Origin of the sequence: uncultured Marinobacter sp. (assembly GCF_913055835.1) — a bacterium.
In the GTDB taxonomy this organism is placed as follows: Bacteria; Pseudomonadota; Gammaproteobacteria; order Pseudomonadales; family Oleiphilaceae; genus Marinobacter.
In genome coordinates, this window is the sequence record NZ_CAJXKQ010000012.1 from 57,672 (window position 1) to 103,978 (window position 46,307).

General features: G+C 58.4%; 44 protein-coding genes, 1 rRNA gene and 1 other RNA gene (1 of these 46 only partly in view). 8 read left to right on the forward strand and 38 right to left on the reverse strand.

Features of this window, described 5'->3' with window-relative positions:
• On the reverse strand, positions 1-496 hold the 5' portion of the coding sequence (locus QZ534_RS08805) for a sulfite exporter TauE/SafE family protein (protein ID WP_296933749.1). It extends 302 nt beyond the left edge of the window; 496 of the gene's 798 nt are visible here — the first part of the coding sequence; the start codon lies at positions 494-496; its stop codon lies beyond the left edge, outside the window.
• Positions 497-585: 89 nt separating this feature from the next.
• Between QZ534_RS08805 and QZ534_RS08810 the strand changes: the two genes are divergently transcribed.
• The 4 genes from QZ534_RS08810 to dxs all read left to right on the forward strand — a co-directional run bounded on the left by QZ534_RS08810 (position 586) and on the right by dxs (position 4,630).
• Entirely contained in the window at positions 586-1,359 is a 774-nt protein-coding gene (locus tag QZ534_RS08810; RefSeq protein WP_296933750.1) for an NRDE family protein, read from the forward strand.
• 55 nt (positions 1,360-1,414) lie between these two features.
• Positions 1,415-1,669 (forward strand): exodeoxyribonuclease VII small subunit, encoded by a 255-nt coding sequence (locus QZ534_RS08815; RefSeq protein WP_008176478.1) that lies wholly within the window; start codon positions 1,415-1,417, stop codon positions 1,667-1,669.
• The gene (gene ispA / locus QZ534_RS08820) at positions 1,669-2,565 is read left to right on the forward strand and encodes a (2E,6E)-farnesyl diphosphate synthase (protein ID WP_296933752.1); all 897 of its coding nucleotides are present in this window, start codon (positions 1,669-1,671) and stop codon (positions 2,563-2,565) included. The genes QZ534_RS08815 and ispA overlap by 1 nt, the downstream gene beginning before the upstream one ends.
• Positions 2,566-2,698: 133 nt before the next feature.
• Positions 2,699-4,630: a 1-deoxy-D-xylulose-5-phosphate synthase gene (gene dxs / locus QZ534_RS08825; RefSeq protein WP_296933753.1), complete on the forward strand. Its 1,932-nt coding sequence runs from the start codon at positions 2,699-2,701 to the stop codon at positions 4,628-4,630.
• Positions 4,631-4,703: 73 nt separating this feature from the next.
• On the opposite strand, the gene ribA is transcribed toward dxs, so the two are convergent.
• The 6 genes from ribA to QZ534_RS08855 form a co-directional block, all read right to left on the reverse strand.
• A complete protein-coding gene (gene ribA / locus QZ534_RS08830) occupies positions 4,704-5,318 on the reverse strand; it encodes a GTP cyclohydrolase II (RefSeq protein WP_296933755.1) in 615 nt (204 codons plus the stop codon).
• 134 nt (positions 5,319-5,452) lie between these two features.
• On the reverse strand, positions 5,453-5,935 hold the full coding sequence (gene moaC / locus QZ534_RS08835) for a cyclic pyranopterin monophosphate synthase MoaC (RefSeq protein WP_296933758.1): 483 nt from the start codon (positions 5,933-5,935) through the stop codon (positions 5,453-5,455).
• Between the two features lie 87 nt (positions 5,936-6,022).
• Positions 6,023-7,000 carry a Nudix family hydrolase gene (locus tag QZ534_RS08840; protein WP_296933760.1) on the reverse strand — a complete coding sequence of 326 codons (978 nt, stop codon included), beginning with the start codon at positions 6,998-7,000 and terminating at the stop codon, positions 6,023-6,025.
• A 2-nt stretch (positions 7,001-7,002) separates the two neighbouring features.
• A complete protein-coding gene (argJ, locus tag QZ534_RS08845; protein ID WP_296933763.1) occupies positions 7,003-8,220 on the reverse strand; it encodes a bifunctional glutamate N-acetyltransferase/amino-acid acetyltransferase ArgJ in 1,218 nt (405 codons plus the stop codon).
• 126 nt (positions 8,221-8,346) lie between these two features.
• Positions 8,347-11,085 (reverse strand): preprotein translocase subunit SecA, encoded by a 2,739-nt coding sequence (gene secA / locus QZ534_RS08850; protein WP_296933765.1) that lies wholly within the window; start codon positions 11,083-11,085, stop codon positions 8,347-8,349.
• A 181-nt stretch (positions 11,086-11,266) separates the two neighbouring features.
• Complete coding sequence (locus QZ534_RS08855; protein ID WP_296933766.1) at positions 11,267-12,220, reverse strand: M23 family metallopeptidase; 954 nt, start codon at positions 12,218-12,220, stop codon at positions 11,267-11,269.
• A gap of 215 nt (positions 12,221-12,435) precedes the next feature.
• Between QZ534_RS08855 and QZ534_RS08860 the strand changes: the two genes are divergently transcribed.
• Positions 12,436-12,882, forward strand: a complete 447-nt coding sequence (locus tag QZ534_RS08860) for a DciA family protein (RefSeq protein ID WP_296933768.1) — start codon at positions 12,436-12,438, stop codon at positions 12,880-12,882.
• Positions 12,883-12,893: 11 nt separating this feature from the next.
• On the opposite strand, the gene lpxC is transcribed toward QZ534_RS08860, so the two are convergent.
• From lpxC to rsmI, 18 genes are all read right to left on the reverse strand, one after another.
• Complete coding sequence (lpxC, locus tag QZ534_RS08865) at positions 12,894-13,808, reverse strand: UDP-3-O-acyl-N-acetylglucosamine deacetylase (RefSeq protein WP_104323272.1); 915 nt, start codon at positions 13,806-13,808, stop codon at positions 12,894-12,896.
• A 212-nt stretch (positions 13,809-14,020) separates the two neighbouring features.
• Positions 14,021-15,178 carry a cell division protein FtsZ gene (ftsZ, locus tag QZ534_RS08870; protein WP_008176500.1) on the reverse strand — a complete coding sequence of 386 codons (1,158 nt, stop codon included), beginning with the start codon at positions 15,176-15,178 and terminating at the stop codon, positions 14,021-14,023.
• A 98-nt stretch (positions 15,179-15,276) separates the two neighbouring features.
• The gene (ftsA, locus tag QZ534_RS08875; protein WP_008176504.1) at positions 15,277-16,512 is read right to left on the reverse strand and encodes a cell division protein FtsA; all 1,236 of its coding nucleotides are present in this window, start codon (positions 16,510-16,512) and stop codon (positions 15,277-15,279) included.
• A gap of 36 nt (positions 16,513-16,548) precedes the next feature.
• The gene (locus QZ534_RS08880) at positions 16,549-17,388 is read right to left on the reverse strand and encodes a cell division protein FtsQ/DivIB (RefSeq protein ID WP_296933773.1); all 840 of its coding nucleotides are present in this window, start codon (positions 17,386-17,388) and stop codon (positions 16,549-16,551) included.
• Positions 17,381-18,352: a D-alanine--D-alanine ligase gene (locus QZ534_RS08885; protein ID WP_296933816.1), complete on the reverse strand. Its 972-nt coding sequence runs from the start codon at positions 18,350-18,352 to the stop codon at positions 17,381-17,383. Before QZ534_RS08885 ends, QZ534_RS08880 begins: the two co-directional genes overlap by 8 nt.
• Position 18,353: 1 nt before the next feature.
• Complete coding sequence (murC, locus tag QZ534_RS08890) at positions 18,354-19,799, reverse strand: UDP-N-acetylmuramate--L-alanine ligase (RefSeq protein WP_296933775.1); 1,446 nt, start codon at positions 19,797-19,799, stop codon at positions 18,354-18,356.
• Positions 19,792-20,877, reverse strand: a complete 1,086-nt coding sequence (murG, locus tag QZ534_RS08895; protein WP_296933776.1) for an undecaprenyldiphospho-muramoylpentapeptide beta-N-acetylglucosaminyltransferase — start codon at positions 20,875-20,877, stop codon at positions 19,792-19,794. The genes murC and murG overlap by 8 nt, the downstream gene beginning before the upstream one ends.
• The gene (ftsW, locus tag QZ534_RS08900; RefSeq protein WP_296933778.1) at positions 20,870-22,069 is read right to left on the reverse strand and encodes a putative lipid II flippase FtsW; all 1,200 of its coding nucleotides are present in this window, start codon (positions 22,067-22,069) and stop codon (positions 20,870-20,872) included. The genes murG and ftsW overlap by 8 nt, the downstream gene beginning before the upstream one ends.
• A complete protein-coding gene (gene murD, locus QZ534_RS08905; RefSeq protein WP_296933780.1) occupies positions 22,069-23,409 on the reverse strand; it encodes a UDP-N-acetylmuramoyl-L-alanine--D-glutamate ligase in 1,341 nt (446 codons plus the stop codon). The genes ftsW and murD overlap by 1 nt, the downstream gene beginning before the upstream one ends.
• Before the next feature lie 15 nt (positions 23,410-23,424).
• On the reverse strand, positions 23,425-24,510 hold the full coding sequence (gene mraY, locus QZ534_RS08910; protein WP_296933782.1) for a phospho-N-acetylmuramoyl-pentapeptide-transferase: 1,086 nt from the start codon (positions 24,508-24,510) through the stop codon (positions 23,425-23,427).
• Positions 24,495-25,883 (reverse strand): UDP-N-acetylmuramoyl-tripeptide--D-alanyl-D-alanine ligase, encoded by a 1,389-nt coding sequence (murF, locus tag QZ534_RS08915; RefSeq protein WP_296933784.1) that lies wholly within the window; start codon positions 25,881-25,883, stop codon positions 24,495-24,497. The genes mraY and murF overlap by 16 nt, the downstream gene beginning before the upstream one ends.
• The gene (locus tag QZ534_RS08920; RefSeq protein ID WP_296933786.1) at positions 25,880-27,364 is read right to left on the reverse strand and encodes a UDP-N-acetylmuramoyl-L-alanyl-D-glutamate--2,6-diaminopimelate ligase; all 1,485 of its coding nucleotides are present in this window, start codon (positions 27,362-27,364) and stop codon (positions 25,880-25,882) included. Before QZ534_RS08920 ends, murF begins: the two co-directional genes overlap by 4 nt.
• Positions 27,365-27,368: 4 nt before the next feature.
• On the reverse strand, positions 27,369-29,108 hold the full coding sequence (locus tag QZ534_RS08925) for a penicillin-binding protein 2 (protein ID WP_296933787.1): 1,740 nt from the start codon (positions 29,106-29,108) through the stop codon (positions 27,369-27,371).
• A gap of 34 nt (positions 29,109-29,142) precedes the next feature.
• Positions 29,143-29,547 (reverse strand): cell division protein FtsL, encoded by a 405-nt coding sequence (ftsL, locus tag QZ534_RS08930; RefSeq protein ID WP_296933789.1) that lies wholly within the window; start codon positions 29,545-29,547, stop codon positions 29,143-29,145.
• A 2-nt stretch (positions 29,548-29,549) separates the two neighbouring features.
• The gene (gene rsmH, locus QZ534_RS08935; RefSeq protein WP_296933791.1) at positions 29,550-30,533 is read right to left on the reverse strand and encodes a 16S rRNA (cytosine(1402)-N(4))-methyltransferase RsmH; all 984 of its coding nucleotides are present in this window, start codon (positions 30,531-30,533) and stop codon (positions 29,550-29,552) included.
• Positions 30,530-30,982, reverse strand: coding sequence for a division/cell wall cluster transcriptional repressor MraZ (gene mraZ / locus QZ534_RS08940; protein ID WP_296933794.1), 453 nt, complete (start codon positions 30,980-30,982; stop codon positions 30,530-30,532). Before mraZ ends, rsmH begins: the two co-directional genes overlap by 4 nt.
• A gap of 301 nt (positions 30,983-31,283) precedes the next feature.
• An RNA gene (gene rnpB / locus QZ534_RS08945) (RNase P RNA component class A) lies at positions 31,284-31,633 on the reverse strand.
• 53 nt (positions 31,634-31,686) lie between these two features.
• Entirely contained in the window at positions 31,687-32,583 is an 897-nt protein-coding gene (gene rsmI / locus QZ534_RS08950) for a 16S rRNA (cytidine(1402)-2'-O)-methyltransferase (protein ID WP_296933796.1), read from the reverse strand.
• A gap of 75 nt (positions 32,584-32,658) precedes the next feature.
• Here rsmI and QZ534_RS08955 point away from each other — a divergent pair, with 75 nt between their 5' ends.
• From QZ534_RS08955 to QZ534_RS08965, 3 genes are read left to right on the forward strand one after another with little or no spacing between them, the layout of a single operon-like run.
• Positions 32,659-34,587, forward strand: coding sequence for a penicillin-binding protein activator (locus QZ534_RS08955; protein WP_296933798.1), 1,929 nt, complete (start codon positions 32,659-32,661; stop codon positions 34,585-34,587).
• A 24-nt stretch (positions 34,588-34,611) separates the two neighbouring features.
• A complete protein-coding gene (locus tag QZ534_RS08960) occupies positions 34,612-34,977 on the forward strand; it encodes a YraN family protein (RefSeq protein ID WP_296933800.1) in 366 nt (121 codons plus the stop codon).
• A gap of 11 nt (positions 34,978-34,988) precedes the next feature.
• Complete coding sequence (locus QZ534_RS08965) at positions 34,989-35,579, forward strand: SIS domain-containing protein (protein WP_296933803.1); 591 nt, start codon at positions 34,989-34,991, stop codon at positions 35,577-35,579.
• Positions 35,580-35,623: 44 nt separating this feature from the next.
• On the opposite strand, the gene QZ534_RS08970 is transcribed toward QZ534_RS08965, so the two are convergent.
• The 13 genes from QZ534_RS08970 to rrf form a co-directional block, all read right to left on the reverse strand.
• Entirely contained in the window at positions 35,624-36,040 is a 417-nt protein-coding gene (locus QZ534_RS08970; RefSeq protein ID WP_227512626.1) for a ClpXP protease specificity-enhancing factor, read from the reverse strand.
• 59 nt (positions 36,041-36,099) lie between these two features.
• Positions 36,100-36,729: a glutathione S-transferase N-terminal domain-containing protein gene (locus QZ534_RS08975; RefSeq protein ID WP_008176545.1), complete on the reverse strand. Its 630-nt coding sequence runs from the start codon at positions 36,727-36,729 to the stop codon at positions 36,100-36,102.
• Between the two features lie 108 nt (positions 36,730-36,837).
• Positions 36,838-37,593: a cytochrome c1 gene (locus tag QZ534_RS08980; protein ID WP_296933804.1), complete on the reverse strand. Its 756-nt coding sequence runs from the start codon at positions 37,591-37,593 to the stop codon at positions 36,838-36,840.
• On the reverse strand, positions 37,593-38,825 hold the full coding sequence (locus QZ534_RS08985; RefSeq protein ID WP_296933806.1) for a cytochrome bc complex cytochrome b subunit: 1,233 nt from the start codon (positions 38,823-38,825) through the stop codon (positions 37,593-37,595). The genes QZ534_RS08980 and QZ534_RS08985 overlap by 1 nt, the downstream gene beginning before the upstream one ends.
• Positions 38,825-39,418, reverse strand: coding sequence for a ubiquinol-cytochrome c reductase iron-sulfur subunit (gene petA / locus QZ534_RS08990; protein ID WP_069184010.1), 594 nt, complete (start codon positions 39,416-39,418; stop codon positions 38,825-38,827). Before petA ends, QZ534_RS08985 begins: the two co-directional genes overlap by 1 nt.
• Positions 39,419-39,661: 243 nt before the next feature.
• On the reverse strand, positions 39,662-40,054 hold the full coding sequence (gene rpsI / locus QZ534_RS08995; RefSeq protein WP_069184011.1) for a 30S ribosomal protein S9: 393 nt from the start codon (positions 40,052-40,054) through the stop codon (positions 39,662-39,664).
• Positions 40,055-40,066: 12 nt separating this feature from the next.
• The gene (gene rplM, locus QZ534_RS09000; RefSeq protein ID WP_008176556.1) at positions 40,067-40,495 is read right to left on the reverse strand and encodes a 50S ribosomal protein L13; all 429 of its coding nucleotides are present in this window, start codon (positions 40,493-40,495) and stop codon (positions 40,067-40,069) included.
• A 193-nt stretch (positions 40,496-40,688) separates the two neighbouring features.
• Positions 40,689-41,474, reverse strand: coding sequence for a TatD family hydrolase (locus tag QZ534_RS09005; protein ID WP_296933809.1), 786 nt, complete (start codon positions 41,472-41,474; stop codon positions 40,689-40,691).
• Positions 41,475-41,495: 21 nt separating this feature from the next.
• Complete coding sequence (gene prfC, locus QZ534_RS09010; RefSeq protein WP_296933811.1) at positions 41,496-43,076, reverse strand: peptide chain release factor 3; 1,581 nt, start codon at positions 43,074-43,076, stop codon at positions 41,496-41,498.
• An 88-nt stretch (positions 43,077-43,164) separates the two neighbouring features.
• On the reverse strand, positions 43,165-43,650 hold the full coding sequence (gene rimI, locus QZ534_RS09015; protein WP_296933820.1) for a ribosomal protein S18-alanine N-acetyltransferase: 486 nt from the start codon (positions 43,648-43,650) through the stop codon (positions 43,165-43,167).
• On the reverse strand, positions 43,650-44,075 hold the full coding sequence (locus tag QZ534_RS09020; RefSeq protein WP_296933813.1) for a hypothetical protein: 426 nt from the start codon (positions 44,073-44,075) through the stop codon (positions 43,650-43,652). The genes rimI and QZ534_RS09020 overlap by 1 nt, the downstream gene beginning before the upstream one ends.
• 423 nt (positions 44,076-44,498) lie before the next feature.
• The gene (locus QZ534_RS09025; RefSeq protein WP_296933814.1) at positions 44,499-46,049 is read right to left on the reverse strand and encodes a 2-isopropylmalate synthase; all 1,551 of its coding nucleotides are present in this window, start codon (positions 46,047-46,049) and stop codon (positions 44,499-44,501) included.
• 129 nt (positions 46,050-46,178) lie between these two features.
• Positions 46,179-46,293, reverse strand: a 5S ribosomal RNA gene (gene rrf, locus QZ534_RS09030).
• Positions 46,294-46,307 lie beyond the last annotated feature (14 nt).

Consider the following 46,307-nt stretch of genomic DNA (forward strand, 5'->3'; position numbering starts at 1 on the left):
CCGTGAGGGTCCCGCCGCCGATTCCGAAAATCGCTGAGCCCCAACCGATAAAACCACCTGCGACACTAAGACCGGCAACCCCGGGAACATCGCGACCGGGCTTCGGGTCGACCTGAAAGAACATTTTAAGCCCCACCAGGATCACGAAGATGCCAATCACCAGTTCCAGCATGCGGCCGCTCATCAGAGATGCTGTCCAGGCGCCGACCAGAGCCCCAAAAATAATTCCAACCGTCATGGGCCGGAACAGATCCCACCTTACGGCGCCATGCTTGTTGTGGGAACGGATGGAACTGACCGAGGTGAAGACAATGGTCGCCAGTGAGGTACCAACCGCCAGATGGGGAATAATGTCCGGATTGATTCCCTGCAGACCAAAACTGAACATCAGCACAGGCACGATAATCAGGCCTCCGCCAATGCCGAACAGGCCCGCAACGGTGCCAGCCAGGGCACCAAGGGCCAGATACGATGCTATTACATAAAACAGGGTCATAGTGTGAGTCGCGCCCGGGAAAACCAAGGCTGGTATGATACACAGCGCAAGAGTCAACTTCATTAACTCCGGGAGCACCATCCTCTTCCATGTGCCTGATCGCTTTTGCCCTCGGCCAGAACCCTCATTTCCCACTGGTTGTTGCCGCCAACCGGGATGAATTCTTCCGTCGCCCGACGGCCGCCATGGACTGGTGGACCACGGAATCGGGCACCCGCGTGCTTGCCGGCCGCGACCTGCTTTCCGGGGGCACCTGGCTTGCGGTGAATGCCGACGGTGAGGTCAGTGCCGTGACCAATGTGCGCGAGGGCACACCGGAAACCGGCCGAATCAGCCGGGGGGAACTGCCCCTGCGAGCCCTGACCGATTCACGGGAGCAGCTTGAGGGCTATCTGCTCGATAATGCCGATCAGTTTTCCGGATTCAATCTCGTTCACCTGGCCGCCGGCGACGGCTGGTATTTCAGTAATCGGGATGCTCATCCGGGGCGGCAGATCCACCGCGGGGTGTACGGGTTGAGCAACCACCTCCTGCAGACACCCTGGCCCAAACTTCTGCGCCTGCGCGAAGCCGCAGGGAATACTATCGCCGCTGCCGGCCATAATGCTGAGAAACTGCATAAAGAGTTAATCCCCTTGCTCCAGGACAGTACGCCGGCACCAGACCACCTGTTGCCCGACACCGGTGTCGGCCTGGAAACCGAGCGCTTTCTGTCGTCGCCCTTTATCGTGGGATCGGATTACGGCACCCGGGCAACCACCGTGGTGACCGTATCCGCCGCAGGCGACATAGAGGTCACCGAACAGAGCTGGGGCCCAGACGCCAAAACCGGCGAACGCCGTCACTTCCATTGGCAGCGATAGCAATCTGGCTCTGGTATAATCCGCGAAATTCTGCCACCTGATCGGAGGGCCCCTGATGGCCGGTGAACAAGGCGCCACATCGATAGCCGATTTTGAGAAATCTCTTGATGAACTGGAGAAGCTGGTTCGCGATCTGGAACAGGGCGAGCTGTCTCTGGAGCAGTCCCTGACGGCGTTTGAGCGGGGTGTAAAGCTGACTCGTGAATGTCAGCAGGCACTGAAGAGCGCCGAGCAGCGGGTTGAACAGCTGGTCCAGAACAGCGACGGCACCCTGGAAACGCGCCCTTTTTCTCCGGATGATGCCGACTGATGCCTGTACCGAACACCCTTGCCTCCGATTTTCTGGAAACCTGCCGGGCCCGTGTGGATGCGGAACTGGACCGGTGCATTGAGCTCGATTCTGCCTCCGGGCGCCTGCAGGAGGCCATGCGTTACAGCGTGCTGGGCGGTGGCAAGCGGATTCGGCCCGCCCTGTGCCTGGCCGCAGCAAGGGCACTGGGACAGTCCGGTGACGAAGCCCTCATCCCGGCCTGCGCGGTAGAACTGATCCACGCGTACTCATTGATCCATGATGACCTGCCTGCCATGGACGATGACGATTTGCGCCGCGGACGCCCCACCACGCACATTGCCTTTGACGAAGCCACTGCCATCCTGGCCGGAGATGCCCTGCAGGCGCTGGCGTTCGGCTGGCTTGCGGAAGCACCGGGGCTACCGGAATCCGTGCGCCTGATTATGGTCAGGGAACTGGCCCGGGCCAGCGGCCACGGCGGAATGGTTGGTGGCCAGGCCATTGATCTTGAATCCGTCGGTAAAACCCTGGCACTGGCCCAGCTTGAAAACATGCACCGGCACAAGACCGGCGCCCTGATCGAGACCAGCGTGCGGATTGGCGCCCTGACCGCGCCCTCAGTCAGCGAGCAGGCCCTGGCCTCGCTTACACAGTATGCCAAGGCACTGGGCCTGGCATTCCAGGTTCAGGATGACCTGCTGGACATAGAAGGGGACACGACGGTCATTGGCAAACCCCAGGGTTCGGATGCGGCCCGCGCCAAACCCACCTATCCTGCCCTGCTTGGTGTGTCCGGCGCCCGGGAGCACCTGGCAGATCTGCTTGAGCAGGCGCAGCAAAGTCTGCGGGATTTCGGTCCCGAAGCCGATCCTTTGAGGGCGATGGCCGATTACGTGGTGGCAAGAACCCATTGAATCCCGGCGCCCCGAAGGCGCACACTGGCGATAAATATTTTCGTAACAACTGGCCCGCTTTGTGTGAAACAGCTTCCCCTGTTCCCTTATAATGCCAGTCAGTTACTGAACGTACCGGAAAAGACCCGAGCAGATGCAGGACACTTATATTTTCAAGGAAATCCCGTCGCAGCGGCCCAACACGCCACTGCTGGACCGGATTGACGAACCGGCCCAGCTGAGAGAGCTGGCCCCGGAGCAGCTGACCCTGCTCGCCCGGGAGCTCAGGGCATTTCTGTTATGGTCAGTGGGCCAGACTGGCGGCCATTTCGGCGCGGGACTGGGCGTGCTTGAGCTGAGCGTCGCCCTTCACTATGTCTTTGATACGCCCAGCGACCGCCTGGTCTGGGACGTCGGCCATCAGGCCTACCCTCACAAAATCCTGACGGGCCGGAAGGAAGCAATGGGCAGCATCCGGCGCAAGGGCGGGCTGGCCGGCTTCCCGAAGCGGGCCGAAAGCGAATACGACACCTTTGGCGTTGGCCATTCGAGCACCTCCATCAGTGCAGCACTGGGCATGGCCATTGCCGCACGCCTGCAGCAGTCCGGTCGAAAAAGCATTGCCGTTATTGGTGACGGCGCCATGACCGCTGGCATGGCGTTCGAAGCCCTGAATCACGCCGGCCACCTGCACGCCGACATGCTGGTGATCCTCAACGACAACGACATGTCGATCTCCCGGAATGTGGGCGGACTGTCCAACTACTTTGCCAAGCTGCTGTCCAGCCGCACCTACAATCAGGTCCGCGACAGCAGCAAGAAGGTTCTGCAGGGCGCACCACACCTGATGGCGCTGGCCAAGAAAACCGAGGAACACTTCAAGGGCATGATTGCCCCGGGCACCCTGTTCGAGGAACTGGGGTTCAACTACATCGGCCCGATCGATGGTCATGACCTGCCCCTGCTGGTGGAAACCCTGGAGAACATCCGGGAGCTTGAAGGTCCGCAGTTCCTGCATGTGGTGACCACCAAAGGCAAGGGCTTTGCCCCGGCCGAAGCCGATCCGATCGGCTATCACGCCATCAACAAGATCGAGCCGGTTCCAGCCAGTAAACCCGAACCGGTCAAGCCGAAGCCGAAAAAACCCAAATACGCCAACGTCTTCGGTCAGTGGCTCTGCGATTCCGCCGAGCAGGACGAGCGCATAGTGGGCATTACCCCGGCCATGTGTGAAGGGTCGGATCTTCTGGCGTTCTCACAGCGTTTCCCGGAGCGCTATTTCGATGTCGCCATCGCCGAACAGCACGCGGTCACCCTGGCGGCGGGTCTGGCCTGCGATGGTGCCAAGCCAGTTGTCGCCATTTACTCGACGTTCCTGCAGCGGGCGTACGATCAACTGATACACGATGTGGCGATACAGAACCTCGATGTCCTGTTCGCGATCGACCGCGCCGGGCTCGTTGGAGAAGACGGCCCGACCCACGCCGGCGCCTTCGACATCAGCTACCTGCGCTGCATACCGAACATGGTGGTGATGACGCCCTCGGACGAGAACGAAACCCGCCAGATGCTCCAGACCGGCATGCTATACGAAGGGCCGGCCTCGGTGCGCTACCCCCGTGGCACCGGCCCCGGCGCCGAAATCCAGCAGGAATTAACTACACTGGAGATTGGCAAGGGTCGCCGGATACGCAGTGGTAAAGGTGTTGCCATCCTGAACTTTGGCACCCTGCTGGCGCCTGCACTGGAGGCTGCAGAAGCGATAGGTGCAACAGTCGCCGACATGCGTTTCGTGAAGCCCCTGGATGAGGAACTGGTGCTGGAGCTGGCGGAGCAGCATGAGTTGCTGGTCACCCTGGAAGAGAACGCTATTGCCGGCGGGGCCGGCAGCGCCGTGACCGAATTCCTCAACAGCCGCCTGGTCGCCATGCCGGTGCTTCAACTGGGCCTGCCGGATACCTTCATGGACCATGGCAAGCATGGGGAACTGCTGGCCGAGTGCGGCCTGGACGCCAAAGGTATCGAATCGGCCATCCGTACCCGCCTGGAAACCCTTCGCCACCAGAGCCTGAAAGTCGTCAAATAAACCAGGCTCTTGACCAAGAATGCAAAAAGCCCGCGACATCGCGGGCTTTTTCGTGGGCAAGGCCTGGATCGGCTCAGAGCTCCGGATCGTCGTCCTGGTGTGTCTCCAGCCAGTGCCCCAGCTTGCTTTGCTTGGTATCGAGATAGTGTTCATTGTGAGGGTTGCGGCCCACATGCAGCGGCACTCTCTCGGCAATATCAATACCGTAGGAGGATAGCGCTTTAACCTTGCGGGGATTGTTGGTCATCAGCCTCAGGCTCTTGATACCAAGGTGCTCCAGCATATCCTTGCACATGCTGTAGTCACGCAGATCCGCCGCAAATCCCAGACGCTCATTGGCTTCGACTGTATCGGCACCCTGATCCTGCAGGTGGTAAGCGCGGATCTTGTTCAGCAAGCCGATTCCACGCCCTTCCTGACGCAGATACATCAGGATACCCCGGCCTTCCCGGGCGATGCTGCGCAGCGCCTCTTCCAGCTGGTAACCGCAATCACAACGCATGCTATAGAGGGCGTCGCCAGTCAGACACTCGGAATGGGTGCGGGCCAGCATGGGTTCGTCACTGTCCAGGTCACCCAGGGTCAGGGCAACATGTTCCTTTCCGGTGTCCGGTTCTTCGAAGCCGTGCATATCAAATACCCCGAACGGGGTCGGCAACCGGCAGGTCTGGATGTAACGAACAGCCACAGTGTTTCCTCGTGGTTCAGTCAATCGGGCCGCGCATTCTATCACGGGCCCGCCCGCTTGGCGTAGTCTCGGCACTGTCGCTCCTCCGGCGTAGTCTTGATAACCAACACTTACGAGCGCAGTGGTCCGCCAGATCAGGCGTTATCGGCGACCCAGTGGCCACTGCGACCGCCCTTCTTCTCCAGCAGACGCACCGAACCGATCTCCATACCACGGTCCACAGCCTTGCACATGTCGTAGAGCGTCAGTGCGGCAACGCTTGCCGCGGTCAGCGCCTCCATCTCGACACCGGTCTGGCCGGACAGTTTGCAGCGGGTAAGAATATGCACAGATGCGCCATCGTCGCCCGGGGTCAGTTCAACTTTCACAGACGTCAGGTTCAGCGCATGACACAGGGGAATCAAATCATGGGTCTTCTTCGCGGCCATGATGCCGGCAATTCGGGCAACGGCCAGCACATCACCTTTGGGATGCTCGCCCTCAATAATCATGTTCAGGGTTTCCGGCGCCATGCGTATGGTGGCTTCAGCACGCGCCTCCCGCTCAGTGGCCGCCTTATCGGTCACATCCACCATGCGGGCTTCGCCCTTGTCATCGAGATGGGTCAGTTTGCTCACGGAATCCCCCGGAATCGGTTGTGCAAGATAGTGAAAAATGCAGGAACGACAGCATAACAGAGATGGACCCGGCGTCGCTGACAACCGTCAGCTTTGGGGCCACCAGAAGCGGATACCGGCGATGCCCTGACCGCCGCGCTCACGGGCTTCCTTCAGGTCGCTCGCAGACAGTCCACCGAGGGCAAATACCGGCAACGCCGATTCGGACACCAGGTCGGTAAAGGCCGGCCAACCCAGGGTGGGCGCCCCGGGATGACTTTCCGTCGGCTGCACCGGCCCCAGGGTCACGTAGTCCGCCCCGATAGTCGTCGCATGATCGATTTCCTGCCGGTTATGACAGGAAACCCCCAGCCAGACATGCTTCGGCACCGGTCGGGCCGAGAGGCCGGCCGCCTCGCGCCAGGGCAGGTGCAGGCCCCGGGCACCGGGTCTGGCGTGGAATACTTCGGGGCCACCGTGGACAATCAGGGCAACGCCAGCCTTTTCACAGACCGGCAACGCTTTCGCCGCCAACTCCACATAAGCCTCCAAACTCATGGCCGGAGCCCGGAGCACCACCAGGGGTGGCCTGGCAGCTTCGAGGCCCGCCAGAAGCCGCTCGAGCGCCTGATCCGGATCACTCGCATCGCCGGTGATCGCAAGCTGGCAGGGCAACCGCAAAGCTCGAATAATCGGCCGGTTGGCGGCGGGGAAATCCTCGTCCTGGAGCTGCTCCGGAGCAAGCCATTCAACCGGCTGCCCCTCGCATCCCCGTGCTTCGCCTTCGGCAGCTCGGGTTTCCCAGACGTCCAGGAAAACCCGCTTGTCACCGTAATCGTGGCGAATGCCGATAACAGGCTGCAGGGAGGCTGCTGGCACGTGAAGACCGGTTTCTTCGGCAATCTCACGTACCAGGGCCGCCTGAACACTCTCCCCCGGCTCCACCTTGCCCCCGGGAAACTCCAGCAAGCCCCCCTGATGGACATGGTCTGGCCGCCGGGCAATCAGCACCCGGCCATCCCGGACAATGACGGCAACGGCAACGTGAATGTCTTTTACGCGGGCTTCCGACGCAGGCTCAGACATAGTCAGGTGCGGTACTCGGCGTTGATGGTGACGTAATCGTGGGAGAAGTCACAGGTCCATACTGTCTCCCGAACATCACCCCGCTTGAGGTCAATGGCAATAGTGATCTCTTCACGGTCCATCACTGCCTGCCCACGGGCTTCCGAGTAGTCCTCGGCCCTGCCACCGTTGCGGACCAGACAGACATCACCCAGGTAGATTTCCAGGGCGTCGAGATCCAGTCCGTCGACACCGGCGCGCCCTACCGCCGCCAGGATCCGGCCCCAGTTCGGGTCGGAGGCGAACAGCGCTGTCTTGACCAGTGGCGAGTGCGCCACGGTGTATGCCACATCCAGCGCTTCCTGCTGGCTGGCCGCACCGCTGACATTGATGGTGACAAACTTGGTTGCACCCTCGCCATCGCGAACGATGGCATGGGCCAGTTCCAGATACACCTTTTTCAAGGCCTCCCGAAGTTTGGGCAGCGCCGGGCTGGAAGACGTAATCTCGGGACCGGAATACTGGCCACTGGCCATCAGCATGCAGGCATCGTTCGTGGACGTATCGCCATCAATGGTAATGCGGTTGAAGGATGTTTCCCCCAATTCGGAGGCAAGGGTCTGCAGCAACTCGGGCTGGATCCGGGCGTCGGTAGCAATGAAGCCAAGCATGGTCGCCATGTTGGGCCGAATCATGCCCGCGCCCTTGCTGATGCCGGAGATAGTCACCGTATGGCCATCGAGCTCCACCTGACAGGAGGCACCTTTGGGACGGGTGTCCGTGGTCATGATGCCACTGGCGGCTTCAGCCCAGCGGTTTTCAGCCGTGTTTGCCATTGCCTCCGGAAGGGCACCAACAATCTTCTGCACCGGCAGCGGCTCGCCAATCACTCCCGTAGAGAACGGCAAAATCTCGGCTTCCGTAACGCCAGCCTGGTTCGCCAGGGCCTGGCAGCAGGCCACCGCATCCCGCATGCCCTGCTCCCCGGTGCCGGCGTTGGCATTGCCGGTATTGATCAGGAGGTATCGGGGAGAGGCCTCGGCCAGATGGCGGCGACTGAGGGTAACCGGTGCCGCACAGAACTGGTTCTTCGTGAAGATACCGGCAACCCGGCTTTCAGGCGCCAGTTCGAACACAACCACGTCCTTGCGACCCGGCTTCTTGATGCCAGCGCTGGCTATGCCGATCTTTACCCCGGCTACCGGGTGAAACTCAGGTAAGGTTCCCGGACCTACCGCCATTCTGCCACTCCTCTTGTCTGGGGTTGTGCTCAAGTACCGCACCACCCGCTGAAAACGAAAAAACCCGCAGGCTACCAGCCGTGGCTGACAGAGTGCGGGTTCCGATGGTTCAGTCAGTGCTCTGGGTTAGCTGACCTTGCCATGACACTGCTTGTACTTCTTGCCGGACCCGCAGGGACAGGGCTCGTTTCGGCCCACCTTGCGCTCCTGTCGAACAAAGGTTTCCGGCGTCGACTGCCGAGTATCATCAGCGTTGCCTTCACCCTGGCTCTGGGCTGTGGCACTGGTCTCATCGTGGCGCAAACGGGCGCGGGCAAGCTCTTCTTCCAGTTCCTGCTTGCGACGGCGCTCGACTTCTTCCATTTCTTCACGGCTCTGGACACGAACGTGACAGAGCACCCGGGTGACGTCCCGCTTCATGGTATCGAGCATGGTTTCAAACAGGTTGAACGCCTCGCGCTTGTACTCCTGTTTGGGGTTCTTCTGCGCATAACCCCGCAGATGGATGCCCCGGCGCAGATGGTCCATGTTGGAAAGATGCTCTTTCCACAGGGTGTCCAGCACCTGCAGGAAAACCTGCTTTTCGAACTTGCGCATGGCCTCGGAACCGGCGATTTCTTCCTTGGCTTCGTAGGCGGCGACAATCTCATCCAGAATCTTCTGGCGCAGATTTTCCTCGTACAGCTTGTTGTCTTCTTCCAGCCATTTCTGAACCGGCAGATCAATCGCCATCTCGGACTGCAGCTGAGCTTCCAGCCCGGCAACGTCCCACTGTTCCGGCATACTCTGAGGCGGAATGTATTCACTGATCAGCGAATCGACAACGTCTTCCCGGATGGTTTTGACCATGTCCGAGATGTCGTTGGAGGACATGACCTCATTACGCTGGTCGTAAATGACGGTACGCTGATCGTTGGCAACGTCGTCGTACTCCAGCAGCGTCTTCCGCATGTCGAAGTTGCGGCCTTCCACCTTACGCTGGGATTTCTCGATAGCGTTGGTCACCATCCTGTGCTCGATGGCCTCACCCTTCTTCATACCCATCGCCTGCATCAGGCTCTTCACCCGGTCAGGGGCAAAGATACGCATGAGATTGTCTTCCAGGGAGAGGAAGAACCGTGAAGAACCGGGATCGCCCTGACGACCGGCACGACCGCGAAGCTGGTTATCAATCCGGCGGGATTCGTGGCGCTCGGTACCGATGATGTGCAGGCCGCCAGCCTCAAGCACCTGATTGTGGCGTTCGGTCCATTCCGCCTTGACCCGGGCAATCTCCTCTTCCGAGGGATTCTCCATGGCCGCGACTTCATGCTCCCAGTTACCACCGAGCACGATATCGGTACCACGACCGGCCATGTTGGTGGCAATGGTGACTGCGCCCGGACGACCAGCCTGGGCGATGATATGGGCTTCGGATTCGTGCTGCTTGGCGTTCAGGATCTTGTGCTCGATCCGTGCCTTCTTGAGCAGCATTGAGAGCAATTCGGACGCTTCGATAGACGCGGTACCGACCAGAATCGGGCGCCCCTCGGCGGTGACGTCCTTGATTTCGTCAATGATCGCGTGGAATTTCTCTTCCTGGGTCAGATACACCAGGTCGTTGTAGTCGGTCCGCTGGATCGGCTTGTTGGGCGGAATGACCACTACGTCAAGGCCGTAGATCTGGCGGAATTCGAAGGCTTCGGTGTCTGCCGTACCGGTCATACCGGCCAGCTTGTCGTACAGCCGGAAATAGTTCTGGAAGGTAGTGGAAGCGAGCGTCTGGCTTTCTGCCTGGATCTTGACACCTTCTTTGGCCTCAACGGCCTGGTGCAGGCCCTCGCTCCAGCGGCGACCCGGCATGGTACGACCGGTATGCTCGTCAACAATGACCACCTGGCCGCCCTGAACAATGTAATCCACGTCTTTCTGGAACAGATGGTGGGCGCGCAGTGCCGAGTGCACGTGGTGCAACAGGCTGAGATTGGCCGCTGAATAAAGGCTCTCTCCTTCCTTCAGAAGGCCACGCTCAAGCAGCAATTCTTCAACTTTCTCGTGACCGCCCTCGGTCAATTCCACCTGGCGGGATTTTTCATCAATGGTGAAGTCCCCCGTAGGCTCGCCCTCTTCAGGCACTTCACCTTTTTCCAGGCTGGGAATCAGTTCATTGATGGCCTGGTAAAGCTTGGAGCTGTCCTCGGCTGCACCGGAGATGATCAGCGGCGTTCTGGCCTCATCGATCAGGATCGAGTCCACTTCGTCCACGATTGCGTAGTTCAGGCCGCGCTGGACCTTGTCTTCGGTACTGAACGCCATATTGTCGCGCAGGTAATCGAAGCCGAACTCGTTGTTGGTGCCGTAGGTAATATCGGCCTGATAAGCCGCACGCTTTTCTTCCGCCGGCTGGCCCGAAGCCACAACACCTACCTGCATGCCCAGGAACCGATAAAGCTTGCCCATCCACTCGGCATCACGGCGTGCCAGGTAATCGTTGACGGTAACTACGTGGACGCCCTTGCCGGACAGCGCATTGAGATACACCGCCGCGGTGGCAACCAGGGTTTTACCCTCACCGGTTTTCATTTCCGCGATCCGGCCTTCGTGCAGGGTGATACCACCAATCAGCTGGACATCGTAATGGCGCATACCCATAACCCGGCGCCCCGCTTCACGCACGGTGGCAAAGGCCTCGGGCAAAAGGGCATCAAGGGATTCGCCTTCATCGATCCGGCGACGGAACTCTGCAGTCTTGCCTTGCAACTCGGAGTCGGACAGATTGCCATATTGCTCTTCAAGCTCATTAATGCGCATGACTGCCTTGCGCATTCTCTTGATTTCTCTGGCGTTTTTACTGCCGAACATCTTGGTTGCAAGCTTTGTGAACATAGACCACTGCTTCTTTGATTAAACGGAGGAAGCCGGCATTCTAACCTTATTTTGTAACAGGACAAAAGGCAGGCCTCACACAGGCGCAAGAAGTCGCCGATGAGGCACCGGATTCACGGATAAAAACTGGCCGGGCGCGGAATGGCGGAGAGGTTCTGAAGGCGGGTGAACCGGATCCGGATCAGCGGCTCGCCCGCTTGATATAGGTTTCCGGGTTTTCAGACTTGCCATTCCGGATGACTTCGAAATGCACATGTGGGCCAGTCGAGCGCCCGGTGCTGCCCATGAGCGCCACGACCTGGCCCTTCTGGACAACATCACCCACCTTAACCTTGATGGTCTTGCAGTGGGCATAGCGGGTGATCAGACCATCGCCATGGTCGACTTCCACGAGGTTCCCGTAGCCATAGCGCTCTCCGGCATAGGTAACCACGCCGCCGGCGACCGAGATGATGTCGCTGCCATCCTTTCCGGCCAGATCAACACCGGCATGCCAGGTGCGTTTGCCGGTAAAGGGATCAGAACGGTAACCATATTTGGAGGACAGCCAACCCCATGTGATCGGACGACCTTCAAGATAAAGCTCGTCCTCAAGCCGCTTGCTGGATGCCAGTTGATCGAGCAACCGCAGTTGCTGCTCGCGGTCCTCGATGCGCCACTCCATTTCCTCGATCATGCGGGTCAGCTCGGGCGCGGAAAAGGAATCGCCGGACAAGGCGTCTTCCGGCCCCCCGACAGCGGCCGGCTGATCGAAGTTGAACTCGTCGCTGGCCACCAGGCCGGATTCCACAAACCGCTGACCGAGAGCATCCAGGCGCAACAAACGCCCCTGAATCTCGCCCAGGCGCAGCGTCAACGCATCAACCTGTTGCTGGACGTTCTCTTCAATACTGGCCAGCTCCGCCTTCTGCTCTGCCAGTTTAAGCTGCCACTCGGCAACCAGCTCGGCGTTGGTGGGCTCTCTGGCCTCAGCCTGCTCAACCGCCATCTGGTACCCTGTCCAGCCAGCGGCTACGAGCAGGGAAACCACCAAGAACAGAAGGCCAGCGGCAAGCGTACTGTTGATCGACAACACCCGGGATTTTCCGTGGTGTTTACCAACGAGAATAATGTTCATATCGTCATCTGGTTTCATCGTTGAGCCGCAACCGCATCCTGTAGTGTTGCGCCCCGGAGAAATCCGAAGGGGGTCTGCCATCCTTTGGCAACAGCTACATACTGAAAAAATTGCAGCGCCCGGTAGACATACTCATTTACCACAATGTAAAACGAGTGTAATACAGGCACTACGCATAAACCGTGCCGAAGTGTAACCAATCGTAAACGGAGCCGTCGAGTAAAAACGCCGTCATGAAACGGAAAAGCGAGCAAAAAATGACCTTCGACAAGCTTGGCAAGACCCCGGTGCTCAAAGATCTCGTGGCAAAGGCCGAACTTCACCGCCAGGCAGAGCAGCAGGTTCTGGCCGCCGTTCCAAGTGAGTTGGTCACCGGAACCCGATTTGTCAGCTGCAAGGACGGGGAGCTGATCCTGAGCACTGAAACCGCCGGCAAAGCCAGCCAGATCAGGTTCCGCCAGCACGAGATTATGGAAAAGCTGAGAGAGAACGAACTGTTCCGGTTTGTCTGGAAAGTGAAGGTCAAGGTTGCACCGCCCAGATTTCGGGAAAAGCCGGCGTTCAAAAAAGAACCCTTGAGCAAAGAAAATGCCCGGCTCCTCAAAGAGGAAGCCGGGCACACGAAGGATAAAGCATTACGCGAGGTTCTCGAAAAACTCGCTAGCCACGTCAGGGATTAAAGCGTCCCGCTTTAACCTGCCGCCAGCACAGGCTTCATATAGGAAATCGGGGCAGTGGCCTCATCATCGAAGGTCACCACTTCCCAGGCATCCTCTTCCGCCCTGAGCTTGCGTAACAACTTGTTGTTCAGATCGTGGCCGGATTTGATACCCCGGAATTCACCAATCAGGCTGTTGCCCAACTGGTACAGGTCACCGATGGCATCAAGCAGTTTGTGCTTCACAAATTCGTCGTCATAGCGCAGCCCGTCTTCATTGAGGATCTTGTAATCATCAACGACGATGGCATTGTCCACGCTGCCACCAAGGGCGAGGTTCATGGCACGCAATTTTTCGATGTCACGCATGAACCCGAAGGTCCGCGCGCGGCTCACTTCCTTCACAAAGGAGGTGCTGGAAAAATCGACAGTTGCCGTCTGGGCCCGGCCTTTGAATACCGGATGATCAAAGTCGATGCCGAAGCTCACCTTGAAGCCTTCAAAAGGCAGCAGGGTCGCTTTCTTGTCACCTTCTTCAACCGTCACCTCACGCTTGATGCGGATGAAACGCTTGGCCGCATCCTGCTCGGCGATACCGGCGGACTGCAGAAGAAACACAAAAGGACCGGCAGAACCGTCCATGATGGGCACTTCCGCGGCGCTAAGCTCGACGAAACAGTTATCAATCCCGAGACCAGCCATGGCCGAGAGCAGATGCTCTACGGTCGCCACACGGACACCGTCTTTTACCAGCGTCGTGGACAGCATGGTCTCACCCACATTTTCCGCACAGGCACGAATCTCAACCATGGGGTCAAGATCAGTACGGCGGAAGATGATACCGGAATCCACCGGGGCTGGCTTGAGGGTCAGATAAACCTTCTCACCCGAATGCAAGCCAACACCGGTGGCACGGATGGTGTTTTTAAGTGTCCGTTGTCTGATCATCGGTACATAATTCCGTCACAAAAAGGCGATATTCTAGGCAAAAATCTGCCCGGAGAATATCAGAAAATAAGACTGAATACCATTTAACCAATTCGTTGTTGCTGAATGTTCATCCAGCATTCAACCCATGGCAATCAGTGCACGTATCTACCGGTTTTCGGGTTCCATTTTTCGCACAAGAACCGGAACCGGATCACAATTGCACCAGATTATCAGTCAGCCTGCCGACGGAGGAATGCGGGAATATCGAGATAGTCGACACCCTGCTCCTCGCTGTCCTTGCTCTGGTCGATCGCCACGTTGCCGTGGGAAACAGCCCTACGACGCAGAACGGCCGGACGGTCCAGCTGGTTGTAATCGGTTTTCCCATCCAGGGTGCGGGTATTGTCCACCACCTTGGTTGGCTTCTCGCGATCACCGCCCAGGCCTGTCGCAACAACAGTTACCTTCAGCTCGTCGGTCATCTCCGGATCGATCACGGTACCGACAACAACGGTGGCGGAGTCAGATGCAAACTCGCGCACAATGTCGCCAACCTCCGAGAATTCGCCCAGGTTGAGATCCATACCGGCGGTGATGTTGACCAGAATGCCCTTGGCACCCTGCAGGTTGATGTCTTCCAGCAGCGGGCTGCGAACGGCCGCTTCGGCTGCTTCCCGCGCACGGTTCTCGCCAGTGGCGCGAGCGGTGCCCATCATCGCCATGCCCATCTCGGACATAACCGTCTTCACGTCGGCAAAGTCGACGTTGATCATACCGTTACGGGTGATCAGATCGGCAATACCCTGAACGGCGCCCAAAAGCACATCGTTTGCCGCGGCGAACGCGTCCAGCAGGCTGGTTTTCTTGCCCATGACCGCCAGCAGCTTTTCGTTGGGAATGGTGATCAGGGAGTCGACGCTCTCTTCCAGCTCTTTCAGGCCGGATTCAGCAACGCTCATGCGCTTGCCACCTTCGAACATGAACGGCTTGGTGACTACGGCAACGGTCAGGATACCCAGTTCACGAGCCACTTCCGCCACGATCGGCGCAGCGCCGGTGCCGGTACCACCGCCCATGCCCGCGGTGATGAAGACCATATCCGCGCCCTTGATGGCTTCTGCGATACGGTCACGATCTTCCAGGGCGGACTGACGACCAACCTCCGGATTGGCGCCGGCACCCAGCCCCTTGGTGATATTGCCACCGAGCTGGATAATCTGGCGCGCGTCCATATCGGTCAACGCCTGGGCATCTGTGTTGGCGCAGATAAATTCCACACCTTCAATGTCGCTGTTAAGCATATGGCGAACGGCGTTGCCGCCACCACCGCCTACACCGACGACTTTAATGACAGCGTTTTGCTGGACATTATCGACGAGTTCAAACATTTCCCCTACTCCTTCGTGCTGTTTTCAGCCCTTGTTCCGGGCTGTTTGTTCGAGATTGTGTTTTCGAGATACCTTCGTGTACTACCTGCCCGGTTCCGTCAGAAATGACCGGTAAACCAGGCTTTCATGCGCTCAAACAGCGAGGGTGCATCTTCACCCTTGAGCACCGGTGCCCGCCCCAGATCCATCTGGCGGAAACCATGGATCAACAGCCCGACGCCCGTGGCGTAGATCGGATTGTTGACCACCTCCGTCATGCCGGAGACCGCCTGCGGACAGGCCAGCCTTACCGGCATGTGGAAGATCTCTTCGGCCAGTTCCACCACCCCTTCCATGGTGGATGAACCGCCGGTTATCACGATGCCTGCCGGAATCAGATCCTCGAACCCGGACCGACGCAACTCTGACTGCACCAAGGTGAACAGCTCCTCATAGCGCGGCTCCACTACCTCGGCCAGGGCCTGCCTGGAAAGATCCCGCGGAGCGCGATCGCCAACACTGGGCACCTTGATGGTTTCATCCGCACCGGCCAGCTGGGTCAGTGCACAGGCATACTTGATCTTGATTTCTTCGGCGTTCTGCGTGGGTGTGCGCAACGCCATGGCGATGTCGTTGGTCACCTGATCGCCGGCGATCGGAATCACCGCGGTGTGTCGAATAGCGCCGCCGGTAAACACGGCAATGTCGGTAGTGCCGCCACCGATATCCACCACGCAGACCCCAAGTTCCTTTTCGTCCTCGGTGAGGATGGCGTGACTGGAAGCCAGCTGCTCCAGGATGATGTCATCCACCTCAAGGCCGCAGCGCTTTACGCATTTCTCGATGTTCTGGGCGGCATTCACCGCGCAGGTAACCAGGTGAACCTTTGCCTCCAGGCGCACACCGGACATCCCCATGGGTTCCTTGATGCCTTCCTGGCTGTCGATCACGAATTCCTGGGGCAAAATGTGAAGAATCTTCTGGTCTGCAGGAATCGCGACCGCCTGGGCGGCATCAATCACCCGGTCAATGTCGGCCTGGGTGACTTCACGATCACGGATGGCAACGATCCCGTGGGAGTTCAGACTCTTGATGTGGCTGCCGGCAATGCCCGCATACACCGAATGAATGCGGCATCCGGCCATCAACTCCGCCTCTTCCACCGCGCGCTGAATGGCCTGGACGGTGGTTTCAATGTTCACCACCACTCCACGCTTGAGGCCCCGGGAAGGATGGGAACCAATACCCACCACTTCGATGGTGCCGTCCATCTTGCGCTTGCCGACAATCGCAACCACCTTCGAGGTTCCGATATCGAGGCCGACAATCATGTTTTCCGTTTCAACCGATGACATGTGTTCCACCAAACCGTAGGTCTGAATTAACTGTTGCTATGATTTTGGGCTGGAGGCTGTCTCGACAGCTTTCCACTTGACCGCCACACCATTGGTGTAACGGGCGTCCACCCGACTGACTTCGTCCGACCGTGCTGCCAGCCGGTTTTCATAAACCGTGATAAACCGCTCGAACCGCTGCTCCACCTGATCCCGGCCAAGCACTACTTCGATGCCATTTGCCAGTTGCAGGGTCCAGGCGCCCCGGTGTTCCAGGGCCAGGCCCGAGAACCCCAGGCCACGGGCGACCAGCTTGTCACTCATGGTCCGCGCCATGTTGATCACATCCCGCACCCTTTCATCCGGCCCCGCGAGCCTCGGTAACAGCCCCGCAACTTCCGGGTTGGACGGCGCGAACAATTCACCAGTCCGGCTGACCAGGCGCCCGTCGGTCCAGTAAGCCAGGGGCTTCTTCTCCCGGATATCAATCACCAGCCGGTCCGGCCACACCCGACGCACCGCGGCGGACTCAACCCAGGGCCGGCGCTCCAGGCTCTCCTTGATTTCCGAGAGGTCCGTGGCGAAATAGCTTTTGCCGATCCAGTCGCCAGCCGCGCGCTCGATAGCCACCCGGCTGTCGCCCACAAAATCCCCTTTCACATCCACCGCCAGGAACTGCTGATCCATGGCACCCAGCACCTTGCCCGTGCCCCAGGGCACCAGTGCAGCCAACAGAACAATCACGGCGCCCATGCCCACCTGAAGCCAGGGCACGGCCGCCAGCACACCCTTCAACACGCCAAACCGGTCCCGTTCGGGGCCAAGGGACGTTGCCCCCCGGCGCCGCGGGGGCTCGGACGGTGTCGCCCGGCTCCGGATCAGCAGTGTCTCAAGCATCGGCGCCCTCCAGGGTGTCCTTCAGTATCCGGACCACAAGTTCCTCGAAACTGATGCCTGCCGCCTTCGCCGCCATGGGCACGAGGCTGTGATCGGTCATCCCGGGCACGGTATTCACCTCGAGCAGCCAGAACTGGCCGTCGCTGTCCTGCATGATGTCCACCCGCCCCCAGGTCCGGCAGCCAACCACCCGAAACGCATCCAGTGCCAGGTGCTGGAGGCGAACCTCGTCCTCGGGTGCCAAACCACAGGGAATTTGATAGCGGGTGTCGTCGGCCAGGTACTTGGCGTCGTAATCGTAGAAGACGTGCTCGGTGCTGGCACTCAGGCCGATGGCCGGAAGAGCCTGATCCTGCAACAGACTGACGGTGAACTCGGGTCCCTCGATCCACTCCTCCACCAGCACGAGGCTGTCCAGCGCGGCTGCAGCTTCGTATGCGTCAGCCAGCTCGGCTGCGGTATACACCTTGCGGATACCGATACTGGAACCTTCCCGGGAAGGCTTCACGCTCAGTGGCGCGCGCAACTCACCAATAATCTGGCCCGCCTGGTCAACGCTGGTCATGGTCCGGAACTTCGGTGTTGGCAGGCCGCAACCTTCGAAGACGTATTTCGTTCTGAGCTTGTCCATGGCCAGTGCGGAGGCCAGGACCTCACTGCCGGTGTACGGAATCCCTGCCTGCGAAAGGATGGCCTGCAAGGTACCGTCCTCGCCGCCCCTGCCGTGCAGGGCAATAAAGACACGATCAAATTGCGGATTATCGACCGTTTTCAGAAGACAGCCTTGAACGTCTTCCGCGTAGGCATCCACGCCCGCAGATACCAGTGCCGCCAGTACCGCCTTGCCGCTTTTCAGGGACACTTCCCGCTCTGCCGAATCGCCGCCCATGAAGACCGCGACCCGTCCGAGCGCCTTCACAAGTTCCGGATCCGCCTGGTAGGCCTGTGTTTCGGTATGATGCATGTCACTCACCCGCAATCACTCCTGCGGCCGCCAGCCGCGAAGCCACACCACCGATATCGCCGGCCCCCTGGGTTATCAGAAGGTCGCCATCCTGCAAAACATTGGCCAGCAGGGCTTCAATTTCCCGGTTATCCTCCACAAAGACCGGCTCCACCTGTCCACGCTGGCGAATACTCCGGCACAGGGCCCGACCGTCGGCACCCGGAATTGCCGGTTCGCCGGCGGAATAGACGTCCATCAACAGCAAGCCGTCCACTTCCGACAGCACCCGGACAAAGTCTTCATAAAGATCACGGGTCCGGGTAAAGCGGTGCGGCTGGTAAAGCATGACCAGTCGACGATCCGGCCAGGCATCGTGTGCCGCCCGAATGACAGCTTCCACTTCCGTGGGGTGATGTCCGTAGTCATCCACCAGCGTCACCGTGCCCTTGGGTGTCTTGTAATCGCCGTAAACCTGGAACCGGCGTCCGACACCAGCAAAGCCCGCCAGTCCGCGACAGATTGCATCATCGGCGACACCTTCGTCAGTGGCCACGGCAATGGCCGCCAAGGCGTTCAGCACGTTGTGCCGGCCCGGCATTTTCAGCTCGACTGTCAGATCACTGCGACCGGCCGGACGCTTCACCACAAAGTGGGTCCGAAGACCATCCGAGTGAATGCTTTCGGCACGGTAATCCGCATCCGGGTTGTCAATTCCGTAGGTGATGATTGCCCGGGAAATCCGGGGAATGATCTCCTGAACGTAACCATCATCCACACACATCACCGCAACGCCGTAGAACGGGAGGTTGTGCAGGAAATCCACGAAGGTCTGCTTCAGTTTTTCGACATCGCCACCGTAGGTGTCCATGTGGTCCGCTTCGATGTTGGTCACCACCGAAATCACTGGCGTCAGATGCAGGAAAGACGCATCGCTCTCATCAGCCTCTGCCACCAGGTAGCGGGAACCGCCCAACTGGGCATTGGTGCCGGCGCTGTTCAGCTTGCCACCAATCACAAAGGTGGGGTCCAGACCCGCCTCGCCCAGAATGGATGCGATCAGGCTGGTGGTTGTGGTCTTGCCATGGGTTCCTGCCACGGCAATTCCGTGGCGATAACGCATGATTTCCGCCAGCATTTCTGCCCGGGGCACGATCGGTACCCTGCGACTGCGGGCGGCCACGACTTCCGGGTTTTCTTCCGAGACCGCCGAAGAAACCACAACCACATCAGCGCTGGCGCTGTTTTCTTCCCGATGGCCGATCTGGACCTCAACACCCATGGCTTTCAGGCGATCGGTCACAGCCCCCTCCTTCAGGTCCGACCCCGAAACGTCGTAGCCCTGATTCTTGAGCACCTCGGCTATGCCGCTCATCCCTGCGCCACCGATCCCCACAAAATGGATGTGACGAATCCGGCGCATTTCAGGCACCTGATAGACCAGGGGCGGATTGGTAGCATCAGCCATTGGCGGCCTCCAGACAGTAATTCACGACTCTCTCCGTTGCATCAGGGCGAGCCAGCGTTCGCGCGGCCTTCGCCATATCAGTTACCCGGCTCCGGTCCCGGGCCAGATCGCCCAGGGTTTCCGCCAGCACCGCCGGTTTCATCTTTGATTGGGGAATCAGGATGGCCGCTTTCGCCGCCACCATCTGTTGCCCATTTTTCGTCTGGTGGTCGTCCACGGCATGGGGAAATGGCACCAGTACCGCCCCGATACCTGCCGCACACAATTCAGAAACCGTCAGCGCGCCGGCCCGGCACAGCACCAGATCGGCCCATTGGTAGGCTTCAGCCATATCCTTGATAAACGGCTCCACGCTGGCTTCAACCCCGTGTTCCTCATAGGCCTGCCGGGCCGCATCTGCATGGCGCTCACCACATTGGTGGCGAACCACCGGGCGATCGGCTTCCGGCAACATGGCCAGGGCCTCGGGCAGTTGCTCATTGAACACCTGGGCACCCAGGCTGCCGCCAATCACCAGCAACCTGAGGGCACCTTCGCGCCCTGCCAGCCGCTGTTCGGGCACCGGCAGGGCCGCGAGATCCTCCCGAACCGGATTGCCGGTGCAGCGGGTGACGACTTTCGGACCAAAGCTGCCCGGGAAGGCCTCCAGCACGGTTTCAGCAAATCTCACCAGAATCCGGTTGGTCATTCCCGCAATGGCGTTCTGCTCATGAATCACCAGCGGTGTCCGGCTCAGCCAGGCGGCTACGCCACCGGGCCCGGTGACAAACCCGCCCATACCGACCACACAATCCGGGCGAATCCGGCGCAGGATGGTGAACGCCTCACCCAACGCCCGCATTAGACGAAACGGTGCCGTTACCAGCGCAAGCTTGCCCTTGCCCCGCAAACCGGAAATATGAATCAGTGACAGTGGAATGTCGGTTTCACCGATCAGCCTCTGCTCCATGCCACCACTGGCACCGAGCCAGTACACCTGATGGCCACGGGCCTCGAGTGCCCGCGCCGTTGCCAGGGCCGGGAACACATGGCCTCCGGTGCCACCGGCCATCATCAGGAAGCGGCGCTGTTCAGTCATACACCGCACCTCCTCGCGTCTTCGGACCGACCTTTTCACGGGCCAGCTTTTCCTGGTCAAGACGCTCCATTTCCACACGGGCCAGAATGCCAATGCAGATACAGGTGATCATCAGACTGGACCCACCGTAGCTCACCAAGGGCAGTGTCAGGCCCTTGGTGGGCAGAAGCCCGGTACTGACCGCCATGTTGATCCCCGCCTGCAAGCCGATCAGCAGGGTCAGGCCATAGGCGAAACAGGCGCCAAACGGCATATCCGCTTTCTCTGCCCGGCGGGCAATGACGAACCCGGTCACGACCAGCAGGGTGAAGAGGCTGAGCACCAGCAGGGATCCCAGAAGACCGAACTCTTCCGCGATGATGGCGAAGATGAAGTCGGTATGGGCCTCTGGCAGATAGAACAGCTTCTGGATGGAGTTACCGAGGCCTACACCGCCCCAGTCCCCGCGACCAAAGGCGATCAGCGACTGGGTTAACTGGTAACCGCTGTCGAACTGGTCTTTCCAGGGGTCGAGATAGCTGACGACCCGTTTCAGGCGATAGGGCTGGGTAACAATCAATATGGCCCCGAGGACTACCAGTGTACCGATCAGGGGTACGAAGCGGCTAAGCCGCACTCCGCTCAGGAAGATCATGCCGGCCGCGGCTGTCACCAGTACGACCGTGGCACCAAAGTCCGGCTGGATAACCAGCAGAACCGAGGCCAGGCCAAGAACAACCAGTGGTTTGAGGAAACCTGACCAGGTATTGAGCAGTTCGTCCCGGCGACGGACCACGTAACCTGCCAGGTAGGCAATCAGGCAGAGCTTCGCCACTTCCGAAACCTGGACGTTAAACAGGCCAAACGGGATCCAGCGAGTGGAGCCGTTTACGGTACGCCCCAGGGGCGTAAGCACCAGAACAAGGGCGAGCAGACCGATACCCAGGAGCAACCAGCCGCTGCGCTCCCACCAGGCTACCGGAACGTTCACGGCAACCAGCGCCAGCACGCAGCCAAGTCCGGCGAACATCAGCTGGCGAATCACATAGTGGTAACTGTTGCCCATGGTCTCAGCGGCCATATCCATGGACGCAGAGGAAATCATGACAACGCCCATGACCAGCAAGGCCACCGAACTGATCACCAGCATCGGCAGTGGCTGGACCTCGCCAAGCCATTGGTTCCGGTTCTGCAGGGAAAGATCTGCGTGCATCACAGGGCCTCCACCAGAGAACGGAACTGGTCACCGCGATCGAGATAATCACGGAACATGTCAAAGCTCGCGCAAGCCGGCGAAAGCAATACCCGATCCCCGGGAACCGACAGCTCTGCGGAACGGGAAACCGCCTCGGCCAGGCTGTCCATCCGGTGAACCGGAATACCGCTGCCCAGCACATCGGCGATCGCCGGCGCATCGCGACCAATCAGCAGTACCGCGCGACAATGCAGAGCGATGGGCGCTTCCAGTGCAGTGAAATCGGCACCTTTGCCATCACCACCGGCAATCAGCACGACTTTGCCATTGGCCGGAGCCAGGCTTTCGATAGCAGCCACTGTAGCCCCGACATTTGTGCCCTTGGAGTCGTTGATGAAATCCACATCATTCAGTCGACGCACAAACTCGCAGCGATGTGGCAGCCCCGGAAATTCCCGGGCGACTGTCAGCATCACATCCATAGGCAGGCCCGCTGCGTGGCCCAATGCCAATGCCGCCATCACGTTGCTGATATTGTGGTGCCCCATCAGCTTAAGCTCGCTGGCCAGCAGAAGGTTATCGAAGCCAAAGGTAATCCAGGTGCCCTGGTCATCGTCCCGGGTGCTGAAGGTTTCCGGGTTAACCCGGTGGAAGCCGAAACACAGGAACCTCAGGTTATCCCTTGCCATGGGGGTACTCAGGGCATCATCCAGATTGACAATGGCGTTCTTACAGCCCCGGAAGATACGCTGTTTGGCCTGGAAGTAGGCCATCTTGTTCGGGTAACGATCCATGTGGTCGTCGCTGACGTTCAGTACCGTCGCCGCCAGGGCGTTCAGTTCGTCGGTGGTCTCAAGCTGGAAACTTGACAGCTCGAGCACATACAGGTCGGCGCCCTGACCCAGGAGATCCAGGGCCGGTGTACCGATGTTGCCGCCAACAGCAACTTTTCGGCCCGCGGCTTTCGCCATTTCACCCACCAGGGTGGTGACGGTGGTTTTACCGTTGGAACCCGTAATGGCCACGATGGGCGCATCAGCCGCCTCGGAGAACAGATCAATGTCGCCGCGGATTCTTGCTCCCTGGTTTGCGGCTGCGGCAATGGCAGGCTCCGCAATGCTGATGCCGGGACTAACCACCAGCTCGTTGAAACCGGCAAAAAGTTCTTTGTCAAAGGTGCCCAGATGCACCGGCACATCCGGCCAGTCTGCCTTCAGCTGATCAAGGCCCGGAGGCGCCTTGCGGCTATCGGCCACAACTACGTCCCGCCCCTGTTCGGACAGATAGCGCACGCAGGAAAGCCCGGTTTTACCGAGCCCTACGACCAGTGTGCGACGATCCGAAACAATGACACTCATAGTTGCAGCGTTTTCCTATCTCAGTTTCAGACTGGCGATGCCAATCAGGACCAGAACGACGGTGATTACCCAGAACCGGACGATCACCCTCGGCTCCGGCCAGCCTTTCAATTCAAAATGGTGGTGCAGCGGCGCCATGCGGAAGATTCGCCGACCGGTCAGACGGAAGGACGCCACCTGCAGGATCACCGATATGGTCTCCATCACGAACACGCCGCCCATGATGAAGAGGACGATCTCCTGGCGAACAATAACGGCAACCACACCCAGCGCTGCACCGAGTGCCAGAGCACCCACATCCCCCATGAATACCTGGGCCGGGTATGTGTTGAACCAGAGAAAACCAAGCCCGGCGCCGACCAGCGCGCCGCAGAACACGATAAGCTCCCCGGTGCCCGGAAGGTGTGGGATCAGCAGATAGTTGGCGAACTGGGCGTGCCCGGAGAGGTAAGCGAAGATGCCGAGTGCGCCGGCGACCATGACCGTAGGCATGATCGCGAGCCCATCCAGACCGTCCGTCAGGTTGACGGCGTTGCTGCTACCGACAATGACAAAGTAGGTAAGCAGGATGAAGAATACCGGACCAAGGGTGAGAGACACCTGTTTTACGAACGGCACGTACAGAGATGTCTCCTGAGGCAGCGCCGAGCTGAAGAACAGCACCACAGCTGCCGTGGCACCAATGACCGACTGCCAGAAATATTTCCAGCGGCCCGGAAGGCCTCTCGGGTTGCGCTCCACTACTTTGCGATAGTCATCGACCCAGCCGATCGCGCCGAAAAGAAGTGTCACCAACAGGGTAACCCAGACATACCGGTTGCCAAGATCCGCCCAAAGCAGAGTACTGATACCAATAGCCACCAGGATCAGCGCGCCACCCATGGTTGGCGTGCCGGCCTTACTGAGGTGGGTCTGGGGACCATCATCCCTCACCGCCTGACCAATCTGGTACTGGCTCAGCTTGCGGATCATCACCGGGCCGATAATGAGTGAAATCAGCAGCGCGGTGAGTGTGCCCAGGATTCCACGCAGGGTCAGGTACTGAAACACCGTCAGTGCGGAGAAATACTGTGATAGGACCTCTGTCAGCCAGAGCAGCATGAGTTATTCACCTTTTCTTTAATTCCCTCCACCACACGTTCCATGGCGGAACTACGAGAACCCTTGACCAGCACTGTCAATGGTGTGTTTTTGTCTGCAATAGCCGATTCAACGGCCTGCTCATGGCTCAGCCCGAGTTCCGTGGACTCTCCAAACCCCTGGGCATAACCTTCACAACCCGGCCCCACGGTGATCAGTCGATCGATGCCACGCTCCCGGGCGCTCTCTCCAACTTCCCGATGCAATGTTTCTGCCTCGGCGCCAAGCTCTGCCATAGCGCCCAGAACCGCGATCGTCCGGCCCTCACGCCCCGCCAGAACGCCAAGCGCGGCTTTCATGGACGATGGGTTGGCGTTGTAACTGTCGTCAATCAAGGTCAGTTCCGGCGACAGCTTCAGGATCTGGAGCCGCCCTTTCACCGGCGCAACACTGGCAAACCCACTCACAATCGCCTGATCACTGGCTCCCAGCTCACGGGTGGCAGCAATGGCAAGCAGCATATTGGTGATGTTGTGCTCGCCCTCCAGTCCCAAATTCACCCGGCACTGCCAGCCGTCCGGCCCGCTCACCTGAATCGCCCTGGTTCCGCCGTCCTGACTGTCGACAACTGCGTGATAATCGGCATCAGCACCAAGACGGCTAACGCCTGCAACGCGGCGGTTTCCAGCGCGCGTTCGCCACTGTTCGAAAGCCGGGTCGTCGCGGTTCAGCACCACCAACCCGTCTGCCGTCACGCCATCAATGATTTCACCCTTTGCCAGGACAATATTTTCATAGCTGCCAAACCCTTCCAGATGGGCCTCGCCTGCGTTTGTAAGAATGGCAACGCGGGGCTTTGCCAGGGCAACGGTGTAGGCAATTTCACCCAACCCGCTGGCGCCCAGTTCGATGACGCCATACTGATGCTCCTGCGACAGACCAAACAGCGTGAGCGGAACACCGATGTGATTATTCAGGTTGCCTTTTGTAGAAAGCGTCTCGCCCATCTGCGAGAGAATGGCGGCACACATCTCCTTGACCGTGGTTTTTCCACTGCTACCGGTAATCGCAAGAATGCCGGCTTTGCTTTCTTCACGGTTGCCCGCCGCGAGCCGGGCCAGAGCCTCCAGCGTGTCACCCACAACCAACTGGGGCAGGTCAACACTCCTGTCGGGTGTATCGACCACCAGGCCAACAGCGCCTTTTTCCCGCGCCTGTTGCAGGAACCGGTGGCCATCAAAGTTATCGCCTCGCAGGGCCACGAACAGTTGCCCTTGCTCCAGCGTACGGGTATCCGTAGAAACCCCGCTGAAGCTCACTGACGCAAGATTGCCGGACGAGCACTCGGCATCCAGCCAACCCTTGGCTTCCGCCAGCGAAAAGGCGCGCATCATGCCACACCCCCATTGAGTTTCAAGATATGGCGGACCTGCTCGGCATCGCTGAACGGGTATTTCTGGCCGGCGATTTCCTGGTATGCCTCATGCCCTTTTCCGGCAATCAGAACGAGGTCGTTCGGAGTGGCTGAACGAATCGCCGACTGTATGGCCTCGGCGCGGTCGTGGATAACAGATACCTGTGCCGCATCCGAGAACCCGGCCAGAATATCCTTGGCAATCGCCCAGGGATCTTCGCTTCGGGGATTGTCATCGGTAACCACCACACGGTCTGCGAGTTTCTCGGCTTCCCGGGCCATTTCCGGGCGCTTGCCGGCATCGCGGTCACCGCCGCAGCCAAATACACAAATCAGTTCACCGGCCACATGCGGACGCAGCGCCGCCAACGCATTTGCCAGGGCATCCGGGGTATGGGCGTAATCAACAACTACCCGAACACCGTTGGCACCACCGAATCGTTCGAGCCTGCCAGGGGGTGGCGTGAGTCGACCGGCAGCCTGCTGTAAACGCTCGAGCGGAACACCGAGGGTAAGAACCGTCGCCATCGCCGCCAAAACATTGCTCGCGTTGAAGCTGCCCATCAGGGGAACTGAAATGACGAATCGGCCCCACTCGCCATCCACGTCAGCTTCAAAACCCTCGTCGGTTGGCCGGAACTCCCGCAACCAGAGCTCGGTCTGGGCCTCGTGAAGGCTGTAGCGCACTCGATCGCACTTGCCCTCCAATTGCTCGTAGAGCTGCCGACCGAAAGGATCGTCAAAGTTGATAACCGAAAAATGCAGCTCCTCTCGCTGGAACAAGAGTGCCTTGGCAGCGCCGTAGGCTTCCATGGAGCCGTGATAGTCCAGATGATCCCGGGTGAGATTGGTAAACACGGCCCCGGTCATGGAGAGATTATCCACCCTTCCCTGATCCAGTGCGTGGGAGGAAACCTCCATTACCGCAGCGCGGCCTTCCTGCTTCACAATCCGGGACAGGACCCGGTTCACCTGCACCGCATCCGGTGTTGTGTGTGTTGCTGGCTGGAGGGCTCCGGGCATGCCATACCCCAGGGTTCCAAGGATGCCGCAAGGGGTTCCCGTTTCCTTGAGCAACTGGGCGACATACTGGCAGACCGACGTCTTGCCATTGGTGCCAGTCACACCGATGAGTCGCAGCCGTTGGGAGGGATGTTCAAAGAACCGGTCCGCGATCCGGCCCACCAGGCTTCGCAGGCCAGCAACCGGCACAATCAGTGCGCCATGGTGCTCCGTGCACTCGCCGGCTTTCTCGGCTTCAAGGAGAATAACGGTCGCGCCAGCCTCAATAGCCTTGTCGACATAGAAATCAGCCGGCGTTCGGGTACCCGATAAAGCTATGAAGGCGTCACCGGAGGCGACTTCACGACTGTCAGTTTTCAGACCGTGAATAGTCACATCGAACACCGACGGAACCGCTACAATACCCTGCAATAACGTGCTGAGAGATGTGATGCACATAGGCCTACCCTCGCTCTCCGGTTGCGGAAGCACCAATTTCGGCCTCTCCCACTTCCAGTTCAGGCTTCACATTCAACAGTCGCAGTGCGTCACTCATTACCCGTGAGAATACCGGCGCCGCCACTTCACCACCGTAGTATTCTCCGGACTGCGGCGCATCAACGGCCACAACCGTAACCAGTCTCGGATTATCAATGGGCGCCATACCGGCGAAAATCGCCTTGTACTGGCTGTCTTCGTAACCCTGGGCACCAACAAGATGAACCGTCCCAGTTTTACCGCCGGCCGAGTAGAATCCCGGCTGCGCACGTTTGCCGGTCCCTCTCGAAACCGCCTCGCGCAGCATATTACGAACCTGGTAGGTCACCTTCTCGGAAAGCACCCGCTGACCCTCCGGTTTCTGATCCTGCCGAACCAGACTCAGTGGATAGCGCACCCCGCCGTTGGCAATCACCATATAGGCCTGGGCCAGCTGCAGGGCGTTCACGCTCATGCCGTAGCCATAGGACAGGGTTGCCTCTTCCACCGGCCGCCACTTGGGCGGAGATGGCAGAACCCCAACCGCTTCGCCGGGGAAACCGATGCCTGTCGGCTGACCAAGCCCAAGCCGGGCATACAGATCCCGGATCACATCACCACCGAGATCGGTCGCAATCCTGCTGATTCCGACGTTGCTGGATTTGACGATGATCTCAGCCATATCCATCACGCCATAGTTGCGATGATCCCGGATGGTAAAGCGACCAAACCGGCGGAAACCCGGGTTGGTATCAATGGTGCTTTCGACCGAATATTGGCCGGATTCCAGTGCAGCCGCCATGGTGATCGGCTTCATGGTTGAGCCGGGCTCGAACAGATCGGTAATGGCTTTGTTGCGTAGATTCTCGGCGGCAAGCTGGCTGCGGTCGTTGGGGTTATAAGACCCCTGGTTGACCATTGCCAGGACCTCACCCGTATCCACGTCGAGCATTACCAGCGTGCCCCCTCTGGCGTTATGAGCCGCCACAACAGCCTTGAGTTCCCGGTAAGCCAAGTACTGGAGGCGCAAATCAATGCTGAGGGCGAGATTCTGACCAGGACTGGCATCGCGAATCAGGGTCAGATCCTTGATGACGCGACCCCGGTTGTCTTTCAGAACCCGCTTGCGGCCGGTTTCGCCAGATAACCACTGGTTATACGCAAGCTCGATCCCTTCCTGGCCACGCTCATCGATATCCGTAAAGCCCACAACATGAGCGGTGACCTCTCCCGCCGGATAGTAACGACGGTATTCCTGACGGGCATATATCCCATCAAGCTCCAGATCCAGGACCTTTCTGGCCAGATCCGGCTGAACTTTCCGGCGCAGATAGATAAACTCCCGATCGGAGTATTCTTGAAGACGCTGGCGCAGGGAGGCCTCGCTGATGTCCAGAAGCCGTGCAAGATTGGTCAGCCGTGCCTCGGAGGGATCGGCCTCCGACGGATTGGCCCAGATAGTCTGCACCGGCGTGCTGACGGCCAGTGGCTCGTCATAACGATCGGTGACAACACCCCGATGGGCATCAATACTCTCAACGCGGATGGTCCGGACGTCACCCTGCTTGCGCAGAAACTCGTTATCAACAACATGAAGGTCAACCAAACGCCATCCCAGCACACCAACGACCAGGAGAAAGACACCCACGACGGAGCCAAAACGCCAGGCTGCCAGCCCGGACGCCAAACGCTCCCCCCATGTTGTCTTCTTTCCCTGATCGGACACGTCGATCACCCTGAATCGTTGTTGTTTTCGTTTGTTATCGGCTTGCAACCGGCGACATCAGTGGTACCAGCACAATATCTTGACGCCCCGGCACTACCATACTGAAACGTTCAGCCGCCAGCTTCTCTACCCGCCCGTGAGCGCTGAGCGCACTTTGCTCAAGCAGCAGCTGACTCCATTCACTCTGATAACGATCGCGCTCGGACTGAAGCTGCGACAAGGTATTGAAAAGCTCCCGGTTCTCATGGGCGCTCACTACCACGCCAATGGAGGAGGCCAGCAACACGGCAACCAGCCCGAGCGACACCAGCACTCGACCTTGCTTCGTAGCGGCGAACACCTGCCTTGAAATCCGGACCGCTGTTGCAACGCCCTCGCGGACCTTCTGTTTGTTGAGCTTCGCCGTTTTTACCGGCTCTTCAATAGCTACCGCGCCCATGGTTACGCGCTCCCCTGCGAGTTTTTCCTGGCATCTGTGCGTTCCAGCACCCGCATGACTGCACTGCGGGCACGTACGTTGTCACTTACTTCGTCAGCGCCGGCCTTGCTGGCCTTACCAACGAGCCGGAAGTCTGAGGCTTCCTGTTCCGCGGTTACAGGAACTCCCTTGGGCAACTGTGGCCCTCGGGCCAGGTCCCTCATGAACCGCTTGACCAGCCGGTCTTCCAGCGAATGAAAACTGATGACCACCAGACGCCCTCCCGGGGCAAGGTGATCAACAGCAGACTGAAGACCCAGTTCCAGATCCTCCAGCTCCCGGTTGATAAAAATCCGGATTGCCTGAAAAGTCCGGGTGGCCGGATGTTTGTGCTTTTCCTTTTTCGGTACAGCCTCGCTGACCAGCTCGGCCAATTGACGAGTCGTTTCGACGGGCGCCTCCTGCCGACGCTCGACCAGCAGCCGGGCAATGCGACGAGAGAAGCGCTCTTCTCCGTAGCGGAAGATCACATTCGCGATATCCGACTCTTCCGCCGTTGCGAGCCACTCTGCCGCACTGGGCGATTGCTCGGTATTCATACGCATATCCAGTGGGCCATCACGCATGAAGCTGAACCCGCGAGTGGCATCATCAAGCTGTGGCGATGACACGCCGAGATCCATCAACACACCATTCACTGCCTGCCAACCCTGACCGGCTACCGCAGTGCCAAGCTCCGCGAAGGAACCATGAAAGCAGTGGAAGCGCTTATCCTGGGCTTCCAGCTCACGTGCCGAACGGATAGCTTCAGGGTCCTTGTCGATACCAAGAAGCTGCCCCGACTCCCCAAGACGGCCCAGGATCAGCCTGCTGTGGCCACCCCGTCCAAAGGTGCCGTCAACGTAAAAGCCATCGGGGTCGTTGACCAGATAGTCGACCGCCGAATCCAGGAGCACCGAGCGATGCGAGTACGCCGCCCCGGCCTCCTGGCTGCGATCGGAGGTCATAAGGACAGCGCCTCCATCTCGGGCGGCATCTCTTCATCATCAGAGGACTCGTCAAGCCAGGCGAACCAGCGCTCTTCACTCCAGAGCTCAAGTTTCTTGCCCTGCCCGATCAGCATCAGTTTTTTCTCCAGATGGGCATAACTTCTCAGAGTTGGTGGAATCAGGATGCGCCCCGCAGAGTCCAACTCCATGGGAGCAGCATTACCCAGGATCAGGCGCTGCAGGCGGCGGGCCGCCTTATTCATGTTGGGGAGCGCCTCGATTTTGGGCCGTAAAACCTCCCATTCAGGCTCGGGATAAACCAACAGGCACCGCTCTTCGTCAGCGTTTGCCGTCAACACAATGCGCCCGCCACAGGCCTGCGCGAGCTCTTCGCGCACCTTGGCGGGGATCGCCAGGCGACCCTTCGCATCCATATTGATGGCATGACTGCCGAGAAAATTGCTCATTTACGCTGTCTCTGGGTGCCCTATATCCACAAAAAACCACTAGAAACCACTTTTTCCCACTTCTGCACACTATAGAAACACGCAATACACAATGCAAGCGCCGCAAACAGCGCCACACTTGCAAAAGTTCCTTTTATGACAAGAGGTTACAGAGACGGATTCAATGAAATGGTGAGATTACGAAAAAGAAAAGAAGTAAAATCAAATACCTGCAAAAAAGTCTGAAGACTGCAAGTGAGGTTTAAGATTTTTTGGCTATAAAGAACGCCTGCTGAGAATGACGGACGTCACAGGAAGGAAAAGAGCGAGCTCGCCGATAAGCCGGGTTCTGTCGTGGACAGTCATTCATCTAGGGCCTGCGTCACCACAGGCCTCAAGCAACCTACCCGAATCCAGCGCGGGCCACGCCATCGGATTCCTATTTGGTCTTGCTCCAGGTGGGGTTTACCATCGCCGTGGACTGTTGCCAGCCACGCGGTGCGCTCTTACCGCACCATTTCACCCTTACCGGCGCCCGAAGGCGCTTAGGCGGTATACTTTCTGTTGCACTTTCCGTCGGCTCGCGCCGCCCAGGCGTTACCTGGCACCTTGCCCTGTGGAGCCCGGACTTTCCTCCCCCGGAAAACCGGCGGCGACTGTCTGGCGAGCTCGGGCGAGACAATACTCCTGCGCCCAAAGCCTTGCAAGAGAAACTGCCCCGGCATTCAACTATCCTTGAGCTCCAGGGCTCGCTGGTAAAGCTCGTTTTTTGATAGCCCGGTTAACTCCGAAGCCATTCTGGCAACCTTCTTTACAGGCAGTTCCGCCAGCAAAACACGAAGCACCCGGTCCACATCCATGGTTGCAGCCTCGTCATTACCCGCACGAGCCATCACACCACGAATCATGACCACGAACTCGCCGCGGCTTCCGTGGGGGTCGCTCTCCAACTCCGCCAGAACCTCGGCCACCGAGCCGGAATAGAAGGTTTCGAATGTTTTGGTAATTTCGCGACCAAGGACTATCTCACGATCCGGCCCCAGCACTTCGGCAATATCGCGTACCGATTCCAGAATCCGATGAGGCGACTCATAGAAAACCAGGGTCGACACTTCACGGCTCAGCGAATCCAGACTGGCTCTGCGGCCAGAGCGTTTTGCAGGCAAAAACCCCACATACAAAAAGCGATCCGTCGGCAGGCCAGCAGCGCTCAATGCCGCCACCAGGGCACAGGGTCCGGGAATCGGGCTGACTCGATACCCCGCAGCCCTGGCCTCGCTCACCAGGACATAACCGGGATCCGAAATCAGCGGGGTACCGGCATCGGAGATCAGAGCAACATCACGCCCAGCCTCCAGTTCAGCCAGTATCCCGGCAGCCCGGTCCTTCTCATTATGATCATGCAACGCAACCATTCGTTTCTGGATACCCAAATGGCTCAGCAATCGGCCACTGTGCCTTGTATCCTCAGCAGCCACCACATCCGCAATGGCCAGCGTGCGGGTTGCCCTCGGCGACAAATCATCAAGGTTGCCGATAGGGGTGGCAACAACATAGAGCGTGCCTTTCGATTCACTCTTCCGGCTATCTGGCGACAATTTATCGCTGACCTCATTTTCCAAAGCTTGTGCCTCTCTGATGGGGAGTCCGGGACAGTGACAGTTACGTCATGTGAATTGCCCCCGGAGCTGTTAAACTTGCCACCGTTAGTCTGGCGCTACAAGCCCAATCATCCGGAGTATGTCGAGCCTGCCATGATAAAGATCCGCATTCATCAACGAGCCCTGGCCAGCGTGTTTACTGCCGCCCTTTTGTCGGCTGGTTGTGCCACCGTGAATCTCGAAACCCATGTTGCACAAACCGCTGATCAGGCCCTGGAGCTGGCCAGCAATGAAGACAACATCGAAACCGCGCAGGCTTACCTCCTCCGGATTGCCAGCAGGTTCCAGGATCAGGGCAATCACACGGCGGCGCGAACGCTACTCCAAAGTCAACAGTTGGCGCAACCGGCTCCTGAGCTTGGCAACCAGAAACGCCTGTTGGCGATGGCAAGTGCCAGCGCCCTTGAAGATGGAGCCTGGGCAAAGGAGATCGCCGGTGAAATCACTCCGTCAACCTTTATCGACTACCCGGCCGACCTGATTGCCAGGGCAGCCAACCTGCAGGCGGACACCTTCACGCTGGCCGGCGAGCCGATGCCTGCGGCCATGACTCTGATTCTGCTGGCCCAGACAGACAACACCGCGGATGCGCAGCAGATTCACGACCGGGTCTGGTCCCTGCTGGAACAGGTTCCCGACAGCGAGCTGAGCTCAGCGTCTGCCGAAGCCATCGGCTACGAAGCCCAGGGTTGGCTGGAACTGGCAAGCCTTGTCCGGACACCGGACGCTGGCATCGACGAGCAGGGCCGAATCATCCGTGGCTGGCAGAATAACTGGCCCGGTCATCCCGCCGCCCAGGTACTGCCCTCGGAGCTGAAACTGATCGCCACACTGGCCGAAAGCCGCCCTGAAAAAATCGCCCTCGCTCTGCCCCTCGAGGGGCCGCTGGCAACCGCTGGCAAGGCAATTCGAGACGGTTTTCTGGCGGCCTACTACCTCGATGACTCTGCTGACCGGGGTGAAACTGACATTCGCATCTTCAACACCGCGGGCACACCGTTCAGCGATCTTTACCAGCAGCTGTCCGAACAGGATATCGACCTGATTGTCGGCCCCCTGGAAAAAGAAGCTCTAGCCGGGCTTGGCTCAATGAATACGCTGCCGGTACCTGCGCTAGGGCTGAATTACCTGCCCGCCGGCACCATGCCTGCTGAAGGACTGTATCAATTCGGGCTTTCCGCCGAAGACGAGGCGCGGCAGATCGCCGACAGGCTTGCTGCGGAAAAACTGCGCCAGGTCCTTGTTCTCATTCCCGGTGGCGAGTGGGGTGATCGCGTGGAGGCTGCGCTGCTGCAACGCATGGCCACCCATGACGGCGTTGCGCTGGACATTGAACGCTTCTACCGGGAGGACAATCTTCGGGCAGTGACGGCCGACCTGCTGGGCATCACCGTTTCCAGGGACAGAGCCATTCAGGTTGAACGGACCATCGGTATGGACGTCGAATTCGAACCGAGGCGCCGGCAGGACGCAGACGCCATTGTCATGGTGGCAGAGCCCACGGTGGCGCGGCAGTTCAAGCCTCTGTTCGCGTTTTATTTCGGGGGTGATCTGCCGGTTTACTCACCTTCCATTATTTATGAGGGCACGCCCGCACCATCCAGGGACCGAGACCTGAACGGGGTTATTTTCACTGACATTCCGTGGGTGCTGGGTGACGACAACGAACTACGCACCCGCGCCACGGACAACCTGTCCGGCACCCGTGGTCAACCCGGTCGCCTGTTCGCCATGGGCGCCGACGCGTGGCACCTGAGCAAACGGCTACCCCTGTTGAGACAGGTCGAAAACGCCTCTATATCAGGGCAGACTGGCGTTCTCACAATGACCCCCAAGGGCAGTATCCACCGGGAACAGCTCTGGGCACAGTTCCGCAACGGGGTTCCCGAGCTCATCCCTGACCCCGTGAGCGAAGAGAGCGAGCCAGAAACCACGGACCAGGAAACAGTCCCCGTCAGCGAATAACACCACAGGAGCAGATCAGCTGCCATGGATGGCACCAAAACCCTGGGCAATCATTTCGAAGGCGTCGCAGCCCGATACCTCGCTAGCCGAGGTGTGCGGATAATCGAACGCAATGTATACAATCGCGGCGGCGAAATCGACCTCGTGGGCGAGGACGGCGGGACCCTTGTGTTCTTTGAGGTCCGCTATCGAGGCGCGGGCAGCCTGGTTGACCCGGCAAGCTCAATCAATTACCCCAAACAGAAACGCCTGATTCGTGCAGTCTCATTCTATTTGCACAGGCATGGGCTCTGGGACAAGGTCTCGCGAATAGATGTAGTTGCCATCAGCCCGGGTACCGTTAAAAAATACCGGGTACAATGGATCAGGAACGCAATTCTGGCAGGATAGTGATACTGAAAATGACCGACACCGAGCACCAGATCAATCAGTGGTTCGCCAGCCATATGGAGCATACCGCCCAGGCTGCCAGCACGGTTGGCCCCGACATCGAGGAGGTTGCCAATGCCTTCGTGGGAACGCTGCTTCAGGATGGAAAAATCATTACTTGCGCCAATGGCAATGCCAACATTCTGGCCCAGTACTTCTGCACTGCCCTTCTGAACCGGTTCGATCAGGACAGACCCGCACTGCCCGCCATCAATCTCGGAGCCGATGCGACAACCTATTCCGCCATTTGCCGGGATAACCGCTTCAACGACACGTTCTCCCGTCAGGTCAGAGCTATCGGCAAGCCCGGAGACCTTCTTTTCGTGATTGTCGACGATGGCCACAAGGCAAACCTCATCCAGGCGATCCAGGTCGCCCATGACCGGGAAATGAACGTTGTGGTTCTCAGTGCCAGAGAGAAGTCTGACATAACGTCGCTATTGCATCCGGAAGATCACGAAATTGCGCTGAACAACCTGACCCCCACCGAAGCGACACCACTGCTGCTACTGATCATCAACGCTTTGTGCGGGCTGATCGACGCCAAGATTTTTGGGGGATAAAAAAAGCCAGCGTACGCTGGCTTTTTCATGAAAATGAGTAAGGTCTATTTAACAACCTTGAGGGTTGGCCTGCCCGAAGGACGATCCTCCTGCCCGGATGAAGACTGCTCGCCTTCACGCTCACGGGAAGTACCGTCCGGATCCGGGGAGCCTGGCTCGCTACCGAACACCATGCCCTCACCGTTTTCCTTGGCGTAGATTGCCATAACCGCCTGCAGTGGAATGAACACCTGCATGGGCACGCCACCGAAACGGGCACTGAACTCGAGTGCACCATTACCGATAACCAGGCCACGCACTGCTCCCGGACTGATGTTCAGAACAATCTGTCCATTTGCGACATGCTCAGTCGGCACCTGTACACCTTGAATGCCTGCGTCCACCACGATGTAGGGGGTGCAGTCGTTGTCCAGGATCCACTCATTGAATGCTCGTACCAGGTACGGGCGGCTGGACGTCATGGTGTTTTTACTCTCAGCCACTGCCACTCTCCTGCTCCGGCCAGCGGAACGTTACCAAATCAGCTGCGAATGTCTTCTTCCAGATCGGACAGGCTTGCCTTGAACCCTTCCCGACTGAAGATGCTCTCCATGTACTTCTGCAGCGGCTTGGCCTGCTTTTCGTTCAGCTCAATACCCAGCGACGGAAGGCGCCACAGGATCGGGGCAATACAACAGTCGACGATGGTGAACTCTTCAGACAGGAAGAACGGCATCTCGCCGAACAGCGGTGCGGTTGCCAACAGGCTCTCTTTCAGCTCTTTGCGCGCTGTTTCAGAAGCCTTGGCGTTCGGCTGCGCTAGGATCTGGTCAACCAGGCCACACCAGTCCTTCTGAATCCGATGAATCATCAGACGGCTGTTGGCACGGGCAACCGGGTACACCGGCAACAGTGGCGGATGCGGAAAACGCTCGTCGAGGTACTCCATCATGATATTGGGCTCATAGAGCACCAGATCACGATCTACCAGTGTCGGCAGGGCGTTGTACGGATTCAGGTCAGCCAGTTCGGCCGGCGGATTGTCCGGATCCACATCAACGATATCGACGGTAACACCCTTCTCTGCCAGAACAATACGCACCCTGTGGCTGTAATGGCTGGCCGGATCCGAGAAAAACGTCATTGATGACCGCTTGGTCACAACGCCCATAGAACTACCTCACGAGTAAACAAACCGAAATGATCCTGAAAAAACGCAAAAATCCAGCGGGCCGGTTATGCCCGCTGGAACTCAGGGAACGGGATTATACCCTATTTCTCAGTGTACGTCCTTCCAGTACTCACGATTGAGCATGTAGGCAAACACGAAGAAGATGGCCACAAAGATCAGGACGAAGATCCCCAGACGCTCACGCTCAAGCTTCACCGGATCACCCATGTAAGACATGAAGTTGGTCAGATCGTACATGGCCTGGTCGAATTCCGGTCCAGACATGCTGCCTTCGATGGCGTACTCCGGGCATACGTCGGCGTTGTTGATGTTGCCACTCAAGGGCTCAACGCTGGCAGGAGTCCCGATGTTGGGCTCAACGGCACACAGCCCCTGCATTCCCACCAGAACGTGAGGCATACCCACGGCCGGGAATACCACGTTGTTCACACCCAGCGGACGGGACTCGTCCTTGTAGAACCCACGCAGGTAGGAGTAGACCCACGCTTCGCCACGCAGCCGCGTTTCCAGCGTAAGATCCGGTGGCGGCGCACCAAACCAGTCAGCAGCCATGTCCTTGTTCATGGAATTCTTCATCAGCTCGCCAATCTTGGCGCCGGTGAAGATCAGGTTTTCCTCATACAGCTCGTCGGGAATCTCCAGATCGTCAGCTACGCGCTTGTAGCGAGCATATTCCATGGAATGACAACCCATGCAGTAGTTGGTGAACAGGGCTGCACCACGCTGCAGAGATGCTTTGTCAGAGTGATCTGACTCAAAGCTGTCTAGTGGCACAGTTGAACCCGCTGCCAGCCCGAGAGCCGGCAGGACCGCGATGAAAAGACCAAAAATCAGCTTTCTCATTATCCTGTCACCCTCTCTGGAACTGGCTTGGTTTTCTCCATACGCGTATAGAACGGCATAAGGATGAAGTAGAGGAAGTACAGCACCGTCAGAATCTGGGCGACCATGGTGCGGCCTTCAGTCGCGGGTACCAGGCCCAGGTAGCCAAGCACCACGAAACTGACTGCGAAAATGGCCAGGGCAATCCGGCTCAACCAACCCTTGTAGCGCATTGAGCGCACCGGGCTCTTGTCCAGCCAGGGCAGCACGAACAGAATGGCGATCGCAGCACCCATCACGACAACACCCCAGAACTTGGCATCAAGACCGAACAGGTCGATCGTTACCGCACGCAGCATTGCGTAGAAAGGCGTGAAGTACCAGACCGGCGCGATATGGTCAGGCGTCTTGAGAGGGTTGGCTGGCTCAAAGTTCGGCTTTTCAATGAACAGCCCGCCGCCTTCCGGGAAGAAGAACACGACGATGAAGAAGATAAAGAAGAACACACCGACGCCCAGAAGGTCATGCACAGTGTAGTAAGGATGGAACGGGATACCGTCTTTAGGAATGCCGTTTTCGTCCTTGTTCTTCTTGATATCAATACCGTCGGGGTTGTTTGAGCCCACTTCATGCAGTGCCAGGATGTGAAGCACAACCAGACCAAGCAGAACGATCGGCAGCGCCACCACATGCAATGCGAAGAAGCGGTTCAGGGTAATGCCGGAAATCAGGTAATCGCCACGGATCCAGAGTGACAGATCTTCACCAATGACCGGAATAGCACCGAACAGGTTAACGATAACCTGGGCACCCCAGTAGGACATCTGGCCCCAGGGCAGCAGATAGCCCATGAACGCCTCAGCCATCAGGATCAGGTAGATCAACATACCGAAGATCCAGATCAGTTCACGCGGCTTCTGATAGGAGCCATACATCAGCCCCCGGAACATGTGGAGATAGACCACAACGAAGAATGCCGAAGCACCGGTAGAGTGCAGATAACGCAGCAACCAGCCCCATTCGACATCTCGCATGATGTACTCGACAGACGCAAACGCACCTTCGCCGGACGGGTTGTAGCTCATGGTCAGCCAGATCCCGGTGACCAGTTGGTTAACGAGAACCAGCATGGCAAGGGAACCAAAAAAGTACCACACGTTGAAGTTCTTCGGCGCGTAATACTTGCCCAGATGCTTGTTCCAGGCATCTACGATTGGCAGACGCTCGTCTACCCAGTTAATCAGCTTTTGCATTACGCTGCCTCCGGATCAAGACCAATCGTGAGGGTCGAATCGTCGTCAAAACGATAAGGCGGCACCTCGAGGTTCAGGGGAGCAGGCTGCGCCTCATAGACCCTTCCGGCCATGTCATATCGGGAACCGTGACACGGGCAGAAAAGGCCACCCAGCCACTCATCACCGAGATCAGCCGGAGCAACTTCCGGACGGTAGGACGGAACACAGCCAAGATGGGTACACAACCCTACAAGCACGGCAAATTCCGGCTTCAGGGAACGCAGGATGCCATCAATATACGGTGGCTGCTGAGGCGCTTCTGACTGGGGATCTTTCACCCGGTCGTTAAGCTTTTCGATATTCGCCTGCATCTCTTCGGTACGGCGGATGATCCAGACCGGCTTACCTCGCCACTCGACCGTAATCTGCTGACCCGGTTCAATCTTGCTGACATTGACGGTTACCGGTGCACCCGCTGCTTCCGCTTTGGCACTGGGATTCCAGGATGCCACGAAAGGAACGGCCGCACCGACGACGCCGACTCCACCCACCACAGACGTGGCACCGATCAGAAACCGGCGCCGGCCTTGGCTCACGTCGCCATTACTCATTATGGTTTTCTCCCATCAGGCGATGTCACAGCCCGCAAAACCGCCGGCGATGTGCATCTTAAAGGACTTCACAACCCAAAAATATAAGCGCCCAAATGGTAATGAAATTACCTTGGCCTTACAAGTCGGAAAGCCGGCGCTGGCGCCTCATCACTGTTCCAGATCAATTTGCTGACAAATCGTCCGAACATAAAAAAACCCGACCAAAAGGGGCCGGGTTTTCCAGGATCTGTACCAGCGAAATTAACGCTTGGAGTACTGAGGACGCTTACGCGCCTTGCGCAGACCCACTTTCTTACGCTCGACTTCACGCGCGTCACGGGTAACGTAACCCGCTTTACGCAGCGCCGGACGCAGAGTTTCGTCGTAATCCATCAGGGCGCGAGTCAGACCGTGGCGAATAGCGCCGGCCTGACCACTGATACCACCACCCTTGACGGTGATCTGGATATCAAAACGATCGGTAGACTCGGCAACAACCAGCGGCTGACGAACGATCATGCGCAGAGTGTCACGACCGAAGAAATCTTCGATTGAGCGACCATTGATAGAGATGTTACCGCTTCCCGGCTTGATAAAAACCCGAGCCGTGGATGTCTTGCGGCGACCAGTACCGTAATTTTGTGCTACAGACATATCCGCCTTCCGTTAAATGTCGAGTTCTTTGGGCTGCTGGGCTGCGTGAGGATGCTCAGCGCCGGCATAGATTTTCAGCTTCTTGAACATGGCGCGACCGAGCGGGCCTTTCGGAAGCATGCCTTTGACAGACTTCTGAATGATTTGCTCGGGAGCCTTGTCGACCAGCTTCTCGAAGTTGATGGACTTGATTCCACCCGGAAAGCCGGTATGACTGTAATACATCTTGTCAGATGCCTTCTTGCCGGTAACCCGCACCTGGCTCGCGTTGATCACAACAATGTAATCGCCAGTGTCTACGTGAGGGGTGTACTCAGGCTTATGCTTGCCCCGCAGACGAAGGGCGATTTCGGTTGACAGACGACCCAGCGTCTTGCCGGCTGCGTCTACAACGTACCAGTCACGTTTTACTGTTTCTGGTTTCGCACTCAGAGTCTTCATTGATTCCGCCTTGAACGCTATATAAGAAACGTTAAAAACCACCACCGGTAAATGCAAGGCATCCGGAGGAGGTTCCATACCTGTGTTGCGCTGCCATCATTCGGGGCTGAGATAGTGACATCGCCTTGAAAAGCCAGGGCGCGAAGTATACTCGAACCACTCGGGAAAGCCAACCCTGTGTTGGTTCGTTTCGTTATTCCCCTATACCGGCAGCCGACCAACCATAGAGTCGGGATACATTGTCCAGAAGCACCGGCGCCAGTTGCTCCGGCTTAGAACCTCGGATCTCGGCGAGCACGTCCAGAATATCCGGCAGATACCGGGGTGAATTCTGCCCCTGCGGTACGCCCTCGGGCGCCATGTCCGGCGCATCCGTTTCAAGCACCAGAGCCTCAAGCGGCAGTCGGGCAATCGCGTCGCGGGTCTTCCGGGCACGGGGGTGAGTGATCACGCCACCTACCCCGATAAAGCATCCCAAGTCCACCAGTTTATCGGCCTGCTGGAAACTTCCGCTAAAGCCGTGAATCAGCGCCCGACCGCCCCACTGCCGGCGATTGAGCAGGCTGTGCACTTCATCATGGGTCTTTACGGAGTGAATCACCAGGGGCATGTGCAGCTCATCTGCCAGCGCCACCTGCTTTTCAAACCACGGCCACTGCGCTTCCAGGCTGCCCTTGAGCCGATCCAGCCCACATTCACCAATCGCAACACAGCGCTCGGGGCGAGACGCCAGCAGCCGCCTGAGCTCCTGCAGATCCTCCTCCGAATGCTCGTCAACAAACCAGGGGTGAATTCCAAGACAGTAAAACAGGCCACCATGCGCCAGCGCTGTGTCACGGACCCGGCCCCAGTCCGGTCGCCTGACGCCGGGTATTACCAGTCCGCGAACTCCGCGCGACCGACCCTGTTCGAGTTCCGCATCACGGCGGCCTTCGAACTGCGGAAAATCAAAATGGCAATGGGCGTCGATCAACTGCACTGTCACCTCCGCCCGGAACCGTTAATGCTCCCGGGTCTTGTGGAACTGAATGTCGGGATACCTTTCCTGGGCCAGATTCAGGTTTACCATGGTCGGGGCGATGTAGGCGAGCCGGTCACTGCCATCAAGAGCCAGGTTGTCGTTGTTTTTGCGCTGGAATTCATCCAGCTTGCGCTCATCGCCACAAGTCACCCACCGGGCCGTGGCCACATTGATCGGCTCGTAAATTGCTTCCACCTTGTACTCACTTTTCAGGCGGCTAACCACCACATCGAACTGCAGCACACCGACTGCCCCGACGATGAGATCGTTATTTCGCAGCGGCCTGAACACCTGTACTGCACCCTCCTCCGACAGCTGTATAAGCCCTTTCTGGAGCTGTTTGGCCTTGAGCGGGTCCTTCAGGCGGATCCGGCGGAACAGTTCCGGAGCGAAGTTCGGAATACCGGTGAACTTCATATCCTCGCCGGCGGTAAAAGTATCGCCCAACTGAATGGTGCCATGGTTGTGCAGACCGATAATATCGCCGGCAAAGGCCTGCTCGGCATGCTCCCGGTCGCCGGCCATGAAGGTTAGTGCGTCTGAAAAGCGAACTTCCTTGCCGATGCGGACATGACGGGCCTTCATGCCCTGGTTGTAGCTGCCAGAGACAATGCGCAGGAACGCAACCCGATCGCGGTGTTGCGGATCCATGTTCGCCTGGATCTTGAACACGAAACCCGAGAACCCATCCTCTGCCGGCTGGACCAGTCTCTGGTCGGTTTCCCGGGGTTGCGGCGCCGGGGCCCAATCCACCAGGCCGTCCAGCATGTGGTCGACACCGAAGTTACCCAGCGCAGTACCAAAGAATACCGGCGTCAACTCGCCGGCGAGAAAGGCCTCCTGATCGAACTCGTGAGACGCGCCTTTGACCAGCTCAATTTCATCACGCAGATCATCAGCATAGGCTCCAATGGCTTCATCAAGCTCCGGATTGTCCAGCCCCGAGATAATCCGCTTATCCTGAATCATGTGGCCCTGACCGGACTGATAAAGGATGACTTCGTCCCGAAGCAGGTGATACACACCCTTAAAGCTCTTGCCCATTCCGATGGGCCAGGTGATGGGCGCGCAGGCGATCTTGAGAACCTCCTCAACCTCGTCCATCAGTTCGACCGGATCCCGGGTATCCCGGTCCAGCTTGTTCATGAACGTGATGATCGGCGTATCCCGCAGGCGGGTGACCTCCATCAACTTGATGGTCCGCTCCTCGACACCCTTGGCGCTGTCGATCACCATCAGGCAGGAGTCCACCGCTGTCAGGGTCCGGTAGGTATCCTCCGAGAAATCCTCGTGGCCCGGCGTATCCAACAGGTTTACCAGCTTGCCACCATAGGGAAACTGCATCACCGACGTGGTTACGGAAATGCCCCGCTCTTTCTCCATTTCCATCCAGTCGGACTTGGCGTGCTGGCCGGACTTCTTTCCCTTAACGGTGCCGGCTTTCTGGATCGCCTGTCCGAACAACAGCACCTTCTCGGTAATGGTGGTTTTACCGGCATCCGGGTGCGAAATAATGGCAAAGGTGCGGCGCTTGGCCACTTCCTGGGAAAGGTTAGACATAATCGAAAAGTAACCTGAATCTGATGTTCTGAAAAAGGCGGCCATTATAGGCCCTATGCAGCTGCGACGCTAACTCGCACTGAAGCACTCACTGACCAAGAGTACGCGTCAGAACGCGGGCATCCTCCCGCCCGTTGGCAGCCGGATAGTACCCGGGTCGCAGCCCAATCTCCTGAAAGCCCTCATCCTGGTACAAACCAAGGGCGGCATGATTGCTAACCCTGACCTCGAGCAACAGCTGGGACATACCTTCATGGGCCGCAGTTGCCAGAACGTGTCTCAAGAGGTAGCGCCCCACACCTTTACCGCGGGCTCTCGGATGGACGCATATATTCAGCAAATGCGCTTCATCAAACATATAGGCCACCACAGCGTAGGCCATCAGCCTATCCCCGTGACAGGCACCCCAGAGCCGATAGTTGTCCTTGAAACAATCAAGAAACACCGACTCACTCCAGGGGTGGGAATAACCCTGGCGCTCTATATCAAGCACAGCGGGCACGTCTTCAGACTCCAGAGGCCGAACGAACAGATCGGCTTCAAGGACTTTTTGGTAAGTTTCCGGATAGGGCATTAACGGGCAACCAGAGGCCGTATTTGCTGCCATAGCGAACGCTTTAATGCGGGGTTGCCGGCAATCTCCGCAATGGTGTGCGGAAACCAAACTGTTGCCTCACGACCAAGCGCTTCCACCAGCCAGCTCTGCGCTGACTTTTCTCCACCCTGCAGGACAACAACCTTCTGGCCCTCCAGGCCCGACAGAACGCTGCGCATTACCTCAACAAGGTCATGGCCGGAATTTCCGGGCACCAACAGATTGTTGAAAATGGGCCAGGACACTTGCCCCAGCACTCGCGGCTGGTCCTCACCAAGGCTCTTGAGAATATTCAGTGCGAGGGCTTCCTGAAGCCGACTACTCGCATCCCCGGACATTCCCCCGATCAATGCGACACCGCGCCCCGCCCAGACCATGAGGTTAACGCTTTCAGAGGGGATCATGGACGATTGTCCGGACCTCTCCTCTTGCCGCTCTGGTTCCGGGGATATCGCAGTGGGCTTCGCAGCCGAAGGCGATTCCTCGGGTTGTTGCGAGGTTTTTTCCGTAGCACCGGCATCGCCTCCCATTAACGCCTGCAGATCCGCTATTCGGGCGACGCCAGGGGTTCGATCCGGCCCTTTCCGCTCAGCCCCGCCCGGACGCGCTGAACCGCTCTCAGCTCGAGGCGAAGGCTCTGATATGCCCGGGAATGGTTTCGGAACACCGGCCTCGTCAGGGAACTCAAAAACTGGACTGGGCGCCGCACCCGGCAGCGGTTGCCGGGCATACCACATCCGGATCCCCGCCGCTCCCAGGTAAAATTGACGCTCTGCTTCCGATCTGATCATTAACTTCGCCTGTCGGGATTCACCTAATTTCCGATCTCACACATCGGCAACCTGGGGATGTTGTCGAATTCCGCCTTTAGTGATCAGGTTCAGGGCCTCTATGTAAGCTTTGGCGGACGCAATGATGATATCAGTATCGGCACCCACCCCGTTAACGATCCGGCCACCGCGTTCGAGGCGGACAGTCACCTCACCCTGGGCATCGGTGCCGCTGGTGATGTTGTTTACGGAATACAGCTGGAGATTGCAGCCTGAATCCACCAGAGATTCAATTGCCTTGAAGGTGGCATCAACCGGCCCACTGCCTTCTGCCTCGACTTTGTGTTCTTTGCCATCGACCGTGAGGGTCAGATTGGCCTTGGGCACGACTCCCGTCTCGGAGCATACCTGCATGCAGACCAGACCATACCGTCCATCTTCCTCTTTCTGGCGGGTATCGCTGGCTATCGCCTGCAGATCTTCGTCGAAAATCTCATGCTTCAGGTCTGCGAGTGCTTTGAACCTCGTAAACGCTTCGTTCAACTCCGTTTCCGTCTCAAACTGAATCCCGAGCTCAAGTAAACGGGTACGGAACGCGTTACGCCCGGAATGCTTGCCCAGCACCAGGCTGTTGGTGTGCCACCCCACATCCTGAGCCCGCATGATCTCGTAGGTTTCACGGTGCTTCAGGACCCCGTCCTGATGAATGCCAGATTCATGAGCAAAGGCATTGGCGCCAACGATGGCTTTGTTGGGCTGTACCGGAAAGCCGGTGATCGTAGATACCAGGCGCGAAGCGGGCACAATGTGCTGCGTATCAATACGGGTGTCTATGTGGAACAGATCCTGGCGGGTGCGCACCGCCATAACGATTTCTTCGAGCGCCGCGTTACCGGCCCGCTCACCCAAACCATTGATGGTGCACTCCACCTGACGAGCCCCCTGGCAAACCGCTGCCAGAGAGTTGGAGACTGCCAGGCCTAGATCGTTGTGGCAATGCACCGAAAAAACGGCCTTGTCGGCGTTTGGAATGCGGTTCATGAGCTGACGTATGGTTTCACCGAACTGTTCGGGAATCGCGTAGCCCACCGTATCTGGAATGTTAATCGTAGTGGCGCCTGCATCAATGGCCGCCTCAATAATCCGGCACAAGAAGTCCAGCTCGGAACGGCCGGCGTCTTCGCATGAAAACTCAACGTCGTCGACATGGCTTCGAGCACGTTTGACCGAGCGAACGGCCTGCTCGACCACCTCATCCGGCTGCATCTGCAGCTTGTGCTTCATGTGAATGGGCGATGTGGCAATAAACGTATGAATGCGCCCACGCTGTGCCGGCCGGATCGCCTCTGCTGCGCGATCGATGTCCTTATCAAGCGCCCGGGCGAGACTGCAGATCGTGGAGTCCTTGATGGACTCGGCGATTGCTTTCACCGCTTCGAAATCACCCTGACTGGCAATCGCGAATCCCGCCTCGATAACGTCGACCCGAAGCTTTTCCAGAGCTTTCGCAATACGGAGCTTCTCCGCCTTGTTCATGGTGGCACCGGGGCTTTGCTCACCATCACGGAGCGTTGTATCGAAGATGACCAGATGATCAGTGGCTGGCATTGGCAGGCTCCATTCTGAGATTTCGTTCGTTATGGAGAGAGTATATCACCGGGTTGAGGTGAGTGAGGGCCTGAGTTTCAGGCAATAAAAAACCCCAGCATCAAGGATGCTGGGGTTTTGGCATTAGGAGCCTGACGATGACCTACTCTCACATGGGCAACGCCACACTACCATCGGCGCTGGTCTGTTTCACTTCTGAGTTCGGGATGGGATCAGGTGGTTCCAGACCGCTATGGTCGTCAGGCAAAACGGTTGATC

What these genes read in the sequence shown, in the direction of transcription:
- QZ534_RS08810 (WP_296933750.1), top strand. Translation starts at nt 586, where the DNA reads ATGTGCCTGATCGCTTTTGCCCTCGGCCAGAACCCTCATTTCCCACTG.
- QZ534_RS08815 (WP_008176478.1), top strand. Translation starts at nt 1,415, where the DNA reads ATGGCCGGTGAACAAGGCGCCACATCGATAGCCGATTTTGAGAAATCT.
- ispA (WP_296933752.1), top strand. Translation starts at nt 1,669, where the DNA reads ATGCCTGTACCGAACACCCTTGCCTCCGATTTTCTGGAAACCTGCCGG.
- dxs (WP_296933753.1), top strand. Translation starts at nt 2,699, where the DNA reads ATGCAGGACACTTATATTTTCAAGGAAATCCCGTCGCAGCGGCCCAAC.
- QZ534_RS08840 (WP_296933760.1), bottom strand. Translation starts at nt 7,000, where the DNA reads ATGTCTGAGCCTGCGTCGGAAGCCCGCGTAAAAGACATTCACGTTGCC.
- argJ (WP_296933763.1), bottom strand. Translation starts at nt 8,220, where the DNA reads ATGGCGGTAGGTCCGGGAACCTTACCTGAGTTTCACCCGGTAGCCGGG.
- secA (WP_296933765.1), bottom strand. Translation starts at nt 11,085, where the DNA reads ATGTTCACAAAGCTTGCAACCAAGATGTTCGGCAGTAAAAACGCCAGA.
- QZ534_RS08855 (WP_296933766.1), bottom strand. Translation starts at nt 12,220, where the DNA reads ATGAAACCAGATGACGATATGAACATTATTCTCGTTGGTAAACACCAC.
- QZ534_RS08860 (WP_296933768.1), top strand. Translation starts at nt 12,436, where the DNA reads ATGAAACGGAAAAGCGAGCAAAAAATGACCTTCGACAAGCTTGGCAAG.
- lpxC (WP_104323272.1), bottom strand. Translation starts at nt 13,808, where the DNA reads ATGATCAGACAACGGACACTTAAAAACACCATCCGTGCCACCGGTGTT.
- ftsZ (WP_008176500.1), bottom strand. Translation starts at nt 15,178, where the DNA reads ATGTTTGAACTCGTCGATAATGTCCAGCAAAACGCTGTCATTAAAGTC.
- ftsA (WP_008176504.1), bottom strand. Translation starts at nt 16,512, where the DNA reads ATGTCATCGGTTGAAACGGAAAACATGATTGTCGGCCTCGATATCGGA.
- QZ534_RS08880 (WP_296933773.1), bottom strand. Translation starts at nt 17,388, where the DNA reads ATGCTTGAGACACTGCTGATCCGGAGCCGGGCGACACCGTCCGAGCCC.
- QZ534_RS08885 (WP_296933816.1), bottom strand. Translation starts at nt 18,352, where the DNA reads ATGCATCATACCGAAACACAGGCCTACCAGGCGGATCCGGAACTTGTG.
- murC (WP_296933775.1), bottom strand. Translation starts at nt 19,799, where the DNA reads ATGGCTGATGCTACCAATCCGCCCCTGGTCTATCAGGTGCCTGAAATG.
- murG (WP_296933776.1), bottom strand. Translation starts at nt 20,877, where the DNA reads ATGACTGAACAGCGCCGCTTCCTGATGATGGCCGGTGGCACCGGAGGC.
- ftsW (WP_296933778.1), bottom strand. Translation starts at nt 22,069, where the DNA reads ATGCACGCAGATCTTTCCCTGCAGAACCGGAACCAATGGCTTGGCGAG.
- murD (WP_296933780.1), bottom strand. Translation starts at nt 23,409, where the DNA reads ATGAGTGTCATTGTTTCGGATCGTCGCACACTGGTCGTAGGGCTCGGT.
- mraY (WP_296933782.1), bottom strand. Translation starts at nt 24,510, where the DNA reads ATGCTGCTCTGGCTGACAGAGGTCCTATCACAGTATTTCTCCGCACTG.
- murF (WP_296933784.1), bottom strand. Translation starts at nt 25,883, where the DNA reads ATGATGCGCGCCTTTTCGCTGGCGGAAGCCAAGGGTTGGCTGGATGCC.
- QZ534_RS08920 (WP_296933786.1), bottom strand. Translation starts at nt 27,364, where the DNA reads ATGTGCATCACATCTCTCAGCACGTTATTGCAGGGTATTGTAGCGGTT.
- ftsL (WP_296933789.1), bottom strand. Translation starts at nt 29,547, where the DNA reads ATGGGCGCGGTAGCTATTGAAGAGCCGGTAAAAACGGCGAAGCTCAAC.
- rsmH (WP_296933791.1), bottom strand. Translation starts at nt 30,533, where the DNA reads ATGACCTCCGATCGCAGCCAGGAGGCCGGGGCGGCGTACTCGCATCGC.
- mraZ (WP_296933794.1), bottom strand. Translation starts at nt 30,982, where the DNA reads ATGAGCAATTTTCTCGGCAGTCATGCCATCAATATGGATGCGAAGGGT.
- QZ534_RS08960 (WP_296933800.1), top strand. Translation starts at nt 34,612, where the DNA reads ATGGATGGCACCAAAACCCTGGGCAATCATTTCGAAGGCGTCGCAGCC.
- QZ534_RS08965 (WP_296933803.1), top strand. Translation starts at nt 34,989, where the DNA reads ATGACCGACACCGAGCACCAGATCAATCAGTGGTTCGCCAGCCATATG.
- QZ534_RS08970 (WP_227512626.1), bottom strand. Translation starts at nt 36,040, where the DNA reads ATGACGTCCAGCCGCCCGTACCTGGTACGAGCATTCAATGAGTGGATC.
- QZ534_RS08975 (WP_008176545.1), bottom strand. Translation starts at nt 36,729, where the DNA reads ATGGGCGTTGTGACCAAGCGGTCATCAATGACGTTTTTCTCGGATCCG.
- QZ534_RS08980 (WP_296933804.1), bottom strand. Translation starts at nt 37,593, where the DNA reads ATGAGAAAGCTGATTTTTGGTCTTTTCATCGCGGTCCTGCCGGCTCTC.
- QZ534_RS08985 (WP_296933806.1), bottom strand. Translation starts at nt 38,825, where the DNA reads ATGCAAAAGCTGATTAACTGGGTAGACGAGCGTCTGCCAATCGTAGAT.
- petA (WP_069184010.1), bottom strand. Translation starts at nt 39,418, where the DNA reads ATGAGTAATGGCGACGTGAGCCAAGGCCGGCGCCGGTTTCTGATCGGT.
- rpsI (WP_069184011.1), bottom strand. Translation starts at nt 40,054, where the DNA reads ATGTCTGTAGCACAAAATTACGGTACTGGTCGCCGCAAGACATCCACG.
- rplM (WP_008176556.1), bottom strand. Translation starts at nt 40,495, where the DNA reads ATGAAGACTCTGAGTGCGAAACCAGAAACAGTAAAACGTGACTGGTAC.
- prfC (WP_296933811.1), bottom strand. Translation starts at nt 43,076, where the DNA reads ATGTCTAACCTTTCCCAGGAAGTGGCCAAGCGCCGCACCTTTGCCATT.
- rimI (WP_296933820.1), bottom strand. Translation starts at nt 43,650, where the DNA reads ATGCCCTATCCGGAAACTTACCAAAAAGTCCTTGAAGCCGATCTGTTC.
- QZ534_RS09020 (WP_296933813.1), bottom strand. Translation starts at nt 44,075, where the DNA reads ATGATCCCCTCTGAAAGCGTTAACCTCATGGTCTGGGCGGGGCGCGGT.
- QZ534_RS09025 (WP_296933814.1), bottom strand. Translation starts at nt 46,049, where the DNA reads ATGCCAGCCACTGATCATCTGGTCATCTTCGATACAACGCTCCGTGAT.